We start from the raw sequence: 57671 nt of genomic DNA on the forward strand, positions 1-57671 counted from the left end.
CGCACTGCGTGCTGCTTGTGCCATGGAATTGATCCACGCCTATTCCTTGGTGCATGACGACATGCCTTGCATGGACAACGATGTGTTGCGACGAGGCAAACCCACGGTGCATGTGCAGTTTGGCCAAGCTCAAGCTTTGTTGGCGGGTGACGCCTTGCAAACGTTGGCCTTTGAGTTGTTGACCCCTGAGGACAGCGACATTCCTGCCAGCGTGCAAGCCCGCTTGTGCGGTTTGTTGTCTCGGGCTGCCGGTCATGCGGGCATGGCGGGTGGTCAGGCCATCGATTTGGCCAGTGTCGGTCAGCGCTTGAGTGCAGACGAATTGCGCCAAATGCACCGACGTAAAACCGGTGCCTTGCTGGAAGCCAGCGTCGTCATGGGCGCAGTCGCCGCGCAGGCGACGCAGGCCACCGTGCAACATTTGTTGCGCTACGGCCAAGCACTTGGCGTGGCGTTTCAAGTGGTGGACGATATTTTGGATGTGACCGCTGATGTGGCTGCTTTGGGCAAAACGGTGGGCAAAGACGCGGCCAATGACAAGCCCACCTACGTCTCTTTGATGGGGTTAGAAGGTGCCCGTGCAGAGGCCAGCCGTTTGGCGCAAGAAGCGCAAAATGCATTGCGAGAGAGTGGATTGTCCCCAGCGCCTGCGCTTCAAGCTGTCGCTGATTGGGTGTTGCAACGTCAACATTGATAACGATTGGAGAACATGTCATGGGCTTGTTGCTGCTGGGTTTGATTTTGTTTTTAGCTTGTCATTCGGTGCGTGTATTTGCCGAGGACTGGCGCACCGCCACGATGCTGCGCTTGGGCGACAAAATGTACAAGGGACTCTACAGTCTGGTCTCCTTGCTTGGTTTTGTATTGCTGGTTTATGGCTACAGTTTGGCCCGGGTAGACAGCAGCATCCTTTGGTTGCCCCCTGTGGCCACGCGCCATGCAGCCTCTTTGCTGATGTTGGTGGCCATGATTTTGTTGGTGGCCACTTATGTGCCCCGCAACGCCATTCAGAAGCGCTTGCGCCATCCCATGGTGTTGTCTGTCAAAGTCTGGGCCTTGGCGCACTTGATATCCAACGGCCGTTTGGTTGATGTCGTTTTGTTCGGCACTTTTTTGGTGTGGGCGGTGCTGTCCTTCCGCGCTGCGCGTCAACGAGACCGCCTCTTGGACAGCATGGAGCCTGAGGCGACTGAAGTGTCCGAAGTGGCATCGTCCACCACCATGAAAGTGATGGCCATCGGTGCTCTGGTGTGGGCCGTTTTCTTGTTGGGCGGCCATGCTTGGTTGTTTGGTGTCAGCCCGATCGGTATGGGTGTCACTGGCCCTTGAACATCGGCTTTCTTTTTTCAGCAAAAGCCTTCAAACCTTCTGCAAAGTCTTCGCTGCGGGCGCTGTCCAACTCGCGTTCTCGGAGCACGGCTTCGTTATAAAGACCTGCAGCAATGTCGTTGATGGAACGTTTGGTGGCTTGCGCAGCCAGTGGGGCCATGTTCAAAACATCGCGCAGCAAATCGCGCAAACCGTCGTTCAAGCCTTCTACACCCTCGACCATTTCCAACACGCCCAGCGCATGCAATTCCGTGGTGTTGAACACTTTCGCGGTCAGAAAAGCTCGCTTGGCCGCTGCCACGCCAAACTGGTTCACATAGCGCAACAAGCCGCTGGGGTAATAGTGCAAGCCCAGCGCCGCAGCGGGCATGCGCCATTCCAAGTCTTTCAAACCCAGGCGCAAGTCGCAGGCCAACACCATGTCGGTGGCGCCGCCATACACGCTGCCATTCAAGGCGCAAATGCTGATGGGGCGGAGTTGGGCCAAAGCTTCGGGCACTTTTTCAAAAGCTGTGGAGCCCTGGCCTGGTTCGGCAAATCCACCGATGTCATAACCCGCACAAAACACCGGTTTGGGCTGGCCCTGGGTGTTGGCGGTCAGCACCATGGCACGAATGTTCAAGTCCTCGTTGATTTGCGCCACATGCTGCAACAAGGTTTGCAAATCGCCGTTTTCCAAACGGTTGCGTTGCGCAGGGCGGTTCAGGGTGATGGTGGCCACGCCCTCGCGGCAATGCAACAAAGGCGGGCTGCTGTCCATGTTCAAACCACCACCGGAACTTGCGTGGCCGGTGGCGTGTTGCGACTGCGGGTGCAGCGCACCAAGCCATCAATCATCACCATGCCAATGCCTGGGATGTCGCCCAATTCCACGCTCTCCAAAAGGGTGCGTCCCGCGGTTTCTTGGGCACGGTCCATGAAGACAAAGTCGGCGGCGCGGCCCACCTCGATCAGGCCGCAGTTCAGCTTGCGTATGCGGGCGGTGTTGCCGGTGGCAAAGCAAAACACCAACTCGGCGGGAATGTTGGCCAGGCTGGAGAGCAGGGCGATCATGCGCAACATACCCAGCGGTTGCACCCCCGAGCCTGCCGGGCCATCGGTGCCCAAAATCACGCGGTGTGGGCACTTGAGTTCCAGTGCGGCTTTGGCCGCCGCAATGGCCACGCGCTCATTGCCGTTGTGCACGATTTCAATCGCGCGGCTGGATTTTTCGCACAACTCGCAGACATGCGCTTCGGGCAAAGAGGTGTGGCCGCCGTTGATGTGGCCAATGACATCCGCATCGGCCTCGAGCACCACGTCTTTGTCAATCAAACCCGAGCCGGGAATGGACGGGCCACCCGTGTGGATGGTGCTTTGGATGCCGTGCTTGCGCGCCCAAGCCACCATTTCTTTGGCCTCGTAACCCGCTTTCACCGAACCCAAGCCCACCTCGCCCAACAGGGTCACACCAGCGGCGGCCAGCTCGGCAAAGTCGTGTTCGGTCATGCCTTTTTCGATGATGGGCGCACCCGCAATCACCTTGACACCCCCGGGGCGGAAGTTGCTGAAAGCGCGTTGTGCGGTGATGGCCAAGGCCTTCAAACCGACGATGTCCTTGGGGCGTCCGGGCAGGTGCACTTCACCTGCCGAGATCATGGTGGTGACGCCGCCGTTCATGGTCGAGTCGATCCAACCGATTTGGTTTTGCCGTGGCGTCCAGTCGCCAAACACCGGGTGCACATGGCTGTCAATCAAGCCTGGCGCCACACAGGTTTGGCGCACGTCGATGGTGGTTTTGGCTTGGGAGATGTCGCAGTCTTTCTCGCGTCCCACGGCGGTGATGATCCCGTCCATGACCACGATGGTGTCGGCATCCAAGATCGGTTGATCAATGTCGCCCGAGAGCAGCAGACCGATGTTTTTGAGAACAACCTTGCCTGAGGCTTCTTCAAGGGTGGTGGTGGCCATGGGGTTTCTCCTGAATGCTTTCTTTTGAAATTCTGAACCGCGCTGGCCGACAGCATAATGCGTCAACGACTGAGGGCTGAATTGATTCTCCGCACCGCACACGCATGACCACACCCCGCAACACCCACACCGACGGATTGCCCGCCACAGATTCCGCTTTGCCTCTGGGACTGCAAAGGGTAGACCCGCGCACTGGCCCGGTGCGTGAAGGCAAGGTGGAATGCAATGCCTGCCCCGTGCTGTGCCATATTTCAGAAGGCCGGGTGGGGGCCTGTGACCGCTATGCCAACCACGCTGGTTTGTTGGTGCGCTTAGACCCGGTGGTGTTCCTCAGCCAACAAACACACAGCAGCCAAGTGCAAACCTTGACCGCACGTATGGATGGCGAGACCTTGCCGCAAACCTTGCAAGCCCTCGACAGCCAAGAGCGCGGCGTCTTCGTCACCGGCATTGGCTCGTCCACCACCTACCCCGATTACAAACCCGCCCCCTTCATCGTGGCTTCCAAGGCGCGAGGTGTGGACATGGTGACCGTGGTCACCGAAGGCATCTTCAGCTATTGCAGCCTGAAGGTGAAGATCGACACCGACCGCCATTTGGGCGAAGAACGCGCCGCTGTTTTGTTCGATGGCGAAGTGGTGGGCCATGTCACCACGGCTGAATATGGCTCGCAAATGCTGAGTTTGGGCGGCGTGCACCACCTCACAGGCGGCAGCAAAAAACAAGGCCGCAGCGCCTTGGCGCTCATGCACACTTTGGGCAACCACCAAGCCGCCGAGGTGCAGATTGAAAACGGAGCTAAGGTGGTGTTGCAAGCAGGCCAAGCGCCCATCGTCGATGGCGTCACCGAGCAGCGCATGCGCGTGGGTTGCGGTTCGGCCGCCATCGGCATGTTTGCCCGCCAATGGCTGGGCTTGTGCGACGAAGTGGTGGTGGTTGACGACCACATCACCGGCGTGCTGACCGAGCACCAAGCCGGGCGCTGTTTGCACATGAAGCCCAGCGGCATCCGCATCAAAGGCCGCAAGTCCACACCCGGGCGTTACTTCCAAGTGGCCGAACCCGGCACCGGCTGGGGCGGCACCAACATCCAAAACCCGTTGTCCATCTTGGAAGCGTGGGACCCCGAAGAGGCCTGGCCAGGCTTGCGTTTCTTGATGACCTCCACCACCGGTGAACACGCCGAATGGTTTGTCTTGGATGACCATTTAACCCCTCAACCTGCGCCCATGCCCGACGCCGTGCAACAGGTGGTCGACCGCATTGGTGACAACTGCGAACCCTCTTTGGTGTCGGTCTTGTTCTTGGGCGGTGCGGGTGGCAGCCTGCGATCCGGCGTCACCGACAACCCGATCCAACTCACCCGCGCGGTGAAGCAAGCCTTGGTGAACGTCACCTGCGGTGGCGCACCGGCCTATGTGTGGCCGGGCGGTGGCATCACCTTGATGGTGGACGTGCTGCGCATGCCTGCCAACAGCTTTGGCACCGTGCCCACACCGGCCATCGTTGCCCCCATCGAATTCAGCATGAAGCTCTCAGACTATGAGGCCTTGGGCGGCCACATGGGCTTTGTGCGCAGCCTGGACGACAGTTTGCGCAAAGGCGCATGGCACAACGACGGCGCCCCCACGCAACTGCGCTGGGAAACACCGCCCGTTGGCGCCAACCCTTGGCCGCTGACCCAAGCACCCATGCTGGGCTGAGTCATGCAAGCCTGCCGTCAAGCCTTATCGAACGGACGTTGGCATTTTCAGCACGGCCCCATCGACATCGTTTTGCAACTCGACGGCGATTCAAACGCTTGTGAACACGCCTTGCAAACGGCTTGGCAGCGTTTTGAAACCATCTTGCCCGAGTTGGTGCGTGAATTGCCAGCACTGCGTCGCCCTGTCGATGAATTGCATGACCACCGCTTTGAAAGCGTGGTGGCGCGACGCATGCACCAGGCGGCTTCAGAACTGGCGTGGGCCAGCGCCGATGAATTCATCACACCCATGGCCGCAGTGGCAGGGTCGGTGGCGCAAGAGGTGCTGCAGGCCTTGGCGCTGCCCGGTGTGGACCGCGCCTACGTGAACAATGGCGGCGACATCGCACTGCACTTGCAGCGCGGCGAATGGCGCATTGGCGTGGTGAGCCAGTTGGCGCAAGCCTTGGCTGCCGTTGCCGCCAGCGCCTTGGTCACCGATGGCCAGTTCGTCATCAGCGCCGCCATGCCGGTGCGTGGTGTGGCCACCAGCGGCTGGGGCGGGCGCAGTTTTTCATTCGGCGTGGCCGACAGCGTCACTGTGCTGGCCGACACGGCTGCGCTTGCCGATGTGGCCGCCACCTTGATTGCCAACGCCGTGACTATTCAGCACCCCGGGATTCAGCGTCGCCCGGCCAACAGCCTGCGGGACGACACCGACTTGGCCGACCGCATGGTGACGGTGGACGTGCCCAGCTTGCCCCCGGCACTGATTCAAGACGCTTTGCAACTCGGGCTAGACTGTGCCCGTGGCCTGCAAGCGCGGGGCCAATTGCATGCCGCCTATTTGTGTTGCCAAGGCCAAGTGGCCGTGACACCCGTTTTGGAGTGTTTGGTTTGAGCTCAGACTTGATCGATGTACGCCGTGTCTTCACCCATGTGGAGGAGATCCACCACGAATTTGGCCCGGTGGCTGACACCCCCTTGGTGCGGGGTGCCATCGCGGCGGTGTTGCGCAATCCTTATGCCGGTCCGTACAACGCCAAGATCCTGCCCATGATGGACGCCTTGAACCCGCTGGGTGTTCAACTTGCCCAGCAACTGTGCCAAGCCATGGGTGTGACCCCAGAGGCGATTCAGGGTTACGGCAAAGGTGCCATCGTCGGTGCAGCCGGGGAACTTGAACACGGTGCCTTGTGGCATGTGCCCGGTGGCTATGCCATGCGCGAATTGCTGGGCTGGAAGGGCGACCGCGCGGCCTACACGGTGGGCCAGGGCAGCGCCAGCAGCGGTCAACCTGGCAACGCCTTGTCCATCGTGCCGTCCACCAAAAAAGTAGGCCCGCCGGGTGCGGCGCTGGACGTGCCCCTGACCCACATCAATGCCAGTTATGTGCGCAGCCATTTCGACGCCATCGAAGTGCGGGTGCCAGGCGCACCACGCGCTGATGACATCGTGTTGATCTTGGCCATGAGCACCGGTGCACGGGTGCATGCCCGGGTGGGTGGTTTGGCCGCCCAAGACATCAGCCAATGGAATGGATTGCGCTGAGACAGCGCAGGAGAACAACATGACAGCTCAAATTCGAAAAATCGTGGTGCAAGTGGACGAACTGCTGCAAGAGGGTGGTGTGGCCGTCTCGCCGCCGACCCGCCGCGCCTTGGCCATGGCGGTGATTGCCAATCCGTATGCCGGACGCTTCAGCGACAACCTGGATGAACTCATCGCCATTGGCGAAGAGTTGGGCGGTTTGCTGGGGGCCCGATGTGTCAAGGCCTTGGGCATCAAGCCTGCGGATGCGCACAGTTATGGCAAGGCCGCCATCGTTGGCGAGTCGGGTGAACTCGAACATGCTGCGGCCATCTTGCACCCCAAACTGGGCGCACCCTTGCGCATGGCCGTCAGCAAAGGCGCAGCGCTGGTGCCGTCGGCCAAAAAACAAGGAACGCTGGGCACGGCCATCGATGTGCCGCTGGGTCACAAGGATGCGGCCTTTGTGCGCAGCCACTTTGACGCCATGGAGGCCCGCATCAGCGACGCGCCGCGCTCGAATGAAATTCTGGTGGCCGTGGTGGTCACCGACAGTGGCCGTCCGCATCCGCGTGTCGGCGGCTTGCAAGTGCATGAAATCGTGGGCCAAGACGGTCTGCGTTGACAGGTTCCCCACGCACGGGTTGTGCGTTTTTTTGTAGTGGAGATCGAAGATGACAACAGATCGCAGAAAACTTCTGGCAGCAATGGGCGCCCTGGGCGCAGTTGGTGTGATGGCACCTTGGGCCATGGCCGCATCCAAAATCAAACCCGGCTCCAAATCGGTGTTGATTGCGGTGGATGTGCAAAATTGTTTTGTGGAAGGTGGCACCTTGCCTGTGGCCAAAGGCTCGGAAGTGGTGCCCGTCATCAACCGCATTTCAACTGCCTTTGAAAACATCGTGGTCACACAAGACTGGCACACCAAAGGCCATGCCTCGTTTGCTTCTGCCTATGACGGCAAAAAACCTTTTGAAACCACCAAACTGTCTTACGGCACCCAAGTACTGTGGCCCGACCACTGTGTGCAAGGCACCAAAGATGCTGAATTGCACAAAGATTTGTCACTGCCTTCAGCCCAGTTGATCATCCGCAAGGGTTACCACCCCAAGGTCGACAGCTACTCTGCTTTCATGGAAGCCGATGCCAAAACCGCCACCGGTTTGTCTGGCTACTTGAAGCAACGCGGTATCAAAACCGTGTTCGTCACCGGTTTGGCCACCGACTTCTGTGTCGCTTGGACCGCCATGGACGCCCGTGCCGCTGGCTTTGAGGTGTATGTGGTGGAAGACGCTTGCCGCGCCATCGACCTGAACGGCTCCTTGGCCGCTGCTTGGAAAAACATGGCAGCCAAAGGTGTCAAGCGCATCCAGTCTGCTGATATCCAAGTCGGTTGATTAGTTCGCCTTTTCGCACCGATGCAGCCGCTGCGTACCGTTGATGTGCAGTTGCAGGTGAATGGCCAAGACCATGCCCTGCGACTGACTTCTGCTGCCACGCTGCTGCATGTGTTGCGCAACGACTTGGGGCTCAACAGCCCCAAGTTCGGTTGTGGCCTGGGTCAATGCGGTGCCTGCACCGTGTTGATCGACGGCACACCCGCCCGGGCTTGCGTCATTCCTGCCCAAGAAATTCAACACCGCGACATCACCACGTCTGAAGGCCTGGGTCAAGCCAGCGCACCGCATCCGGTGCAGCAAGCCTTCATCGATGAACAAGCCGCGCAATGTGGCTATTGTTTGAACGGCATGGTCATGATGACCGTGGCCTTGCTCAAACGCTGCCCCGACCCCACCGACAGCCAAATCCGCCAAGCCTTGTCGGGCAACCTGTGCCGCTGCGGCACCCATGTGGAGATCATGGCCGCGGTCAAACGGGCTGCGCGGCTGATGCATCCCACCCCGGCCTGACCCCATGCGTGCCCAGCAGGTTCACCAACGCGCTGATTTGTTTGAAGCGCAAGGCGTCTTGCGCGTTTGTCGCCCCGCCTTGCCCCAGCAAGCCCCAACGCCTGGCCAACCGCCCTTTGTCTACAGCCACGCCAGCGAGGGCGATGAATGTTTGTTGGCCGTGTGGGACGACGGCAGCGTCACCGCTTTGCATGGCCATGTGGATTTGGGCACCGGTTTGCGCACCGCCTTGACCCAGTTGGTGGCTGAAGAACTTCACACCGATCCTTCCAAAGTCCATGTCTTGATGGGTATGACCGCGGTGTCGCCCAACCAAGGGGCCACGATTGCCAGCGCCTCAATTCAAATCCATGCCGCGCCGTTGCGAGCTGCGGCGGCGCAAGCCCGCCAATGGTTGATCGCTCAAGCCGCCCAACGCTGGGCCTTGCCCCCAAGCGAGGTGCAGCTTCAAGACGGTGAAGTCTTCTGTGCCCCACACGGCCGCTTGCCTTGGGCAGCCTTGCTCAAAGACCAGGCGGTCGATCTGCCCTTGCAACGCGACACTGAACTGAAACAAGCGGATCAACATCAATGGGTCGGTCAAAGCTTGCCGCGTGTGGACATCCCCGCCAAGGTGTTTGCAGATTTGATTTATGTCCACGATATGCGCATGCCCGGCATGCTGCATGGCCGGGTGGTGCGGCCGCCCTATGCGGGCGCCGACAGCGGTGCTTTCATTGGCCACACCTTGGACCGGGTGGAAGCCTCATCCATTGCCCATATCCCCGGCATCCACGCGGTGGTGGTGCAAGGCGATTTTGTCGGCGTGGTGGCCGAACGCGAAGAACACGCCGAACAGGCCATGCGCGAATTGCAGGTGCATTGGAAACCGTGGCCTGGCATGCCCGGCACCCATGACCTTGAAAACGCCATTCGCAGCAACCCCAGCACGCCGCGTGAGGTGGTGAATGAGGGCTTGGTGGACGAAGCCTTGGCAGACGCCGCCCACACCTTGCAGCGCACCTATGTGTGGCCCTACCAAATGCATGCCAGCATCGGTCCGTCTTGCGCCGTGGCCTGGTGGCATGGCTTGAACAATTCAGACACGCCACACCGCTTGTTGGTCTGGGCAGGCACGCAAAACCCGCATGCTTTGCGCGCTGATGTGGCGCGTTTGTGCGGTCTGCATGACACCGAAGTGAACATCATCCGCATGGAGGCCGCCGGTTGCTACGGCCGCAACGGCGCCGACGATGTGGCCGCCGATGCCGCTTTGTTGTCCAAAGCCGTGGGTGCGCCTGTTCGTGTGCAACTCACCCGCGAACAAGAGCATCTGTGGGAGCCCAAAGGCGCGGCCCAACTCATGCAAGTGCGTGGCGGCTTGGGTCGCGAGGGGCAACCCAGTGGCTACGATTTTCAAACAAGCTATCCCTCGAATGGCGCCACCACTTTGGCGCTGTTGCTCACGCGCACCGTTGAGCCCATTGCCCAAGCTTTTGAAATGGGCGACCGCACCGCTCGGCCACCCTACAACTATGCCGACTTGCGCGTCACCGTGAACGACATGCCGCCCATCCTGCGGGCCTCTTGGTTGCGCGGTGTGTCGGCCTTGCCGAATTCGTTTGCGCATGAAAGTTTCATCGACGAATTGGCCACTGCCGCTGGCGCGGACCCCGTGCAATACCGCTTGGCGCATTTGGCCGATGAACGCGCCAAAGCCATGGTGCAGGCGACTGCTGACAAAGCCGGTTGGCAAGCGCACACCCAGCCGCAACAACGCCCATCGGAGGGTGATTGGTTGGTCGGGCAGGGCGTGGCCTATGCCCGCTACATCCACAGCAAGTGGCCGGGCTTTGGTGCCGCTTGGGCCGCTTGGGTGGCCGACGTGCGGGTCCACAAAACCACCGGTGAGGTGCAGGTGCAGCGGGTGGTGGTGGGGCATGACGCAGGCATGGTGGTCAACCCCAAAGGGGTCGAGCAGCAAATCCATGGCAATGTGTTGCAAACCACCAGCCGCGCCTTGCTGGAACAAGTGCAAACCGATGCCACCGATGGCCGGGTCACCAGCGCGGAGTGGGGCAGTTACCCCATCTTGCAATTCCCGCAAGTGCCCGTCATCGAAGTGGTGCAAATGCCGCGCCCCTTGGAAGACCCCTTGGGCGCAGGCGAATCCTCCTCGGTGCCCGGCACGGCGGCGATTGCCAACGCTATTTTTGACGCCACCGGCATTCGTTTTCGGCAACCACCCTTCACCCCGGAAGTGGTGCGAGCCGCCTTGAACCCCTTGGCCGCACCCGTGCAGCCGACACCCCAAGCCAGCCGCAATCCCGACCCCGCACCCTCGTCACAACCGGGCTGGGCCAAGGGCTGGAGCTGGCCCAAAGTGGGTGGTGCCTTGTTGGCCTTGGCCGCCTTCACCGCGGCCAGTGTGGGTTGGCGCAGCAGTTTGCCGCGCATGGCGAGTCCTTTGGCCCCGGTCAGCCAAGCCGTGCTGGCGCGCGGCGCGGAAGTAGCGGCCTTGGGCAACTGCGTCACCTGCCACACCAGCGACCAAGGCGAGCCCTTTGCTGGCGGCAAGGCTTTCAACACAGGATTTGGCACGGTTTACAGCAGCAACCTGACGCCCGATGCGGACACCGGTTTGGGTGCTTGGACCTACCAAGCCTTTGAGCGGGCCATGCGCCAAGGCATCTCGCGCGATGGCCACGCTTTGTACCCTGCGTTCCCCTACACCGCGTTTGCCAGCATCAGCGATGACGACATGACGGCGCTCTACGCTTGGTTGATGCAACGCCCTGCGGTGTCGCAAGCCACGCCACAAGCCGACATGGGCTTTCCGTTTGGCATGCGCTCGCTCATGCTGCTGTGGAATGGTTTGTTTCATCAACCCAGCACCTACCAATACGACCCAGCGCAAACCGCGCAGTGGAACCGAGGCGAGTACTTGGTGAATGGCGCGGCCCATTGCGGGGCCTGCCACACGCCACGCAATGCCTTGGGGGCCGAGCAAAAAAGCAGTGCCTTTTTGCAAGGCGCAGTGTTAGACGGCTGGCAGGCACCGGCACTGACCTCGCTGAACCCGTCACCCGTGCCCTGGCGAGCTGAAGATTTCTTCCACTATTTGCGCCACGGTTACACCGATTTCCATGGCGTGGCCAGCGGCCCCATGGCCCAAGTGGTGCGCAATTTGCAAACCGTGCCTGACGCCGATTTGCAAGCCATGGCGGTGTATTTGGCCTCATTGCAAACCGCTGCCCCTTTGAACGACAGCCAGCAAACCGCCCAAGCCCAACAGGTGGTGCAACAAGCCGCGGCCTCTGCACCGCTGCCTTCAGCCGCCCAGCGCCAATTTGAGGGCAGCTGCGGCGCATGCCACCATGACGGCAGCGGGCCGCAACTGTTGGGCGTGAACCAGCCGCTGTCCTTGAATGGCAACTTGCACAGCGCCACCCCGGACAACCTGGTGCAGGTGATTCAGTCCGGTATTCAACAACCACCCTCCCAGCGCGTGGGCTTCATGCCCGGCTTCAAGGACAGCTTGAGCGAGGCGCAAATGCTGGACTTGGTGGGCTGGATGCGACAACGCTATGCCCCCGACAAACCGGCTTGGACCCCGGCCCAGATCAAAACGGCGATGCGCCAATCTGCCAGCCCCTCATCCCGCTGATGTTGCGCAGTGGGCTGCTTACTTGAGCGTCAACCTGGGGTATCTGGCGGGCGTTGTGCTTGAACCCCGAGGGATGCGCCAAAATCCCCCAGGTTTTTCCCCAATTGGGGTTTCTTTATCTAACGGAGACATTTATGACAAGTCGTCGCGAATTTGTGATTCAACTCAGCTTGGGCGGTACCGCCTTGTTGGCCGGCCAAGCCATGGCCCAAGCCCTGGTCGCCGAAAACGACCCCCAAGCTGCAGCCCTGGGTTACAAGGCAGATACCAGCAAAGTCGATAAGAAAAAATACGCCAACCACAAGGCTGAACAGCGTTGCGACAACTGTGCTTTGTACTCAGGCAAAGCCGGCGACAAGGCAGGCGGTTGTCCTCTGTTTGCAGGCAAGCAGGTTGCTGCTGCTGGCTGGTGCAGTGCCTACGCCAAAAAAGGCTGATCGCTTTTTTCGGTTTTGTTCAAAACCCCTGTGGCTTTGCCCGGGGGTTTTTTCATGCGTCAATCTAAAAATACAAGGGTAAACCCCTTATAGTCAACTTGAATTGACACATCTATGCTCACCCTCATGACAATAGCGTACCCTGCATGGTTGCAGGGTTTGCAGGAGATCGCCCCATGACACCATTGCTCGACAGCATTCAATCGCCCGCCGATGTGCGGCGACTGTCGCCAGCCCAGTTACCCGTTTTGGCTGATGAGCTGCGCTCTTTCCTGCTCACCAGTGTGGCGCAAACCGGTGGTCATCTCAGCTCCAATTTGGGCACGGTCGAACTCACTGTGGCCTTGCACCATGTGTTCAACACACCCCATGATCGTTTGGTTTGGGATGTGGGCCACCAAACCTACCCGCACAAAATCCTCACCGGGCGGCGTGATCGCATGCACACCCTGCGCCAACTGGGCGGCCTGGCTGGATTTCCCAAACGCGACGAAAGCGAATACGACGCCTTCGGCACGGCCCATTCCTCCACCAGCATTTCTGCCGCACTGGGCATGGCCTTGGCGGCCAAGCAAAAGGGCGAGCAACGCCATTGCGTGGCCATCATCGGTGACGGTGCCATGACGGCAGGCATGGCCTTTGAAGCCATGAACAATGCTGGTGTGGCCGACTGCAATTTGCTGGTCATCTTGAACGACAACGACATGTCGATCAGCCCGCCCGTGGGCGCTTTGAACCGCTATTTGGCGCAACTCATGAGTGGGCGTTTTTACTCGGCCGCCAAAGAGGTGGGCCGCCAAGTTTTGAAAAACGCGCCGCCCTTGTTTGAGTTGGCCCGTCGTTTGGAACACCAAGCCAAAGGCTTGGTGCTGCCCGCCACCTTGTTTGAAAAATTTGGTTTCAACTACATTGGCCCGATTGACGGCCACGATCTCGACTCGCTCATTCCCACGCTGGAAAATTTGAAGCAATTGCAAGGTCCGCAGTTTTTGCATGTCGTCACCCGCAAAGGGCAGGGCTACCAATTGGCAGAAGCCGACCCGATTGCTTACCACGGTCCGGGCAAATTCGATCCCAAGGTGGGCTTGATCAGTCCGACCACCGCCCCCAAACAGACCTTCAGCCAGGTGTTTGGCCAATGGTTGTGCGACATGGCGGTGCAAGATCCCAAGTTGGTGGCCATCACGCCCGCCATGCGAGAAGGTTCGGGCATGGTCGAGTTCCACCGCCGCTTCCCCGACCGCTACCACGATGTGGGCATCGCAGAGCAGCATGCACTCACGTTTGCGGCTGGTTTGGCATGCGAAGGCTTGAAGCCGGTGGTGGCCATCTACTCCACGTTTTTGCAGCGTGCCTACGACCAAGTGATCCATGACGTGGCCTTGCAAAAACTGCCCATGGTGCTGGCGCTGGACCGCGCAGGCATTGTGGGTGCCGACGGCCCCACCCATGCGGGTGTGTATGACATTCCTTTCCTGCGTTGCGTCCCCAACATCAGCATCGCCTGCCCAGCAGACGAAAACGAGTGCCGCATGCTGCTCAGCACCGCCCACGCCCAAGACCACACGGTGGCGGTGCGCTATCCGCGCGGCTCTGGTGCGGGCACCGCCCTCAGCGCTGGCTTGGACACTTTGCCTTTTGGCAAAGGCGAATTGCGCCGCCAAGGCAAGGGCGTGGCCATTCTGGCTTTTGGCACCATGCTCTACCCCGCCTTGCAAGCCGCTTTGCCTTTGAACGCCAGTGTGGCCAACATGCGCTGGGCCAAACCCTTGGACACCGAACTGCTGCTGTCTTTGGCGCAAAGCCACGATGCCTTGGTCACGGTGGAAGAAGGCGCCCTCATGGGTGGTGCAGGGTCTGCGGTGTTGGAGGCTTTGCAGGATGCAGGCATCAACATCCCCGTGCTGCGTTTGGGTGTGCCGGATGTGTTCACCGAGCATGGCGACCCAGTCAAAATAATGAGCTCGTTGGGTTTGGATGCCGCGGGCATAGAAGCCTCGGTGCGTCATCGCTTCGCCGATGTGCTGCACGCCACCGACCCGGATGCCAAAGGCCTGAAACTGGTGAGCTAAGGATGGCTCTTTGAACTAACTGGGCTTGCGGGACAGCTTGCGGTAGAGCGTGGCGCGGCTGATGCCAAGCACCTTGGCCGCTTGTGCCACATTGCCGCGTGCCTGCTCGATGGCCTTGGAAATCATGGCCGATTGCAGTTGCTGTAAGGGCCCGGTGGCTTTGGGTTGGTTGTCCAGCGCATAACCATGTTGCACATAAACCCGCGCCTGAAGTTGCAGGCCACTCCACAGCGGCACTTCCACCGCTTGGTCTGAATTGGCTGCATCAAACAACAAACCCCAAGGCAGCGCAAACACGTCGCTGGCATGAACTTGCGGGTGGGCATGCAAATTCAGCATCTCACGAGCCCAAGGATTGGCACCCAAGACTTCGCCGTCACTGCCGAGCAACACCAGGCCGTCGTTGTCGTCACCCATGGAACGACCAGGCCAATTCAGGCGCAGCAGCATGTGGTGCGGCTGGCGCAACAGCAAGGCGTTGCTGATGCTGCGGGCTGACAGTGCTGCCAAATGCATCAGCTCAGGGCGCTCGGCGGTTTGCACGCCGGTCAAGTCGAGCATGCCAATGCATTCGCCTTGCGAGCCCCACAGCGGCGCACCAGCGCAGCTGTAGATGGCGGTGTCGTTGAAGAAATGCTCGCTGCGGTGCAACCAGACGGGACGCATTTCGGTCAGCGCGGCACTGATGGCGGTGGTGCCCACCGCGCGTTCGGACAAGTCCACACCCACACGCGCGATGCTGCTGACACGTTTGTCGTGTCGATCAATGGCACCGCCAAGGTCGAGCAAAACACCTTGCGCATCGGTGATGAGGGCGAAAAATGGGGTGCCCGCAATCGCGCGGCCCAAGCGTTCGAGTTCAGGCTTGGCTGATTGAATCAGGTCGCGGTTTTGATCCAGGGCTTGTTTGATGTGGCTGGTGGACACCGGATTGAAGCTCAAGGCATCATCGGCTTTCAAGCCTTGGGCGATACAGCGTCGCCAGCTGTCGCTGATCCAGCCTTGCACCCAAGGCGTCGAAGCCGTGCCCTCCACCATCACAGCATGGCGGGCCCGTTCTATGCGGTTCAGACGGTCATTGGCGGAAATCATGGTTTTCATGGTGGCCGGACTGTGACGCACAGCCCTGACAAAGTGCTTACCTGACCCAGATCATCTCAATTGTTTTGATGCCAGCCAGCGTGAAAAGCAAAGACCCCAGCAGGTGCAGGGATGCGGTCACCAGCGCCGAGACATAACGCGAGGCAAGCAACATCTGAACGACTTCGGCACTGAACGATGAAAACGTGGTGAGCGCACCCAAAAAACCCGTCACCAAAAGCAAACGCCACAAAGGATCGAGGTCGGGCAAGGCTTGAAACACCGCCACACACACGCCAATCAGGTATCCACCAATCAAATTGGCATACAAAGTGCCCCAAGGCAAGACGCCTGTGCTGTTGAAATGCAAACCCAGTTGCCAGCGGGCCAAGGCACCCACACAAGCCCCGATACAAATCGCCAAGACTGCTGACATGAAAAAGGACCTTTCTGGTTCTGCTGGCGCATTATCGTGCCCTGCAGAAGGGGTGCAGGGTGGCCGCATAATTGCTGCATGAGAAAAACCTATCCCTTGCACATCGACGGTCGGCATCCCGATCGGGTGCTCGACGCCGTCAAGCATGACGTGCGCAAATACTTGAAACGCGAACGCCGACGAGACCTGCCTGAAGGCGCCGACTTTTGGGACTTTGATTGCAAAGTGGCCGCCACCAAAGAAGAAGCGCAAACCGTGCATTTGTCTGAACTCATCAGCACGATCGACGCGGTGGCCAAAGCGCAAGCGGTGCAGGTCTATGTGGAGGTTCTGGCAAAAACCGGCAAGCGCCAAGCACGCCCCTTGCCTGAAGGCGCAGTGTTGGTCGACGCTGAAGACGACTTGCCGGAGTGACCATGCTCAAAGGTTTGCGGATTTTGGTGACCCAAGCCGATGTCTTCATGGGCCCCGCCTTGTGCAAAGCCTTGGCCGCGCAAGGGGCCACCGTGTTGGCGGATGTGCGCGATCTGCAACCTCTGGATGCCCCTGCGCAAATGCTGACCGAGCACGGAACTGTCGATGTGTTGGTGGCCAATTTGGCCATGCCTGCGCCCGTCACCCTGGCCTCTGAGGTGAGCGAAGACGAATGGCAAGCGGTGTTCAACAGCATGGTCCATCCTTTGCAGCGCATGGTCAAAGCCGTGTTGCCGTCCATGCAAGCGCAAGGGCATGGCAAGGTGGTGGTGATGGGCAGCGCCAGTGCCTTGCGCGGCATGAAGCGCTCATCCAGCTACAGCGCAGCCCGCGGTGCCCAGCTCGCTTATGTGCAAGCGGTGGGTGTGGAAATGGCCCCGTTCAACATCCAGGTCAATGCCATCGCGCAAAATTTTGTCGATAACCCCACTTACTTTCCGCCCGAGGTGCAAGCCAATCCCCGGTTTCAAGAACGCTTGAAACGCGAAGTGCCACTGGGCAGATTGGTGAAAGCCGAAGAAGACGCGGCCTTTGCCGCCTACTTGTGTTCCAGCCAAGCCGATTGCTTTGTCGGCCAGGTGTTTCCCATGTCAGGTGGCTGGGCCACCCGCTAGTTCAGTGGGCTGCGCTGGTCAGCATGCCCTTGGTTTCTATGAACTTCACCACCTCGGCCAAGCCGCTGAGGGTTTTCAAATTCGTCATCACAAACGGCTTGACGCCTTGGGCACCAGCCCGCATGCGCTCGGTGTCGGATTTCATGATGGCCAAGTCGGCGCCCACGTGCGGGGCCAAGTCGGTTTTGTTGATGATGAACAAATCGCTTTTGGTGATGCCCGGACCACCCTTGCGCGGTATTTTTTCGCCAGCGGCGACATCAATCACATAGATGGTCAGGTCGCTCAACTCGGGGCTGAAGGTGGCCGCCAGGTTGTCGCCGCCACTCTCGACAAACACCACATCGGCATTCGGAAATTTATCCAGCATGCGGTCGATGGCTTCCAAGTTGATGGAGGCGTCTTCGCGGATGGCGGTGTGCGGACAACCGCCGGTTTCCACGCCCATGATGCGCTCAGCAGCCAAGGCACCACTGACGGTGAGCAAGCGCTGGTCTTCCTTGGTGTAGATGTCGTTGGTGATGGCGATCAGGTCGTAATCGTCGCGCATGGTTTTGCACAGCATTTCCAGCAAGGTGGTTTTGCCAGAGCCAACCGGCCCGCCGATGCCGACACGCAAGGGGGGCAGTTTTTTGGTGCGAAAAGGAATGTGGTGAAGTGGTGTGGTCATGATCTGAACAGTCGTGAGTATTGGGTTTCGTGACGCGCCGACAGAATGGCCAGGCGCGGGCTAAAGGCTTGACGATGCTCGTCGTTCAAAGAAAGGGCGTGGTCCACCGCTGCGGGCATGTCGGCGCTCAGCGCAGCCAAGATGCGCTGCCCACTGCGTTGCCCCAAAGGCACCGATTTGATGGCGGCTTGCACCATGTTTTCTGCCCAGGCAAAGGCGCTGGTCAACAAGCCATCACGCGGCTGCACTTCACGCGTGGTGAGTGCCAAGGCAAACACCATCGGCCAGGTGGGCGGCAGTTGTTGGCAGGTGTGAACACGTTCTTCATCGACATCGGTGTGGTTGCGCAACCAGTCCAGCAGGGAGCGACCCATTTGCTCGGATTGCAAACGGTTCTCGAAGGTTTCGCGGGTTTGCAGCACCCATTGATTAAGCTGCATCAAACGGGGCACATCCTGCTGTTGCCAAGCGGTCATGGCCTGCGCCACCACCGGCAATTCGCTGCGGGCTTGCACCAAATGCAATTGGTCCAACAACCAAGCTTGCGCACTGGCTTCGTCGTTCACCAAGCCATGCTCCACCGCAGCCTCCAAAGACTCCGAGTACGAGAAGCCGCCCACTGGCAAGGCCGGTGAGGCCAGTTGCATCAGCCATAGCAAATCAGTGTTGCTCATCCGTGGTCGTGCTTGCAGTGCGGACCGTGCACATGACCGTCGTCATGTTGATGCGCATGATCGTGGCCGTGATCATGCTTATGGGTTGTGCCATGGTCATGTGCGTGATCTTGCCCATGGTGATGACCGCCGTGGTCACCATAAGCACCGCTTTCGGGCTCGAAGGATTCATTCACTGCATCCACCTTCAAATGCATGGCACGCAGCATGTCGGCCAACACATGGTCGGGTTCTATTTTCAAATGATCGGCTTGCAGTTCGATGGGCACATGGCGGTTGCCCAAGTGGTAGGCGGCGCGGGTCAAATCGAACGGCGTGCCGTGAGCAGCATCGAAGGTGATGCGCAACACCGCTTGCGGTGCGGCTTGCACTTGCAACAAGGAGCCATCTGCGCCCACCAAGACATCACCGCCGCGCACTGTGGTGCCGCGCGGCAAAAACACGCCCACGCTGCGGCCACCGCTGTCGGTGGTTTCGAAACGGCTTTTTTGCCGCACGTCCCAATCCAAGCTGACGCTGTGGGCACGATTGAGCAAGGGTTTGGCCAGACCTTGGCCTTGGCGAACGAGTTTGGAGAAATGGATCATGGTGATTTAATTGGGGTCAGATTCCAATTATTAATTGGAATCTGACCCCAATTAAAAATCAGAACAAGAAATAGCGTTGGGTCATCGGCAGGCTGCTGGCGGGCTCGCAGGTGAGCAACATGCCATCAGCACGCACCGCATAGGTTTGCGCATCCACCTCCATGTGCGGTGTCAAATGGTTGTGAATCATGTCGCGTTTGCCCACACCTCGGATGTTTTTCACGGCGCTCAGCGTTTTGTGCAAACCGTAGCGACCACCAATGTCGGCGCTCAAAGCCACTTGCGACACAAAGCTAAGGGAGCCTTTGTGCAACGCGCCACCATAGGACCCAAACATGGGTCGGTAGTGCACAGGTTGGGGCGTGGGGATGGACGCATTCGGGTCGCCCATGGCGGCCATGGCGATGAAGCCGCCTTTCATGATGATGAAGGGCTTGACACCAAAGAAGGCCGGTTTCCACAACACGATGTCCGCCCACTTGCCCACTTCCAAGCTCCCCACTTCGTGGCTGATGCCGTGGGCGATGGCCGGGTTGATGGCCAGCTTGGCCATGTAGCGCTTGACGCGAGCGTTGTCATGCCGGTCGGTGTCACCGGGCAAGAGGCCACGTTGTTGCTTCATCTTGTGCGCGGTTTGCCAGCAACGCATGATCACCTCGCCCACACGACCCATGGCCTGCGAGTCGGAGGAAAACATGCTGATGGCCCCGATGTCATGCAAGATGTCTTCGGCTGCAATCGTTTCTTTGCGGATGCGACTTTCGGCAAACGCCAAGTCTTCGGCAATGGACGGGTCGAGGTGGTGGCACACCATCAGCATGTCCACGTGTTCGTCCAGCGTGTTGATGGTGTAAGGCCGTGTCGGGTTGGTGGAAGAGGGCAGCACATTGGCTTCGCCCACCACTTTCAAAATATCGGGCGCATGGCCACCGCCCGCACCTTCGGTGTGGAAGGTGTGGATGGTGCGGCCCTTGAACGCGGCCACGGTGTCTTCCACAAAGCCGGATTCGTTCAAGGTGTCGGTGTGGATGGCCACTTGCGTGTCGGTGTCCTCGGCCACGTTCAAACAGTTGTCGATGGCTGCTGGTGTGGTGCCCCAGTCTTCGTGCAACTTCAGGCCAATCGCACCCGCATTGATTTGTTCATGCAAGGCATTGGGCAAAGCCGCGTTGCCTTTGCCCAAAAAACCCAGGTTCATGGGGAACGCGTCTGCTGATTGCAACATGCGCTCGATGTTCCAAGGGCCGGGCGTGCAGGTGGTGGCAAAAGTGCCGGTGGCTGGCCCTGTGCCGCCGCCCAACATGGTGGTGACGCCGCTGCACAAGGCTTCTTCAATTTGCTGGGGTGCGATGAAATGGATGTGCGTGTCAATGGCCCCTGCGGTCACGATCATGCCTTCACAGGAAATGATTTCCGTGCCGGGGCCGATGATGATGTCCACGCCCGGTTGCGTATCAGGATTACCGGCTTTGCCAATCGCGGCGATGCGTGAATTTTTGATGCCGATGTCGGCTTTCACAATCCCCCAGTGGTCCACGATGAGCGCGTTGGTCAGGACACAGTCCATCGCCCCACCAGCTTGTGCGCCGGTGCCCAAGGGGCCATTGCGGGTGCGTTGGCTTTGCGCCATTCCGTCTCGAATGGTTTTGCCGCCGCCAAATTTCACTTCCTCGCCATAGCTGCCACCTCGCAAGGTGTGGTCTTCTTCCACCTCGATGATCAGGTCGGTGTCGGCCAAGCGCAATCGGTCACCCACCGTGGGGCCGTACATCTCGGCATAAGCGCGTTTTTCAATCTGGGCCATCACGCGGCTCCTTTCAATGCACCTTGCACGTCGCCACGAAAGCCATAAATCTGTCGGTCGCCTGCATAGTCCACCAATTCCACGGTGCGCTCTTGACCGGGTTCAAAACGAACGGCCGTGCCCGAGGCGATGTTCAAGCGCATGCCTTGGGCCGCAACCCGATCGAATTGCAAACCATGGTTGGTTTCAGCGAAGTGGTAGTGCGAGCCGACTTGAATGGGCCGGTCTCCCGCATTGCGCACCACCAAGGTGTGGGTGCGACGACCCACATTCAAAGCATGGTGACCAGCGTCTGTGAAAAGTTCTCCGGGCGTCATGCTCATTTGCGCCCCGCCCAGATCATGGCGACCACCACCAGCGCCGTCACCACAAAGCCCAAGGCATCGGTGGCATGGCCGTGCGAACCTGACAGGCCATGGCCTTCGTGCGCGAAAGCACTCAAGTTGATCATCATGGTCAGGCCAAAAAGAAGTTTGTGCATCTGGGGCTCCTTAAACAATCGGTTGGTGCACGGTCACCAGCTTGGTGCCATCGGGAAAAGTGGCTTCGACCTGGATGTCGGGAATCATCTCGGCAATGCCGTCCATCACATCGGCACGGGTGAGGATGTTGCGGCCTTCGCTCATGAGTTGCGCCACGGTTTTGCCATCACGTGCACCTTCCATGACAGCGGCACTGATGAAGGCCACGGCTTCGGGGTAGTTGAGTTTCAAGCCACGGGCCCGGCGCCGTTCAGCCAGCAAGGCGGCGGTGAAGATCAACAGCTTGTCTTTTTCGCGGGGTGTGAGTTCCATGGCGTGTGCAAATGCGTTGTCTATAGAGATTTGAATTGTCATGCAATTGGCGTGCCTCACTTTGCACTTGATTTGCACCTTGAACGTGCCTTCAATTGGTGCCTTGCACCAAACAGGATGTGTTTTTCTGGTGCATCCAAGCTTGAACACATGACGCCAAAACGCGCATCTCCAGTGAACGCGGGTTTCTACGGAGGCTGGCACAAGGCTTGCAAAGAGTGAAGGCGCAGCCCACAAGGCGCGTTCCTCTCAACCCTCGAAAACATTTGGAGTTCACTGCATGTTGAATCGTCGTCATCACCTCAAAGCACTGGCCGCAGCAGCTGCCATCGTCAGTGGTTCCTTGTCCATGACCGTGGCCCAAGCGGCTGACACCATCAAAGTGGGCGTGTTGCACAGCTTGTCTGGCACCATGGCCATTTCTGAAACCGTGTTGAAAGACACCGTGTTGATGGCCATCGATGAAATCAACGCCAAGGGCGGCGTGTTGGGCAAGAAACTCGAACCCGTGGTGGTTGATCCTGCCTCGAACTGGCCTTTGTTTGCAGAGAAAACCAAACAACTGTTGGGTCAAGACAAGGTGTCGGTGATCTTCGGTTGCTGGACTTCCGTGTCACGCAAATCCGTGTTGCCCGTGGTGGAAGAAATGAACGGCTTGCTGTTCTACCCCGTGCAGTACGAAGGCGAAGAGCTGTCGAAAAACGTGTTCTACACCGGTGCTGCGCCCAACCAACAAGCCATTCCTGCGGTGGACTACCTGATGAGCAAAGATGGCGGTGGCGCCAAGCGTTGGGTCTTGTTGGGCACCGACTACGTGTACCCCCGCACCACCAACAAAATTTTGCGTGCCTATCTGATCAGCAAAGGCGTGAAAGAGTCTGACATCGACGAGAAGTACACACCCTTCGGTCACTCCGACTATCAAACCATCGTGGCCGACATCAAGAAATTCTCCACCGGTGGCAAAACCGCTGTGGTCTCCACCATCAACGGTGACTCCAACGTGCCTTTCTACAAAGAGTTGGGCAATGCGGGTTTGAAAGCCAAAGACGTGCCTGTGGTGGCCTTCTCTGTGGGTGAAGAAGAACTGCGCGGCGTGGACACCAAGCCTTTGGTCGGTCACTTGGCGGCATGGAACTATTTCCAATCCATCAAGAACCCGACCAACGATGCGTTCATCAAAAAATGGTCGGACTACGCCAAAGCCAAGGGTATTGCAGGTCACAAAGACAAGCCTTTGACCAACGACCCGATGGAAGCCACTTACATCGGCATCCACATGTGGAAGCAGGCGGTTGAAAAAGCCAAGACCACCGATGTCGACAAAGTCATCGCTGCCATGGCCGGTCAAACTTTCAAAGCACCAAGCGGCATCACCAGCAAGATGGATGAGAAAAACCACCACTTGCACAAGTCTGTGTTCATTGGCGAAATCAAAGCGGATGGTCAGTTCAACGTGGTTTGGAAAACACCAGGCCCTGTCAAAGCCAAGCCTTGGAGCCCTTACATCGTTGGGAACGATAAAAAGCCTGACGAACCTGTCAAGAAGTAATCGCAGCTGTTGAGCGAGATGCACAGGGGAGGGGCGTCAAGTCACTCCCCTGTTTTTTGAAACAGAGACAAAGAGCAGGTATGAAACGGATTGGATGGGTTGGAAGTGCGTTGTGCTGGATGCTGTGGCTGAGTCCCGTTCAAGCACTGACCACGGCGCAAGTGCAAGAGATGGTGCTGGGTGAAACAGATGCCCGTATCACGGGCTTGCAAAAAGCCTTGGCCCAAGCCGATGCGCAAACCGCTGTATTCCTTCAAGCCTTGGCCGATGACGCCGTGATGGTGGCGGGCGAGAGCGTGGTGCTGGTGCGTGACGGTCAAGCCCTCGACCCCGTGACCAACGCCGAAGTGAAGATGCCCGAGAACGCCGAAAGCGTGATCAGCAACAACCGAATGCGCGGCGAGGTGGATGCCGCCTTGGCCGCCTTGCAATTGCTCAGTCCCGATGACGCGCAGCGCATGAAAGCCGCGCAAGCCTTGGTGTCCGAACCGGATGCCAGCAAATTGCCCTTGCTTGAAAAAGCCTTGGCCGCTGAAAAAAATGAAGCCATTGCCAAGCTGTTGCGCTTGGCCAATGCCGCGATTGACATTGCCAACCCCGATGCCGCCAAACGCTTGCAAGCGGCACGTGCATTGGCCGAAAGCAAAACACCCAACACCCAGCTGTTGTTGAACCAACAACTGACGGTGGAAACCGACCCGCAAGTCAAAGCCCAACTCGTGGCCTCCTTGGCCGACATCAAAGCCACGTTGGCTTGGGGTGAACGACTCGGGGCCTTGTTCACGGGCATCAGCTTGGGCTCTATTTTGTTGTTGGTGGCGCTGGGTTTGGCCATCACCTATGGCTTGATGGGCGTGATCAACATGGCCCATGGCGAGTTGATGATGGTGGGGGCTTATGCCACTTATGTGGTGCAGGCTTTGGTGCGCAGCCATGCCCCGGGCTTGTTCGATTACTACTTGGCCTTGGCGATTCCCATGGCCTTCTTGACTGCTGCTTTGGTGGGGGTGGTGATGGAGCGTGTGGTCTTGCGCCATTTGTATGGCCGACCCTTGGAAACTTTGTTGGCCACCTGGGGCATCAGTTTGATCTTGATGCAAGCCGTGCGCAGCGTGTTTGGGGCGCAAAACGTGGCGGTGGAAAACCCGTCGTGGATGAGTGGCGGTATTCAAGTGTTGGCCAACTTGAGCCTGCCTTGGAACCGTGTCTTGATTGTGGTGTTTGCCTTGATGGTGTTGGCCGCTGTGGCCTTGCTGATCAGCCAAACGCGCTTGGGTTTGTTTGTGCGTGGCGTCACCCAAAACCGCGCCATGGCGTCATGCATGGGCGTCAACACTGCGCGTATCGACACCTATGCGTTTGCGCTGGGTTCGGGCATTGCGGGGTTGGCTGGTTGCGCTTTGAGTCAAATTGGCAACGTCGGCCCCGATCTGGGCCAAGGCTACATCGTGGACGCCTTCATGGTGGTGGTCTTGGGTGGTGTGGGCCAATTGGCCGGTACGGTTTATGCGGCCCTGGGCTTGGGCGTCTTGAATAAATTGCTCGAAGGTTGGACCGGCGCGGTGCTGGCCAAAATTGCCGTCTTGGTGTTCATCATTGTCTTCATCCAAAAACGACCCCAAGGTTTGTTTGCGATGAAGGGCAGAAGTGCGGAGGCCTGAGATGAACAAACTTGAAATGCCTGCTGCCCCGCGTTTGCTCTCTTCAAAGGGATGGACCGTCTTCGCCGTCTTGTTGGTGTTGCTGACGGTTTTAGCGCCCGTGCTGAATCTGGTGCTGCCTGCCGATCATCCTTTGCACTTGAGTGATTTCGCCGTGTCCCTGATCGGCAAGATCATGTGCTTCGCCATTTGTGCCTTGGCCATGGATTTGATCTGGGGCTATACCGGCATCTTGTCACTGGGTCATGGTTTGTTTTTCGCGCTGGGTGCCTATGCCATGGGCATGTACCTGATGCGTCAAATTGGTTTGGATGGCAATTACAAGTCCGAGTTGCCCGACTTCATGGTCTTCCTCGATTGGAAAACCCTGCCTTGGCACTGGTACTTCAGCGACAGCTTTGTCGCCACCTTGTTGTTGGTGGTGTTGGCACCCGGTGTGTTGGCTTTGGTGTTTGGCTACTTCGCGTTTCGCTCGCGCATCAAAGGGGTGTATTTCTCCATCATCACGCAGGCCATGACCTTTGCCTTCATGCTCTTGTTCTTCCGCAATGAAACCGGTTTTGGCGGCAACAACGGCTTCACCGATTTCAAACGCATTTTGGACATGCCCTTGGCCACACCGCACATGCGCATGGTTTTGTTTGTATTGAGCGCTTTGTGTTTGTTGGGATTTTTCTTGGCCGCGCGTTGGTTGGTGCAAAGCAAATACGGCCGCGTTTTGCAAGCCATCCGCGACGCCGAAAGCCGGGTCATGTTTTCAGGCTATTCCCCATTGCCCTACAAACTCAGCATTTGGGTCATCTCAGCTGTCATGTGCGGCGTGGCTGGGGCCTTGTATGTGCCGCAGGTGGGCATCATCAACCCCAGTGAAATGAGCCCAGCCAATTCGATTGAGATTGCCATCTGGGCTGCTGTGGGTGGCCGTGGCAGCCTGATTGGCCCGATTGTGGGCGCCTTCATGGTGAATGGTGCCAAAAGTTGGTTGACCGTGGTGGCCCCCGAGTACTGGTTGTATGTCTTGGGTGCCTTGTTCATCCTGGTCACGCTCTACATGCCGCAAGGTTTGGTGGGCTTGGTGAAAACCATCCGCAGCAAGTGGCAAAAATCTGGAGCCGCATCATGACCCCCGATTTGATGGAAGCCAACGCCCAACGCTTGGAAGACTTCAAGTTCAAACAAGTGCAAGCACCGGCCTCGGGTGGACGCCATGCAGCCTTTTCAAGATTGCACACACCAGGCGAATTGGACCTCGCGCACGGCCGCATTTTGTATTTGGAAGATGTGAACGTGAGCTTCGATGGTTTCAAGGCCATCCACAATTTGTCGCTTGACATTGGCGTGGGTGAGCTGCGTTGCATCATTGGCCCCAATGGCGCGGGCAAGACCACCATGATGGACATCATCACCGGCAAAACCAAACCGGATTCGGGGCGGGTGTTCTTTGGCAGCACCATCGACTTGCTGCGCCACAACGAACCGGAAATTGCCCAGATGGGCATTGGTCGCAAGTTTCAAAAACCCACGGTGTTTGAACACCTGAGCGTGTTTGAAAACCTGGAATTGGCTTTGAAAACCCACAAAGGTGTGGCGGCCTCGATGTTCTTCAAATTGAACGGCGAGCAAAACGACCGCTTGGCCGAGGTGTTGCACACCATCCATTTAGAAGGCGCGTTCACACGCCAAGCTGGCAACCTGAGCCATGGTCAAAAACAATGGTTGGAGATTGGCATGTTGCTGATGCAAGACCCGAAGTTGTTGTTGCTGGATGAACCCGTGGCGGGTATGACCGACCAAGAAACCGAGCGCACCGCCGAATTGTTCTTGCGCTTGAAGGGCAAGCATTCCCTGATGGTGGTGGAGCACGACATGGCCTTCATTCGCCAAATTTCTGACATCGTCACGGTCTTGTGTGATGGCGCGGTGTTGGCTCAGGGCAGCTTGGATGTGGTGCAAGCAGACGAACGCGTCATTGACGTTTATTTGGGGCGCTGATCATGTTGGCCATGGAACATATTCACCAGTACTACGGCGGCTCGCACATCCTGCGAGACATCAGTTTGACGGCGAAAGCTGGACAAATCACGGTCTTGTTGGGTCGCAACGGCGTGGGCAAAACCACCTTGTTGAAAGCCTTGATGGGCTTGGTGCCGGTGCGCCAAGGTCACATCAGCTTTGAAGGCCACACCATCACCAACGCCACGCCCTACGAGCGGGCACGGGCCGGCATTGGCTATGTGCCCCAAGGCCGCGACATCTTCAACCGACTCACTGTTGAAGACAACCTGCGCATGGGTTTGGCCACCCAACCCGGTTCTGCGGACATTCCGCAAGAGTTGTTCGCCTTGTTTCCCATTCTGGAACAAATGCGGCAGCGGCGGGGTGGCGATTTGTCAGGTGGGCAACAACAGCAGTTGGCCATTGCACGTGCACTCGCTGGCAAGCCCAAGTTGTTGGTTTTGGATGAACCGACCGAAGGCATTCAGCCCAGCATCATCAAAGACATTGGCCGCGTCATCCAACAACTGGCCAAGCGTGGCGACATGGCCATCTTGTTGTGCGAGCAGTACTACGACTTCGCCGAAGAACTGGCCGATCAGTACGTGGTGATGGAGCGCGGTGAAGTGATTGCGCAAGGACCGGGTTCTGAAATGAAAGACAAAGGCATCAGAAAACTGGTGTCAATTTAAACACCGACCAGCAGCCCTTCATCCTGCCTTGACCTTCAAGGGCGTTGAGACACGGTAGCCCGCGCCGTGCACGGTTTTGATTTCAAAGGCTTGCCCCTTGAACTTGAACAATTTGGCTCGCAAACGACTGATCAAGACCTCCAGCCGCACCTTGTCGAAACTGGTGCGTTGCGCTTCGGCCCCTAGTTTGTCGATCAAGTCGTCGTAGGTGCAATGTGTGGAGGTTTGCGCCAAGGTGATAAGGGCGATGGTTTCCTTCGGTGTCAGGCTCAGCACATCCGCATCAGGCGCACTCAGGGACATGCTTTTTTGGTGCACGGTCCAGGCCGCCGTGGCAGCCAAGGGACTGGCACCATGTCGATCATGGCGGCGCATCAGGTTGCGAATCACCGCTAAGATTTCATCCGGCCGGGTGGGTTTGGTCAGGTAAACATCAGCCCCGGCCTGGTAGCCCTCGGTGCGCTCACTGCCCATCACCCGGGCGGTCAACATCACGATACCCATGAACGGGTGCAAGTCGCGCAACCATTTGCACAAACTGATGCCATCTTCGTTCGGCAGGTTCAGGTCCAACATAACCACATCCGGGGTGGTGATGGTCAACAAGGACCGCATGTGGTCGCCGTCATAGGCGCATCGCGTGGCATAGCCTGCAGCCGACAACACCAAGGCCAGTTCATCGCTGACACGCAAATTGTCTTCCACCAACAGCACCGAGCCCAAGACGGGTGGGGGTGTCAGGTCAACAGCTTCAAGGTCTTGGTCGTCTTGCATGTTCAGGCCTTGATTGCAAAGTGAAAAGTGACCATGTTCTGATCATGGGTGTAATGCAACTCGGTGCCCAGGGCATGAGCCATGGACTGCGCCAACCACAAGCCCAAGCCCGCGCCCGATTGTTGTTTGGCCCATTCGGCGCGGTAATAACGCTGAAACACCTGCGCAGGGTCGGGCGCACCATCGGGGGGAACTTCATTCGACACCGTGAACACAATCTCCGAATGCTGCTCGGTCTGTTTGGCCTCGACTTTGAACTCCACCAGTGTTTCTGGCACGGCGTATTTCAGCGCGTTGTTCAGCAGGTTGTTCAAAATGGCTTTGACATAGTGCATGTCGGTCTGCACCAGTTGGTGTTCATCACAACCGCGCACGATGCTGTAGATGCGTTCCGAAGTTTGCGCGTTTTTCACCACACTCAGGATGACGCCCAAGGGCACAGGCTCGATGGTGACGGGGATGTAGCCTTGCTCGTACTTGTCAATTTCCGAGCAGCGTTCAATGATGCCGTCAATTTCATCCAGGGAATAACTGATGGCGTTCACCCTTTGCAGCGACTGCTCATCGCCCAACAAGCGTTGTCGAATTGAACCCAAGGCCATGGCACTGGCCATCAAGGGATTTTTCAATTCATGGGTCAGCATGGCGATGAATTGTTTTTGCAATTTCAAACGCGATGATTCTTTGTCCAGCGCATCTTGGGTGACGGCCAATTGCGTGTTGATTTTTTTCACACGCTGGCTCACCAGCAGGTCGTAGGTCCAAGCTGTCAGCACCAACACCGCCAAGGGCAAGGAGGTTCTGAGCAGCATGACCAAACTGATCATGTGCATGTCGCCCAAGCCAAACGGATTGACAAAGGGCTTGAACAAATTGGCAGCACTCGGGTAGGGGGTCAAGACGAACAGCAGCAGCAACACAAACAAGCCGATTTCAGAGCGCAATTTCAATTGATGTCGGGCTTGAAAAGCTTGGATCAGCAAGACCGCAAAACAGACCCATTGGCCGTATCTGTAGACTTTTTCCGCCAGCATCATGGCCACTGTGCTGTCAAACAAGGCTCCTGACCAAATCAGGGCCAAGGCGGCGGAAAAAATCCACAAATACCTGATCCATTGCCCACCTTTGAACAGTTGGGTGGCCAGCACCATCCAAATGAAGAAAAACGAGGTCATGCCGCCGATCATGGCCAGCGGAAAGACGCGGTGGAAAAATTGTTGATCAATGCCTGTCAAAAAAGGCAGCATGCCCATGCCGCTGATCCAGGCTGCAGGAATGCAGATAGATAGCGATGCGATGCCCACGCTGAGCCAGTTGAAGTTGAGCCCCAACCGGACCAAGGCCAATACCAAGGCCAGCAAGGTCATGGTGGTCACCATGATGACAAACATGTCCATGCGGCGTTGCACGAAATCAATTTTGTCTTTCACATCGACCATCAAGTTCATGCGAAAGTCCATGGGGGAACGCAAGCGCATGTAGATCGCGCCGTGGTTCGGGTTGGGCACCAAGCGAAAGGGCAAAGCCAAGGCGTTGGCCGTGTAGGTTTGAACCTGCCACTCGTTGGACATGAACTCGTCAGGGACATAGACCGTGGCCTCGGTCAACATGGCAGGTAGAAATTTCAAATAACAGTCCACGGTGCTGTCGCTGGGCTGAACCTCTTCCAACTTGAGCCACACCACACTGTGAGAGAAGTCCAATTTTTCGGTGTTGTCCAAGGGTTTGAAATCGGCTTGCTGCACCGCTTGAATGTCCAGTTGTTGACTTTCATCGACATAAACAGACTGTTTGAAGTGGACCGGTGGCGAAGCCATGTTCGCGGCCAAACAAACCAGGGTCGTGCTTGCCCACAAGGCTGCCATGCCCAGACAACGACTCCATCCATGACGCCAAAACCATGTGTTCATGGGGAAAGATCTTACGGGCTGGCTTTGAAATTCCTTGCATTCCAACGAAAGCTTTTTGTCCAAGCCATTGCTATAAACCCAGTCCGACAAGCTTCCAAGACCCGCCATGCCGTTGCACCTTGCAAGACGACAGACCCCATTCAGCGCAGCCGTGCTGTGTTGGGCCTTGTGTGTTCTGTGCAGCACCACGGCATGGGCTGACACCTTGCCCAATGCGGGGCAATTGCAGCAAAGCATGCCAACAGACCGCAGCGTGAGCCAACCCCTCAAGCTGCCCAACAGCATGCCCCCTGCGATGCCCAAGACCAAGACCAGTGGCGGTGACCGATTCAAGGTGTCCAAGTTCAAATGGGTAGGCAACAGTGTTTACACGGATGCGGTGTTGAATGGCTTGGCCGCGCAGCTGGTGGGTCAGTCGGTGGACTTGGCCCAATTGGAAGCTGTTGCGATGTTGATTGCCAACCATTACCGTGCAGCGGGTTATGTGGTGCAAACCAAGCTGCCCACGCAAGACATCGTGAATGGTGTGGTCACCATCGAGATCAATGAAGCCATCTTCGGACGCGTGGTGATGGACGGCCCAAGTTCCAAACGGGTGCATGCCCAACGGATTGAAGAAACCATTTTGGCGTTTCAACCCCGAGGTGCCAAACTCAATGCCCACAACATCGACCGCGCCCTGGCCGTGCTGTCTGATTTGGCAGGCATTCAAGTTCAAGGTCAATTGGTGGCCGGGACCCAGATGGGGCGCACTGATTTTTTGGTGACGACCCAAGACTTGCCCGCCACCAGCATCGACACCACCATCGACAACGCTGGCGCACGTTCTACTGGTGCAGAGCGTGTGGTGCTGAACCTGACGGTGAACAGCCCCTTGAAGCTGGGCGACCAACTCAGCGCCCAAGCCATGGCCTCTGAGGGCAGTGATTATGTGCGTGCGGCCTACCGTTGGCCCATCGGTCGAGCAGGCTGGAGCATGGGCCTGCAAGCATCCCGCTTGAACTACAGCGCCCGTTTGACCACGGCCTCTGGGGGCGTGAGCAGCAGCCTGCACTTGAGCGGCCGCGCAGACAGTGTGGGTCTGGAGACAAGCTACCCCTTGGCCCGACGCAACCGTTACAAGCTGGACGCATCGCTGGCCTGGGATCAGAAGAACTACCTGAACAAGCGTGACGATGTGGTGGACTCGCGTTATGACACCCGCGCCCTGAGTGCTGGTTTGCAAGGCCAAATCGCTGATGCTGATGCAGGCGGTGGATTCTCGACCTGGCAGCTGATGGCCACAAGCGGCGATCTTTTGAAAAAAGAAGGTAGCGTGACGGCAGGCCGCTACAACAAACTCAAATACGCTTTCAACCGCACGCAAGTACTGACACCGCGTTGGTCGCTGGTGGCTGTGCTGAATGGTCAAGCCAGCCAAACGAATGTGGACGCTTCCGAAAAGTTCTACCTCGGCGGCATGACCGGTGTGCGGGCTTATCCCAGCAGCGAGGGCGGTGGCTCTTCGGGTCAATTGCTGAACCTCGAGTTGCGCCACAGATTCAGCAACCACAGCAGCTGGTTTGCGTTTTACGACCACGGGCAAGTGGAGGTGAAACCCAACAGCACGGATGCATTGAACAACTACGCGTTGAAGGGTTACGGCTTGGGCTATGGTTTTGTCAGCCCGCAGGGCCTCAATCTGAAAGCCATGGTGGCCAGGCGTTTGGGCAGCAACCCCAACCCCACCGCCAGCGGGCAAGACCAAGACGGGTCTTTGGTGGTGAACCGGTTTTGGCTCAGTGCCAGTTTGAAGTTTTAAGCGCTGGCAGCATGAACCACTGTTACAAAGTCATTTGGAACCAGGCCACCGCCACTTGCATGGCGGTGCCTGAAACCGCCCAAGGGCATGGCGCAGCTGTGACCGTGCACCCAGCGACGACGCGAGTTGCAGCAGGTTTCGCACACTTCTTCATCAAGCCCTTGATCGCGGCCTTGATCTGCATGGGGTTTTCTTTCGCGTCGCATGCTGCGCCCTTGGCCGCACCTGCACTGAATCAGTTGCCCATAGGTGCACAAGTCAGCGCTGGCGCGGCCCAGGTGTCGCAGTCGGGTGCGGTGTTGACGGTGAAACAAAGCAGCGACAAAGCGGTGCTGAATTGGCAGCGCTTCGATGTGGGTTCACAAGCCACGGTGCAGTTTGAACAACCCAGCGCTCAAAGTGTGACTTTGAACCGGGTGCAAGACAGCAACCCGAGCCAGATTTTTGGGCAGATCAAAGCCAATGGCGCGGTGTTCTTGCAAAACCCGAATGGTGTGTATTTCGCGCCGGGCGCGAGTGTGGATGTGGGCAGCTTGCTGGCCACCACGCACAGCATCAGCGATGCCGATTTCTTGAACGGCCATTACCACTTCAACCGCAGCGGTGCCGCTGGACACATCATCAACCACGGACAGTTGAATTCCAAGCTGGGCGGCTACATCGCTTTGTTGGCCCCTGAAGTGCGCAACCTCGGTGTGGTGGTGGCCAAGGGCGGCAGCATCGTGTTGGCCGCTGGAGAAACCTACCGCCTTCAATTTGAAGCCAATGACACGCTGACCAACATCTTGGTGTCACCCGCCACCGTGGCGGCTTATGTGGAGAATGGCCAGGCGGTGATGGCCCCCGGCGGCTTGGTGATTTTGTCGGCGCAAGCGGCCAATGCGATTCAAGGTGGCGTGGTCCACAACAGCGGCAGCATCCAAGCCAATGGCTTGGTGAACAATGGTGGTGTGGTGCGCTTGGTAGCCAGCCACCGCATTGAGCACACCGGTAGCGTCTCGGCCGATGCCGCGCAGAACAGCGCAGGCCAAGGTGGCCGCATCGACATCATCGCCAGCTTGAACAACCTCGACAGCGTGCTGCACGTGAATGGCAGCTTGAGTGCGCAAGGTGGCGCATTGGGTGGCGATGGCGGTCAGATTGAAACCTCGGGCTCGCAGGTGAGCATTGGCGAGGACACCAGCGTGGCCACCCACGCACCCCAAGGCACAGGCGGCAGTTGGTTGATCGACCCGACCGATTTCACGGTGGGCACAGGTGCAGGCAGCGACATCTCGGGGGCCACCTTGGGTGCCAACCTGAACGCCAACAACGTCACCATCCTCAGCAGCAGTGGTGCCAGTGGCACCAGTGGCGACATCCACATCAACGAGACGGTGAGTTGGTCCTCGGCGAACAAACTCACGCTGTCTGCGGCCAACAACATCAACATCCACAGCGCCATCAATGTGCCAACTGGTGGTTCGGTGGCCTTGGTGTACGGCACCAGCGTGGGCACCGGCGACTACAACTTCGGCAGCTTCAGTGCCAACAAAACAGAGTTCACCGGGTCGATCAACTTTGCGGGCACGGGTGCGGGTTTGTTCACCACCCAGTTGGGCAACAACGCGGTGGACAGTTACACCGTCATCAGCAACCCCAGCACCTATGCGGCAAGTACCAACGCCACAGGTGGCATCAACAGCACCAGCGGTAAATTTGCACTGGGCCAAAACTACAACTTCGACCGTTCTTTCACCGCGTCGCCCATCACTGGCACGTTCACCGGCAAGTTTGAAGGCTTGGGCCACACGGTGGGCAACCTCACCGGCACCGGTGCCATTGGTTTGTTCAGCAATTCATCAGGCTTGATTCGCGATGTCGGTGTCAACATGTCCGCCAGCAGCGCGGCCACTGGCACGGGCGGTTTGGTCAACACCAACTCAGGGGTGATCAAAAACAGTTTTGCCAATGCCTCTATTTATTCGGTCACCAACAGCGCTGGCACTGCGCTGAATAGCAACCTGGGTGGCTTGGTGGGCAACAACTCGGGCTTGGTAGCTAACAGTTTTTCGACGGGTGTTGTTTCCGGAGTTGGCTACATCGGCGGGTTGATTGGCAGCAATGGCTCGAGCAACAGCGCGAGCCCCAGCAACATCTTGAACAGTTTTTCAAAAGCCAGTGTGACGGGAACAGGCAGTTTTGTTGGTGGCTTGATTGGACAAAACACCACCACGGGAACGGGTGCATCATCGACGGTGACCAGCAGTTTTGCCACGGGGGATGTGAATGCAAGCGGCCCCAACTCGATTGGTGGTTTGATCGGATTCAACAATGCCGCTGGCGCCAGCAGCACGGTGGCCGTGACAGACAGTTATGCCACGGGCAACGTCAATGGCAACACCACCAATGGCGGCAACAATTATTATTTTGGCGGCTTGATTGGCTCCAACACGGTCAATGCCAGCGGTGGCATTGCCACGGTGACCGGCAGCCATGCCAGCGGCAACGTCACCGCAGCGTTTTCTTGGATGGGCGGGCTGATTGGTTTCAACCAAGTCAATTCCATCAACGGCGTGGCGAATATTCTGAACAGTTACGCCACCGGCACCGTTTGGAACAATCCTTCTTCGCTGACCAAAGGCACGGGCGGGCTCTTGGGTTTGAACCGCAGTGGCGCAGCTGGCAGCAGCTCGACGGTGACAGGCAGTTACGCCACTGGTGCTGTGTCCGCAGGGCAGCAATGGACAGGCGGCCTGATTGGTCAAAACTTCGCCAATGCCAGCGGCGTCAACCATGCCATCAGCAACAGCTACGCCACCGGTGCTGTCAGTGGCTCGACCAATGTGGGCGGCTTGGTGGGTTTGAACCAAGCTTCGAACTCGGGCACGGTCAGTGTTGCCAACAGCTATGCCACAGGGTCCGTGACAGGCACTCAGGGTGGTGTGGGTGGTTTGCTGGGCACCAACTCGATCGATACCGCGACCAGTTCCAGTGGCAATGTCACCAACAGTTACGCCAGTGGCAACGTCAGCAATGCTTCCAGCAGCAGTACGGGTGGCTTGATCGGCATCAACACGTCTGCCACGTCCTCGAATTCCGCGTACATCTCCAACAGCTACGCCACCGGTACTGTTTCTTCGGGGGGCGATTCTGTAGGCGGTTTGGTCGGCAACAACCAAGGCTATGGCGACGCCCGTATTTTGCAAAGCTATGCCACGGGCAGCGTGACCTCCACTTCAGCGCTGGGCAACAATGTCGGTGGCTTGGTGGGTTTGGTCAGCAGTGGGGCCAGTGGCAATGCCAACATCAACCAAAGTTATGCCACTGGCGCGGTCATTGCCGCCAAAACCTTGGGTGGATTGGTCGGTGTCATCAATGCAGGCGCAGGCTCGGCGAATGTGGAACAAAGCTATGCCACCAGTACAGTGCAACAGACGGCTGCAAGTGGTGTGGCAGGTGGCTTGGTCGGGCAGGTGAGCTTGCCGAGCAATGGGGGCTATGTACAAATCAGCAACAACTTTGCCACCGGCCATGTCAATGGCAGCACAGGCAGTTATCTCGGCGGTTTGGTGGGCAAGTTTGATGCTGCTGCCAAGGGCGGCATGCAAAACAACTACGCCATGGGCAGTGTCAGTGGCAGTGTCAACAGCGGTGGTTTGATCGGCGCATTGGCCACGGGCAGCAGCTTGCAAAACAACTACTGGAACAGCACCAACAACGCTGGCTTGAACACCACGTCGGGCGGTGTCGGCGGCAAACTCGTCGCCACCGCAGGTGTTGCAGCGTTGTCCACCACCGACATGCAAACCCTGTCCAACTTCAGTGGTTGGGACACCAACTCGGTCTGGCAGTCGCTGAGTTACTTCAACAACCAATTGCCCTTCTTGCGACAGAACAACACCTTGGCCACCATCAGCTTGGTGTCGGGTTCCAGTGTCTATGGCGACACGCCTGTGTTGAGCTATGCCATCACCAATTCGTTTGGCAGTGCCATCACCAGCCCCACCGCCACCGGCACACCGGTGTGGGAGCTGTTCAGCAATGGCGCGTCGGTGGGGATTCAAAGTATTTCCAGCACCACCAACGCCGGGTCTTACAGCCTCACCTACAACAGCGGCATCGCCTTGGGCAACTACACCATCATGAGTGGCGCGGCCAGCACCTGGACGGTGAGCAAGGCGTCTTTGGGTTTGTCTGTCACGGGCACCTACAGCGGCACCACCAGCATCACGCCTACCGCAACCACCGTGACGGGTTTGAAAAATGGCGAGACCATGGTGCCGACCGCCGTGACTTTGAACGATGCGAACGTGGCCACAGCCAACAAGTATGTGACGGCGATCACCGCCAACACGGGCAACGCCAACTTCAACAACTACGAAGTGGCGTCTTCGTTCAACGCCACACCGAACAGCACCAGCACCAACACGGCCAGCTTGAATCCGATCACGCTGTCGGTGACAGCCACAGCGAGTTTGACCGGCAACCCCTACAAAGGCAGCGCCTACACCGGCAGCTACACCAGCAGCGCCATGGTGGCTGCTGATGCGGCACTCATCAGCGTGTCGGGTGTGGCCACGGGCACGGACGCAGGCACCTATGCCTCCAACATGGTGGTGAGTTTGTCCGGCTCGGCGCAGACCAACTACAGCAACCCGGTCATCACCAATGCCAACTTGGTGATCTCGCCCAAAACCATCACCATCACCAACACCGCGTTGACTGCGGATTACGATGGTGTCACCAGCTATGCCGCGTTGGCAGGTCAAACCAATTATTCAAACACCGCCTTGGTCGGTGCAGATGCCATGGGTGGTGTCACCCAAACTGCCAACAAAACCGGCGTGGCGCAAGCGGGCAGTTTCAGCGTCACACCCAGTGCGGCCAGTGTGACCAGTGGCAACCCCAACAACTACCAGTTCAGCTTTGTGGCGGCCAACCACACGGTGAACCCGCTGTCGATCAGCGTGGCCAATGCAGCTGTGAACGACAAGGTGTATGACGGCAGTACCACGGCCTCGGTGGCCAGTGGCCAGGTGCAAGGCGTGTTGGCCATGGATGCGAGCAACATCAGCTTGACCCCAGCAGGCTCGTTCACCAGTGCCAATGCAGGTGTGAACATCCCGGTGAATTTGTCCTACAGCTTGAGCGGCACAGCGGCGGGCAATTACGTCATCAGCCAACCGACTGGACTCACGGCCAACATCACACCCAAAAACATCAGCATCACGGGCCAAACAGGTGCCAGCAAGGTGTATGACGCCACCACCACAGCCAGCATGACCGGCGGGCTGTTGTCGGGGGTGGTCAACACCGATGACGTGGCCTTGACGCAAGCAGGCACCTTCGCCAGCGCCAACGTGGGCACAGGCATTGCCATCACACCGAACAATGTCTTGACCGGCAGCAAAGCCGCCAATTACCAACTCACGCAGCCCACGGGTTTGCTCGGCGACATCACACCCGCCATCTTGACGGTGGAAGGTTTGTCGGCTTCGAACAAGGTCTATGACGGCACCACGGTGGCCACACTCACTGGTGTGGCGGTGGCCAAGCCCTTGGGTGGCGGGCAGGTCAACTTCAACGGCACACCCACAGGGTTTTTTGCCGACAAAAACGTGGGCACCAACAAGTACATTGATGTGACAGGCTTTAGCTTGTCGGGTGCAGATGCAGGCAACTACCAAGTCACAGGTTTGTATGGGGTGTACGGCGACATCACCCCAGCCACTTTGTCGGTCACGGGTCTGGTGGCTGGCCACAAGGTGTATGACGGCAGCACCGCTGCATCCTTCTCGGGTGCGTCCTTCACAGGCTTGTTCAGTGGGGATGTGGTGACCGCCACCACCGGCCTGTTCGACAACAAACATGCAGGCATCGGCAAAGCCGTGTCGGCTGTTCTGGGTGGCGCGGATGCAGGCAACTATGCAGCCACCGGGCTCACCGGCCACACCGCCGACATCACGCCTTTGGTGGTGAGTGTGACGGGGCAAGTGGCCGCGAACAAGGTGTATGACGCCAACACCAGCGCGGTCCTCAGCAGTGGCAGCTTGAATGGGGTGTTGGCAGGCGATGTGGTGACGCTGAACCAAGCAGGCCAGTTCGCCGACAAACATGCTGGTTTGAACAAAGCCGTGGTCGCCTCCAACACCTTGGGCGGCCTGGATGCGGCCAACTATGCGGTGAACCAACCCTCCTATGTGACGGCCAACATCAGCCGGGCCACCTTGGGCCTCTCGGGCTTGACAGCGGCTGACAAGGTGTACAACGCCGACACCGATGCTGTCGTGACCGGTGCACCCGTGGTCGCCGCCTTGGGTGCCGACAGCGTGACACTGCTCGGCACAGCCGCCGGGCAGTTCAATGACAAGAACGTGGGTGTGGGCAAGACGGTGTTGCTGAGCGGATTGAGCATCGACACCACCACCGGCGATGGTGCCAACTATGTGCTGCCCACCAGCATCGGCATGACGGCCAGCATCAGCCAACGCGACCTCACGGTCAGCAACACCATCGTGGCCAGCAAGGTGTATGACGCCACCACCACGGCCAGTGTGAGCGGTGGCACCTTGGTGGGTGTGCAAGGGGCCGATGTGTTGGTGCTGACACAAAGCTGCAGCTTCGCGGACAAAGATGCAGGCACCGGCAAAGCCGTCACCATCGCTGACAGCATCGCGGGTGCCGCCAAAGACAACTATCTTTTGATTCAACCCAGCAACGTCACCGGCGACATCACGCCTGCCTCCTTGACCCTCAGTGGTTTGACCGCGCTTGACAAAACCTATGACGGCACCACCACCGCCAGCTTGACGGGCATTGCGGTTGCTGAGCCCTTGGGTGCAGATCAGGTCACGGTGTCGGGAGTGCCGACAGCGGTGTTTGCATCAGCCCATGCAGGCACAGCCGTGCCTGTGACGGTTGCCAATCTGAGTTTGTCTGGGGCGGATGCAGGCAACTACAGCGTGGCCGCCATCACGGGTGTGTCGGCCAACATCAACCCAGCGCCTTTGACGGCCAGCGTCAACGCCTTCACCAAGGTGTACGACGGCAGCACGCAAGCAGCGCCCAGCTTGGTGTTGAGCGGATGGGTGGGCAGTGACAGCCATTTGGCTGTGCAAGCCGCAGCCACCTTGAACAGCAAGAACGTGTTGACGGCGACCCAATTGGTGGTGGACAGCGTGTCACTGAGCGATGGTGTGCATGGTGAATTGGCCAGCAATTACAGCCTAAGTGCGGGTCAAACCGGTGTGGCGACTGTCACCCCCGCACCCTTGACCGCCAGCGCAACCGCACCGAACAAGGTGTATGACGGCAACACCTCCGCCGCCCCCACACTGGCCATCACTGCTGGTTTGGTGGCTGGTGAACAACTGGGTGTGACCGGCACCGCCAGCTTCAATTCGAAGGACGTGTTGACTGCCAATGTGGTGACGGTGGACAGCATCAGCTTGGCAGACGGCACAGGCTTGGCCAGCAACTACAGCTTGAGCGCAGGTCAAACCACGGCGGCGTTCATCACACCCGCAGCCTTGACCGCCAGCGTGACCACACCGAACAAGGTGTACGACGGCACCACCACAGCAACCCCATCTTTGAGCATCACTGCTGGTTTGGTGGGCGGTGAACAAGTGGGTGTGAGTGGAACCGCCTCCTTCAATTCAAAAAATGTGTTGGCTGCCAATCTGGTGACGGTGGACAGCGTGACACTGAGCGATGGCATGAACGGTGAATTAGCCAGCAACTACAGCTTGAGCACGGGCCAAACCACGGCGGCCTTCATCACGCCTGCATCCTTGACCGTGACTGATGTTGCGGCAGCCAGTGCGGTCACCGGCAGTTTCAAACCCGGTGCTGCCGTGTTGGTGGGTGTCTTGGGGGCCGACAAAGTGATCGGCAGTGTTTCGTTGGACAGCCCCGACTACAGTTCACCCGGTTTTCTCAAGGTGGGTGACTACAAACAAGCGGTGAACACCTTGTCGGGTGAGGATGCAGGCAATTACGCGGTGGCCGCCTTCACCACGGCCTTGGCCAATTACACCGTGACAGCATTGCCTGTCAAAGCCCCGGTGGCGCAAGCCGTTGCTGTGGCCGCCTTTACCCAGCTGCCTGCCAACGTCACCACACAGCGATTGAATGACAGCCGCGCCAATCTGCAACCCGCTGCCAACCCATCCTCTTCCAATGCAAAGTCTGAGGTGTCTTCAGCCACCAGCAACACTGCAACAAGCAATGCAAGTACGAATACAACAACCAATGCAAGCAGCAATCCACAGTCCAGCGCCACCCAAACTTCAAACACCCTGAGCCAGGGGACAGCTACTGCGTCCGAAAGCTTCGGCAGCCTGAACACCCAAACCAACAATGCCAACACGCGTTCACCGAATTTGCTTCAGGCGTCACTGAAAGTGCCGGTGCGAGGCAGCACCGCCGTGGCACCAAACTTGAATCTTGTTGAGTCATCACTGGTGGCTGGCTTTAACGAGTTGGACCAAGATTTCAGCTTGCCTTCGCCTACAGCACCTGGCTTGCCCGATGTGTTTTCAAGCGCTCCCACCACACTTGAAACCAACAGCACGGAAATCGACGACATCACGCTTGATTTTGAAGAGCGCATCTACGCCGGTATCCGTGAAGTCATTCAAAGCCCGCTCACCTACCAGGTGTTGACAGGCGCATCCTCGGTGGCCTTCTTGGTGAAAACTTTGCTGCCCTCTTGGCTGCCCAGCTTCCAAGTGCCCGGCAGCTTGCCCAACCCCGCGCCGGTGCGCGTGCCCACCTCACCCGGGGCAATGGCCAGTGGCCGAACCAGCTTGGGCAGATGGCTTGGTCGGGCTTAGCGAAACCCGATGTCGCTCAAGGCCATGTCACTGACCGAGGATTGAAACGCCAGCCCCAAGATGGCGTGGATTTTTTGCAGGTTGTCTTTCACCGTGGACAAACTCAAATCTTGGTAACGCTCGATGAAGGCATCGCTGTCTAGAAAAATACTCGGCCCTTGGTGGGTGATCATGTGCGACTTGAACGCCATGTCGTTGCTTTGAATGTCGTGGGGCAGTTCCAGGCCTGAGGCGGGATGGGTCTTGACACGGTGCAGCAAATGGATCTCGTTGAATTGGTGCGCCAATTCGGTGTGGCCGTGGCCTGACAAACCACCAAAGCGGCCCAAGAGCTGCGCATCACCCACTTGCAAATAATCTTGCAAGCGCAGGCCCGGGCGCGGGATGATGCGCTTTAACAAACGCATGCCCATGCGGTGGCTGGTGACGATGTTGAGCATCTTGTTGATGATGTAAACACCTTCTTGAAACAAGCTGATGAAGGACTCGATGTCTTGAAAATCGGTCATCTTGAACACCAGGCACTGCTCGTTCAGGATGTATTGCCGCGTGTTGTCTATATTGGCAAACGCAAAGTGGTTTTGCACCGTGGGCAACAGCATTTGCTGCTCGCCCATTTGCTCTAGCTGCACCCCTTGGTTTTTCAGCACCTGGGCTTGCACATGGTTGGCCTGGTGAAACGCCGCTTGCACGGTGTTGATGTGCTGCGCCAGATGTTGCACCGCATGAAAACGCACTTCGGCAATCGCCAAGTAGGTGCAGTTGGGAGAGGGATGGCGCATCAGGCCATTCTAAAAATCAGGCCCGCCAAACCTTGCACTGGAATGCAAGCCTTTCAAGCAGTCACATGGCCCAAATGCGCGGTGCCACCGCAGGCATACCCCACACCTGGCTGCGCCACTGCAGCCAGACCTTTTTCAGCAAGTCCACCGCGGGCTCGAGTTGATCGGACAAGACCCGCAACACCACCACACGCGGGTTGGGTGAGCTGACCCCGGCTTGCAAACGCAGACTGTGCGCTTCACAGACCTCACGCGCCATGTGCAGAACCCGGGCGCGTTCATCGTCGGCCATGTCGCTGCCTTGCGCCAACCACAAAGTGGCTTGGCCACTGTGGCCATTCAGTCCCAAAGGGCTGTGCAGCAAACGCTGGTCGTCGGCGCGTATACAGCCGCGTTCCAACCAAACCCCTTCAATTTCCAAATGCTGTTGAAACTGGCCTTGCACAAAAGGCTGATGGGCATGCGGCAAGCCCAGTGCCGTGATGTCCCAGGCGATCAATTGGCTGTGCGGTGCGAGCTTGAACACCACCTGGTTGTGCGCTTGGCAACCGCTGTAGGCCAGGGCTTCCAAGGGCAGCCATTCCAAACGTGCGTGGTCGGCCAAAGTGGCCTGCACCTGTTGCGAGGCGGTGAGGCCATCCGAGCCGTAAAAACGCGTCGCCCCAGGCGTGGTGATCAAGGCGTGGGCATGGGCTTGCAGGTTCAAACCAATGCGCAGTTCGTCACCCCCCACCAAGCCACTGGGCGGGTGCACCAAGATGTTGTGGCACACCGCATCGCCTTCGGGGTAGAGGCTTTTCAGAATCCGCAGTGGGCCTTCGTGCAGATGGCGGGCGACGCAACGCTGGTCTTCAACGCTGTAATCCACATCAAGTTTGGCCAGCCAAGACATTCAGCGTTTCATTCCAATAATTTGAAACCCACGGCGCAGACAAATCCCACCAGGGTGGAAAAGCCCGCCATGTTGGGCGTGGACAAGTGGGCAGCTTCGGGCAACATGGCCGAGCCAATCATGGTCAGCATGGCCCCTGCAGCAATGCCTTCCACCACGATCATGGCGCTGTGCGGAATCGACTCACCCACATAGGCACCAAAGGCCGCACCCAAAGCGCAAATCACGGTCAGCACCGACCACAACATGATGATTTTGAAAGTGGTGAATCCTTGGTGCTTCATGTTGACACTGGCAGACAAGGCTTCAGGAAAATTGGCCAATAACAAGGCGCCGACCAAGGTCAGGGGCATCACTTCCATGAAAGTCAGCGGCACACCCGCCGCGGTTTTGGCGGCCACCAGCGACAGCATGACCGTGCCAATCACAAAACTCTCGGGGATCACGTCCAACAAATTGCCCAGCCAAATTGCCATACCCGCATTGTTGTGTTCGTCTTTCATGCTGCTCAGGTCGGTGGGCGTGGGCAAGGTGCTGCCGTTGCTGCGCAAGGCTTGAATCGCCAAGTCGGCCCATTCTTGTTTCGCATGGGTGGCTTCGTCCACTTGGCGTCGGTTTTCTGAAATGCGTTGGCTGGCCAATTCGCGCACCGAGGCTGCGAACTCGGGGTGGTTGCGGGCAAACGCCTCGTACTGGGATTTGTGCAAGACCAACAACTCGGCCGGGCCATGTTCGGCCACGGCGATGGTGCTGTGGGCTTGGTGTCCCAAGAACGAGACCTCGCCAACCAGGTCGCCACGGTCCGCAGCGTGGCCCGTGCCGTCGCTGTGCGACAAACGCAAGCTGCCGTTGCGCACGATGTAGAGCTCGTTGGAAGCGTCACCGATGTTAAACAGGGTTTCGCCTTCCACCAAAAACTTGGGGTGCAGCAACTTGATCAACTCCTGCATCAAGGCCGGTGACATGCTGTTGAAAAACGAGGAACTGCCAATCGACTGGATCAGCTCGACTTGTTGTTGGTGTTTGTTCTTCGTGTGCTGGGCCAGCACATAAGCGCCTTTGCGCAAATAGCCGCCATGGGCACTCAGGAGTTGGTCGAGCAGCAGGAACAGCAAACCGCCGCCCATCATGCCCAGCAGCATCGCCACCATGTGACCCATTTCAGCACTCCGTTGGGACGGCTCGGCATTGGACAGGGCTTGCACCGTGGGCGCCACCAGTTCAATGGCCAGCGCAGAGATGAGGGCCCCGGCACCAAAACCGGCCATGGCCCCCACGGTGTTGTTCGACATCGGCGTGGTGATACCGACAATCGCCCCCAACACCATGGAGCCCGCTGCAATCGCGCCCAACAGGGCGGCCCACAGAATCAATGTTGTGCTCATGTCGTTCATGGCTGTCTCCGGTGGGGTCAAGGACCTTGTTCTGGGCGAACCATGTTCTGGTTGGAGCGCCTATTGTCAGCTATGCAAATAAGCGGGCAATTTCGCGCCACACTTGTGGCAGTGAACAGCTGACGCCATGTGACCCTCGGTCAAGCATTCATGGCAACTGCGGGTGGTGACATGGTCCGACAAATGTTCGCCCCGGTAGTGCAGCGCCATCTCGGCCGTCACAATGCCGGTGGGAACGGCCAGGGTGCCCCAACCGATCAACATCAAGACCGATGCGACGAACCGCCCCAAGTCAGTTTTGGCAGTGATGTCACCAAACCCCACCGTGGTCACGGTGGTGATGGCCCAGTAAATCGAGGTAGGAATGCTGGTGAAGCCATTGTTCGGCCCCTCAATCACATACATCAAACTGCCAACGATGATCACCAGCAGCATCACAAAGGACAGGAAAACCATGATTTTTCGGCGGCTGTCACCCAAGGCCAGCACCAGCCATTGGTATTCAGCCACATAGCCGGGCATCTTCAGCACCCTGAAGATGCGCAACAAGCGCATCACCCGCACGTCCATCAGTGCATAAAGCTCAGGAAAAAACAACGCCAAGTAGGTGGGCAACAAAGCCAGCAAATCGATCACACCAAAAAAACTGCGCGCATAAATCCACGGCCTCGGATGGCACAGCAGGCGAATCACATACTCAGCGGTGAACAAAATGGTGAAGAACCATTCAGCCACTAAAAAAGGTGTGCGAAACCCATTGTGCAGACCTTGAACGCTGTCAGCCATCACCACCAAAACACTCAAGAAAATACACCAGATCAAGGCAATGTCAAACCGCCGGCCCCACAGCGTATCGGCTTCAAAAATGATCGTGTAGGCGTGGAGCCGCCAGCCAGTCAGGGGGGTGCTTGAGGAAATTGTTTGCATGTGAATAGTTGGGGTGATGAAAAAGGGCAAGCCCGAAGCTTGCCCACCAAAGGCCTGGGATGGATCAGATCAGTCGATGATCTTGGAGTTAAACATGGTGCCATCCAAGTCCAAGGGGTAGTCCATGTCTTTGATGATCATCAACAAGCCTTGGAAGACAAAGATCACCAGCAGCTGCACAAACAAACCCGTGATGCCCGGCGTGGCCATCATGACCAACACAAAATACAGGTTGGCCAGCAAACCCAACCAGCCATAAAAAGCCGCAGGAAAGGTGATTTGCGTGGTGGTCAGCAGACCCGACACCCGCTGCACCAGCACCGCGTGAAACGGCACATCCATGCTGGGTCGTGTTTTGACCACGGCGCGAACTTGGCTGAGGAAGGTGTCTGCGCTGCTTCTCATGGCGTCGTAGGACAGTTTGCTCTTGACAAAGCTGGCCATGTCTTTGCGGAAGGTGCCAAAAATGGCAGTGCGTTGCTCTGGGGTGACGTTTTCAAACACATCCTTGAAATCGCGCTCAAAGTTGTCCACCGCATCCATGGTGGTTCTGTGCATTTCCGTGATCAAGTCCCGCTTGCGGTTGACCACACCAAAGGTGATGGCCAATGCAATGCCCATGACCGAACCCACAGCGGTGACCGCCAACAACAAAATGGGGCGCTCAATGTATTGGTAAATATTGAGTTGCAGGGTCTTATCCACCGAGCTCACCAACACCCGCAAACCCAAGTGGGCCGCCATGTTGCCAAACACCAAGCTGAAGACGGAGATGCCCAAAATTTCGGTCAGCAAACTGCTCATGCGCAACAGCTGCAGGACCCGCAAAAGACGGAACAAGCGCAGCAAGCCCAAAATCTCCAGGTGCTGCTCTGGCATCAAACCCCAATAGGCCATCACCACCAAGGCAGACGGCACAATGGCCAGCAAATCAAACACCAGCAAGATGAAATTCTTGGCGTCTGTCAGTGGTTGGGTCGCCACACGAAGCAAGAAATCAATGGAAAACACCACCAAGAAAAACAGCTCAAACCACATCACCCAGGTTTGGCTGTGGTGAAAGGCTTGTGGCAACTCCAGACTGAAAAACAAAAACAAGACTGAAACCACAATGGTGAACAGCACCAATGACAAGTACTGCTTGCCCAGCGGGGTGGTGGGGTGTTGCAATTCCTCTCTGAGATTGACAGCCATGTTGGTACTCCTTGGTGTGTATCAGGGTTGACGAGGCGGGGGAACGGGAATGAGTTTGTTCATCAGCGTGACATACAAACTGGTGGGGCAAATCAAACGCGCCACCCAAGTGGCGCCAAAGCTCATCATCAGCATGGCCAGAATGTGGTCGTACATGCCGGTCATCTCCACCACCACCAAGGTGGCGGTCAAGGGCGCTTGAATGACCCCGGCCAAGAAAGCCGCCATACCGGCCGCAATCAAAAACACGCGGTCGTTGCCACCAACGAAATAAACAGACAGGTCTTGCCCAATGCCAGCACCGATGGACAGGGACGGGGCCAAGATGCCGCCGGGTATGCCTGTGGCAAAGCTCAAAGTGGTTGACAACCATTTCATCAACCCAAAGCCCATGGTGTTGGCGTGTTCAGGGCTGAGGTTGAGCATTTGGTAAGCCACATCATTGCCACTGCCCAAGGTCAGGCCTTGGCAGGCGATGGCCAAGATGGCGAGCAACAAACCGATGGCGGCTGCCAAACCCGCTGCTTGCAAAGGGGTGCGCGTGGTCGGCAGGATGCGCGGCAAACCCGTGCCCATGAGCCAAGTCATGGCGCCTGCCAACAAACCACAGACAGCACAAGTGAGCAACAACACCCCCGCGGTTGGCAGACTTGGCTCAGGAACATTCAATGCCAAGGGTGAATAGCCATCAAACAATCGATAGCTGATCCAAGCGGAGGCGATGATGCACAACAGGGCAAAGGAACGCGAGCGGAAGTAGCGGCGTGACCCGAGTTCTTCAAAGGCGTACATCGCCCCGGCCAGCGGCGTGGTGAAGGCCGATGCCAAACCCGCTGCCCCGCCAATGATGACCAAGGTGCGGGGGTCGATCCGCACACGCCGCACCGCCTTCAAGCCCCAGCCAGCCATGATGGCCGCACCAATTTGCACCGCCGGGCCCTCGCGGCCAATGGAGGCGCCACACAACATGCCCAGAATCACCAAAATGGTTTTGAACACCGCTTGCACAGGCGAGATCAGGGTTTTCAGAAAGGACCGAACCCGTCCCATGTGAATCACCGCCATGGCTTGGGGAATGCCACTGCCGCCTGCTTGCGGCGCCAGCTTCATGGTGGCGTAGCGAATGAGCGCAAAACCGACCGGCATGACCAGCAACAACCAATAGGGGTTGTGTTCGAACAGCACGCGGTTCCAAGACAGCGCCCAGGCCTCACCTCTGGCCAAGGCATACATGGCGACGGCCACCCACAATGGACCCAAGGCCAGCAGGCCGTAGTCGAGGAGGCGACGTAAAAATCGAGGTTTCATGTGAGCTTTTAAATGGGCTTAGTTTTTGGAATCGGCCACGCGTTTTTCATCTTCCATTTGCGCCACCAGGGCGGCCACTTGGTCATCGGACATGCCAAATTTGGCTTGCAAGGCTTTCAGGTGTTCTTGTTCCTCCTCGGTCACCACGCCATCGGCCAGCACCTCGCGCAGCTCCATTTCGTAAAGCGCTTCGCGGCGCTCGACTTGGGCGGTGTAAGCAGAGGCGACCACACCGGTCAAGATCGCGGCCAAGGCGATCGACAAAATTTGGGTGCAAATCACCAAGACGGTGCCAAAGTAAGTCACGGGTTCCACATTGCCCCAACCTGCAATGATGGTGACCGAAAACCAGTGCATGGCTGCAGGAATTGATGGGAACACATCGGGTTGGGCATGGCCTTCGACGATGTAAATCAGCGAGGAGAACAACATGCAGCTGATGAACAGCAAAAACACAGCCGATGAAAAAGAGTCGCGTTCGGCTTTGACGGCGGCCACGATGTCCTCAAAAGCGCTGTTGTAGCGCGAGAGTTTGAAAATACGCAGCAAACGGAACAAGCGCAGCACACGCAGATCGGCCGCTGGGAACAAGAGTTGCAAATAAAACGGCACGGTGCTGACGAAGTCAACGATGCCGTAAAAGCTGAACACGTATTCTTTTCGACCGCGCCAACTGCCAGGGGCTTGGCCGTTGGGGGTGGCTGGTTTACCAATATCGTATTTGGCGCCGCAAGACCAAACCCGCAGCAGGTATTCCAAGGTGAACACCGCGACGCTGAAAACATCAAAGGCATGAAAAGCAGCCGCATGGGGTTGCAGAATTTCAGGCACGGATTCCAAAATGATGGCGATCACGTTGGTCACCACCAGGGTGGCCACAAACACCTCGATGGAACGGCTGTACTTGTCAACCACAGCGCCTTCCATGATTTCATAGGCGCGGTGTCTCACGCGTTGGTAGGGGGTCAGGTGGAGGCGAGATTGGGGCATGGCGAGGGTCATCCCTTGGATGCGGATTTATTTTGCGCACGCAACAACATGGCTTGCACTTGCTCATCGGTCAAACGGTATTGGGTTTGCAGACGTTTCAGACTGGCTTCTTCGGCATCGGACATCAACCCATCTTCAAACACCTCACGCAATTGGGCTTCAAAAGCGGCCTTTTTGCGGGCCACTTGGTTGGCAAACGCCGAGGCCACGATACCGGTCATGATGGCGGCCATGCACACACCAATGAAGCCGGTGACCAGTGCAATGACTTCGCCCGCTTTGGTCAAGGGCTCCACATTGCCGTAGCCCGAGGTGATGCTGACGATGGCCCAGTAGATTGAATGCGGAATGGTGCCGAAGTCTTTCGGATTGAGACGACCTTCGGCCACATGCATCAAGGAGGCAGACACGATGGTGGCGATCGTGATCAAGAACACCGCCGAGCCAAAGGCCTTGCGCTCTGAATACACCGCCCGAAACAAGTCTTGCAGGGCTGTGTTGTATTTGGTGAGCTTCAAAAGCCGCAACAAACGAAGCACACGCAAGATGCGCAAATCAATATAGGGAAAGAAGAAATGCAGGTAGTAGGGCATGGTGGCAAAGAAGTCCACCAAACCATACGTGCTGAAGATGTACTGAAATCGGCCTTTCCAAGCGCCGCCTTCGGTGGGAGCGTACTTGGCACCCAAGGACCAGACACGAGACAGGTATTCAACAGTGAAAAACATCACACTCCAAAACTCGAGGGTGTGAAAGAAGGCTTGGTATTTGGCGTGGATTTCAGGAACCGAATCAAGAACCACGGCCGTGCAATTGATCAGCACAACCGCAGTGATGACCCATTCCACATAACGGCTGGCCGTGTGCTTGGGTGAACCGTCCAAAATTTCCATCAGACGGGTTTGGAAGGAAGCTTTGACTGGCGATGACATCGTTGAATTCATGGGCAATGCAGGATTGTCAGACAAAAAAGAAGCAATCTCGAAAGATTGCTTCTTTAAAACCCTGCATGAAGGGGAAATTACATGGCGAACATGGAGTCTGCTACGCGGTTTTGATTGGCATCAATCTTCTCGCGCAGCTTGACCAGTTCGTCGCGCTGCTCGTTGGCATTGTCTTGCAGTTCACCCAAGGATTCCGCCAAGTCGGCGCTGTGTGCCGCCACTTGTTGAATCGTTTTGCGGTTTTCCAAGGAATTGGTGCGCAAACCGGTGACCAGATCGTAGTTTTCCATGGCCCGGGCATCATTGTTGGTGGTCGTTGCAGCATGCATGAGCTGCAGCAGTTCACCGTCAAACCATTGGGCGTTTTTGTCGGCCATTTCATCGGCATGCTCTTGCATGCGTTCGCAAATGGAGTGGTAGTTGGCAGCCACGGCTTGCAATTGCTTGATGGCTTCGATCATGCTTTCGGAGGCTTTGAGCATCTCGCGGTTCATGCGAGAGCGGTTTTCCAAGTATTCCAAACGCACGCGGTTGGTCATGGTGCGCTGGAACAATTCTTCGGCATCCGAAGCTGGCTTGAGTGTTTCCAGCATCGCCAAGCGGTTGCGGTACACATCGTCCAAAGTGCGCATGACCAACTCACGGTTGCCAGAGGCTGTGATGGTGTAGGCCTGCATTGCATCAGTGACGTTTTCTTCCACCCGACTGCGGGTGGATTGAACTTGGGCTGTGTTGAACTGAACATAGGCTTCAGCATCAAAAATCAGACGTTTGTTGCGCTGAATACGGTTTTTGACTTCTTCGCTCATGGATGACTCCTTGTTGGGGTGGCAGTTGATCGCCTGAAAAATGTTTGAATGGACTTGCTGTGGTGTTGGCGTTAGCTGACTGCTTCGTACTGCATATCGGCTGGCATCACATTGGGTGAGGAGCGGATCAATCGGTTGACCGAAATCACACCCATGCCGGGCTGGTTCAAATTGAACTCTTCGTAGATGAATTTGTAGATGTAGTCGGCCTGGTCGGCAGAAACCACAGCATGCAAGACTTCAGTTTTGGGCATTTCAGGCAAGTCACCCGCCAGTGAGGCGCGGCCAATCGGGTTGCCGCGCACGTTGTAGTAATAGGCTTCATTCACGCCTTTGTGGTGCAGTTCCTCCAACACCTTTTCCGCGCCACCTTCATAAAGAATGCAGGTGAGCATGCGGGTGTAGGTGATGTTGGGAATCACCACAGGCTTGTCTTCAAGCACGGCTTCTTCTGTGTGTTCGTTGCTCATGTCAGTTCAACTCCTGTGGTGTTGCTCAGTCGTTGAGCAAATGCGGCGGGATGTAGGTGGCGGCTTGCAGCAAAGGCGTGACAAAAATGTAGCCATTGCCAGGGATGTCCAGATGGGCAGCCAAGAAAATCCGTTCGAAGATGCGATCGACTTGGTCCATCGGGACCAGCACGCTCATGATTTCGCGCTCAACGTCCACCGCAATACCCAAGATGCCCATGCGCTCGCGCACACCGGTGCCCACGCCGTAATGCACGGTGGCACCCTGGACGCCGACATCCAACAAAGAAGCGTTGACGCCATCGGCCAAGCCTTTTTGAATCACACATGTGATGTTCGCAACCTCGGTCAAATTTGTAACCTTGCGTTTGGTAGCCATGAAATTCCCCTTTGACTATTTCTAAGAATGTTTGTTTGGATGGGTTGTCAAGCAGCTTGTGCTTTGGACAACTCGCGTTTTGTTTTCCACTCGACGTACACGCCCAAGGCGAGCACCGAGCAAATAGGTGCAATCGAGGCAGCAGCCAAGATGCCAAAGCCTTCCAAAGCGCCGACCGCTTTGCCAAAGCCCAAGCCCATGGCCAGCACCAAAGGCACGGTCACCGGTCCGGTGGTCACACCCGCACTGTCCCAGCCGACATTCACAAAGGCTTCTGATGACACCAAGGTCAAGACCAAAGCAAGGAGATAGCCGGGGACCAAGATGTACAACAAGTTGTAGTCAAAGATCAGCTTGGTCACGCCCAACATGATGCCGGTGGCCACGCCAATCGCAACCGCATACATCAGCATAGATTTCTTGAAGGAGCCGTTGGTCAGGTTTTGCACCGTCACGCCCAAGGCGTTCAAGGCAGGCTCGGCCATGGTGGCGGCATAGCCCAAGAACCAGGCGAAGGCGGCAGCCAAGAACATGCCAACAGCTGGTGAGTACAAGGCTGGTGAGCCATCCAAGCTGACGAAAGCGATGGGGATGAGTGAACCAGTTTGTGAGCCCAAGGCGGCCAAACCGTAGGTCAGGCCGACGTTGAAGGTGCACATGCCCAATACACACATGATCAAACCGGCAACGATGATGAAGGCGTTGGGCAGTTTTTCACGCAGAACCGCAAACAACACGATCAACAAAAACAGCACCAAAGGCACGATGGCCTGGATGCCCATCTTGATGTCCAAGCCAGGGGAGGCTTCGTACCAAGCGGGGTTGGTGGCTGCGGCTGCAGCGGCTTTGGAGGCTTCAGCCGCGGCCAAAATGTCAGCGACTGGCAAGGTGAACTTGAGGTAGATGCCCAAGCTCAACACCGCCACGACCGGGAAAATGGAGGCCAAAGTCACAATGCCAAAACCGGACAACTGACCGCTGCTTTTGCCGCCCGAGTTGGCCACGCCAATGCCCAGCGCCAGAACCAATGGCACAGTCACTGGACCGGTGGTCACAGCACCGCAGTCCCATGCCAAGCCAACGATGGTGGCGAGTTCGGGGTCCATGGCGCAATAGGCGGTCAAAAGCACGCCAGGTGCCAAGGCGATGAAGATCAGAGGCTTGAGTGACCAGTCATACAGGAAACGAACCGTGCCCAAAACCGCGGCCACGCCCACACCCAAGCCCACCAACAAAACGGTGTAGGGGGCATGCGCATTCAGCATGGTGTAGAGGTAAGGCGCTTTGGTGGGGTCCACAATCGAACCAGCCACTTGCAAGGTGCCAATGGCGGGTTCGGCGTAGGTACAGCCAATGCCCAGCAAGAAGGCCACGGTCAACACGCCCGGCAGAGGGAGTTTCTGCGGCAATTTGCTACCGATGATGTCCCCGAAAGGCATCAGGCCCAGCTTCAAACCTTCCATGAAGATCATCAAGCCAATCATGACGGCGATCAAACCACCGCCAATCAACGTGGCATCTTGGATGGAGCGTTGGAGCACGATGTACTGGAACAAGGCCAAAAACAGGGCCAGGGGCACCACTGCGCGGGCTTGCTCCATGAAGCGGGTGTTGAAATAGGGTTTCAACACATTCATCACGTCCGCACCGGAGAGCTTGAGCTTTTCCGGTTTGCTGGTGATTTCCTTGCCGTTTTTGTCAAGTCTTGGTTTGGGCATCAGCTTGTCATAGCTGATGGTGTTCGAGTCGACAGTGACAGCCTGTACATACTCTCCAAATCGGATGTTCTTCGCCATGGGCTTATTCCCCTTTGAATTGATAAAATCGAACGGCATGATAGAACAATTAAAAATGAAAAAAGATCAGTATTTAACCGATTAAACTCAAATTACTATATTTATATATTTTTAATCTTTTATGTATGTTTTTATATTAAATTTATTTGATTTTGAGGCAGCGCCAGTTCGACAAATGGGCCACAAGCCGCTTGTCAAGCATGGAAACCCACCCGCCCAAACCCATGAAAGTTGCCGCAACCGCCCCAGCTGGAGTCCGTGTGACTTGTTTGGGCATTCGGGGGTGGTTGTCTCAACTACCATCCAAATTTTTTGAGTGAAGGTATTTGACCCTATGCAGTCTTCAACCCACACCCATCCTTCTTGGCAGCAGCAGGTCTATGACCTGCTGTTCAATGAACAAAATCCCCAAGGACTGCATGCCAGCGTGACACGTTGGTCAACTTTATTGATTTTGTTGAACGTCTTGGCAATGGTGCTTGAAACCGCAGATGCTTTCGAGGCCGCTTATGCCGTCGAGTTGGCCGCGTTTGAAACCCTGTCGGTCATCGTGTTCACGCTGGAGTACCTGCTGCGGTGGTGGACCGCGCCGGCTGACCCCGAATTCGCCAAGTCCAGATTCGCGCGGCTGCGCTTCATGGGCAGCCGCTACGCCATCATCGACCTGCTGGCGATTGCGCCCTTTTACCTGGCCAGCATTGTCAGCCTCGACTTGCGCTTGCTGCGGCTGTTGCGGCTGTTGCGGATCTTCAAAGTCAGTGCCACCTTGTTGCCTGCCTTGGCGCAGTTCAAGCAGCAAACCGCGGGCATGACGCGACGCCAAAAAGTGCATACCTTGATGTTCGCCTCGGACAACAAGCCAGAAGGCTTGCCCTTGATGGTGGACCTGTTTTTGATTTTTTGGATCGCGCTGTCCACGTTGTCGATCGTCTTGGAGTCGGTCGACAGCATTCGCGCCAATTTTGAAACCCACTTTTTCATCCTTGACTCCGTGGCCTTTGGCCTGTTCACCATCGAATACCTGTTGCGCATTTACGCGTCGGCAGAAAACGATACAGCCCAACCCATGCGAGCCCGATGGAAATTTGGCACCTCGTTCAGCGGCTTGGTGGATTTGGTGTCCATCTTGCCGTTCATTTTGGAAGTTCTGTTTGCCAACCTGATTGATTTGCGCTTCTTGCGCATTGTGCGTTTGGCGCGTTTGCTCAAGCTCAGCCGCTACAACAAATCCACCTCAACCATGTTCTTGGTGATTCGGCGTGAATTGCCGGTGTTGGCGGCCTCTTCATTCATCATGATGATGCTGGTGTTCATCACCGCCGCCATGGGTTACTTGCTCGAGCGCGGCGCCCAGCCTGACAAGTTTGAAGACATTCCCACAGCCATGTATTGGGCGGTGGTGACCTTGGCCAGTGTCGGCTATGGCGACATCACGCCCATCACCCCAGCGGGTCGGCTGCTGACGGTGTTGTTGGCCTTGGTGGGCATCGGTGTGTTTGCCATTCCAGCGGCCATCATGTCGTCGGCCTTCACGGACCAGCTGCGGGCAGAACGGGAAGAAGCTTTGAAAGCCCAGCAGCAGCCTCCGAATGTGGAGCTTCACCCCAGCTTGCTCCAAAGCAATGCCGACTATGCCTTGGCGCGTTACCGCACCTTGTTCAGCCAAATGCGGGAGTTGGCCGCCTTGAGCGACCATGCGCAAATCAACCAGCGCTTGGCAGATGAAGGCTTGTCCAACGAACAGCAGGTGTGGCAGAGCCTGAAAAACCGCTGATTCAGCGCGGTGACACGGCCTGCATCAAGGCCGCGAAAGCCTCGATCGCCAACTGCATGTCGTCGGCCGTGGTGCTCTCCAGCGGGTTGTGGCTGATGCCCTGGTTTTCCCCGCGCACAAACAACATGGCTTGCGGCATGGCTTGGTGCATCTTCATGGCGTCGTGTCCTGCCCCGCTGGGCAGGTGGTGCAGCGGCAATCCCAGGCCAGACACCGCTTCTTCCCAACGGCGTTGCAAGCCCGGGTCGCTGGGCGCGGCAGCGGCACGCACGGTTTCTTCCAGCTTCAAATGGATGCTGCGCTCTGCACAAACTGTGCGCAGTTTGTGCAAGATGTCGGTGGCCAAGGCGTCGCGCTGGGCATCGCTGGGGGCCCGCATGTCCAAGCTGAACTGCACCAAGCCGGGCACCACGTTGATCGAACCTTGCGGCACGTTCAACATGCCCACCGTCGCCACCGAGTCGCCATCTTGGCGGGCGCGTTGCTCCACATACACCGCCCATTCGGCAAAGGCGGCCACCGCGTCGTGCCGTTGGTCCATGGGGCTGGTGCCTGCATGGCTGGCCGTGCCGGTCAGTTCAACCACATAGCGCACGCTGCCATTGATGGAGGTGACGATGCCCAAAGGCATGTTCAAGGCATGCAAAACCGGGCCTTGTTCGATGTGCACTTCGACAAAACCCAGGTACTTTGAAGGCTCGCGTTTCAGGGCCGGGATGTCTTTCGGGTTGTGACCAGCGGCTTGCAGGGCTTCACGCATGCTGATGCCTGCGGTGTCTTGTTGGTCCAGCCAGACGGGATTGAAGTCGCCCACCAAAGCGGAGGACGCCAAAAACGTGGCTTTGTAGCGCTGGCCTTCTTCTTCGGCAAAGGCCACCACTTCCAAGCCCACAGGCAAGCGTTGCCCTTGGCTGGCCCATTCGCGCACACAGGCCATGGGCACAAAGACGCCCAGGCGGCCGTCGTATTGACCGCCATTGCGCACCGTGTCGTAATGGCTGCCGGTAAGGACATAAGGCGCGTCTGCTTGGGCGGGGTGGTAGCGGCCCACCACATTGCCCACCGCGTCAATGGTCACTTCGTCAAAACCGCAGGCTCTCATGCCCAGGGCGATGGTTTGGGCGCAGGCTTGGTGCGCCGGGGTCAGGTAGCTGACGCTGAGTTGGCCGTGCTCTTGGAAACCCGGGTCGCTGAACTGCGCCAGCCATGCGTGCCAATCCCAAACTTCGCCGCCCAAGACCGGGTGTTGTTGGCATTTTTCGTTCAAGCGCAGTTCGGCGATGCGGTGAATTTGCCGCAAATTTTCTTGGAATGCCAGCGCTGGAGATTGGTGGAGTCGCCAGGCCATGGTGTCCAAAATGGCCTGGGGTGTCAGGCCATTGCCGCGTGGGCCGCGCACCGCAACGATGAACGGCCAGCCGAATTTGGCGATGTAGGCCTGGTTCAGGGCTTGCAATTGGGCCGCTTGCGCTGGCGTGCTTTGCCACAAGCCCGCCACTTGTTGCTCTTGTTTGGATTCGCTGGTGAGGTGCGGGTTGGGTTTGGCCGCCAGCAAGGGGTGGGCCTTGATGAGCGCCATTTGCTGCGTCGGGTCGGCTTGCATGACGCTGTGCGCCAAGGCCCATTTCAAGTGCGCCAAACTGCGAAACGGGCGCTGCGCCAAAGCCTGTTCGGCCACCCAGGGCGAGTGTTCGTAAATCCCATCCAGCCAGGCCAGGGCTTCGGCCGTGCTGGCTTGGTTCAGCCACTGAATGCGTTCTTGTGAAGGCTGTGGCCGAGAAGGGGAGGAGATGGGCATGGGATGGAAAGCTACACTGCGAATTTTCAACTATACCTTTCGGCCTCAACGCCTGTTCGGAGAGCTTGCACATGGGATTGAGCACACATGTTTTGGACACCATGCACGGACGCCCAGCGGGCGGCATGGAGGTGGCTTTGTACGCCACCAAGGGCGCAGACAGCCGCTTGCTCAAGTCGTTCACGCTGAACGCCGATGGCCGCAACGACGGCGGCCCCTTGCTGGACAACGACAGCTTGCAAGTGGGCACCTACCGGCTGGTGTTTTCAGTGAAGCCCTATTTCAAAGCCTTGGGCGTGGCCTTGCCCGAGCCCTCATTCCTCGACCAAGTGACGCTGGACTTTGGCGTGGCCGATACCCGCCAGCATTACCACGTGCCTTTGCTGGTCAGCCCTTGGAGTTTTTCCACCTACCGTGGTTCTTGAAGCCGGGCGGGCCGTGTTGGGGCGCTCGTTCAGCGCCGCCTCAGTGCTGGCCTTCGGTCAGGGTGTCGAGTTGAAACTGGCCGCTGGCATGCCACAACCAGGTGTCCACGTATTTCACTTTTTTCAGCAGGCGCGGCGCCGGGTAGGGCTGGGCTTCGCGCACCTTGGTTTCGATTTCGCGCATCACCTCGGGCACATGCCGGGGGGCACGCAACCAGACGATCTCGTCCACCTGGCCTTGGCTGTTGACGCTGACCTCGATCACGCCCACGGCTTTGAGCATGGGCGGCATCTTGCCTTTGTAAATGGATTGTTGGTATTGCCGGTAGATGTGGCTGGCCGCGTCGGTGCGGTACTCCTTGGGGCTGCGGGCATCCGAGACCAGGGCGGGCACCGGTGTGGCGGGCAAGGGCTGCACGGCGGGCGGCGGCAAACTGGGTGGCGCGGGTGGCGGCACGCTGATGATGGCCACGGGGGGTGTGGGAGCGGGTGCTTGGACCACTGGGGGTGGCATCAAGCTGCAGGCGCTCAGGCTGAGCAGCAGCCCAGCGCCGATTGCGGCCCAAGGCGTGCCAAGGCTGCTTGTCTGTTCGCAGGGCGTGATCGACGCCGCTGTGCGCACAACCAAGCCTGCCGCGCCCAACGTGTTGGCCGGGTGGTGATTGCCTGGGATTGAACCAGCCCGCATGACCGCTCCTTGTGCCGTACTAAGCTCTGGACTCTGCACCGGCTGGGCGCATTTGGCAAGCTTGATAACCCGAGGATTGATTTGAAACAACTGTCAGATTTGCTTGAAGATTTGCTGATTGCGCCCGCCGTGCTGGTGCGGGTGCAGCAGGCGCAGGGCTCGGTGCCGCGCGACACCGGCACCTGGATGGCGGTGTTTGATGCGCA

Annotated in this window: 50 protein-coding genes (2 of these 50 only partly in view); 23 read left to right on the forward strand and 27 right to left on the reverse strand. The window is 57.7% G+C overall.

The features are described from left to right. A protein-coding gene (locus tag AC8GFP_RS06065) for a polyprenyl synthetase family protein (protein WP_506611270.1) crosses the window boundary here: on the forward strand, positions 1-694 show its 3' portion. It extends 212 nt beyond the left edge of the window; 694 of the gene's 906 nt are visible here — the last part of the coding sequence; the start codon falls outside the window, past its left edge; it ends in the stop codon at positions 692-694. A 20-nt stretch (positions 695-714) separates the two neighbouring features. Continuing rightward, on the forward strand, positions 715-1329 hold the full coding sequence (locus AC8GFP_RS06070) for an NnrU family protein (RefSeq protein ID WP_506611272.1): 615 nt from the start codon (positions 715-717) through the stop codon (positions 1327-1329). Here AC8GFP_RS06070 and AC8GFP_RS06075 read toward each other — a convergent pair. Continuing rightward, a complete protein-coding gene (locus tag AC8GFP_RS06075) occupies positions 1316-2089 on the reverse strand; it encodes an enoyl-CoA hydratase/isomerase family protein (protein ID WP_506611274.1) in 774 nt (257 codons plus the stop codon). The genes AC8GFP_RS06070 and AC8GFP_RS06075 overlap by 14 nt on opposite strands. Positions 2090-2091: 2 nt before the next feature. Next, positions 2092-3279, reverse strand: a complete 1188-nt coding sequence (locus tag AC8GFP_RS06080) for an amidohydrolase family protein (RefSeq protein WP_506611276.1) — start codon at positions 3277-3279, stop codon at positions 2092-2094. Positions 3280-3383: 104 nt separating this feature from the next. On the opposite strand from AC8GFP_RS06080, the gene AC8GFP_RS06085 reads away from it, so the two are divergent. From AC8GFP_RS06085 to dxs, 9 genes are all read left to right on the forward strand, one after another. Continuing rightward, positions 3384-4982 carry a 6-hydroxynicotinate reductase gene (locus tag AC8GFP_RS06085; protein WP_506611278.1) on the forward strand — a complete coding sequence of 533 codons (1599 nt, stop codon included), beginning with the start codon at positions 3384-3386 and terminating at the stop codon, positions 4980-4982. A 3-nt stretch (positions 4983-4985) separates the two neighbouring features. Next, positions 4986-5864 (forward strand): UPF0280 family protein, encoded by an 879-nt coding sequence (locus AC8GFP_RS06090; RefSeq protein ID WP_506611280.1) that lies wholly within the window; start codon positions 4986-4988, stop codon positions 5862-5864. Between the two features lie 8 nt (positions 5865-5872). Further along, on the forward strand, positions 5873-6514 hold the full coding sequence (locus AC8GFP_RS06095) for an amino acid synthesis family protein (protein ID WP_506611421.1): 642 nt from the start codon (positions 5873-5875) through the stop codon (positions 6512-6514). A gap of 19 nt (positions 6515-6533) precedes the next feature. Next, positions 6534-7118, forward strand: coding sequence for an amino acid synthesis family protein (locus AC8GFP_RS06100; RefSeq protein WP_506611282.1), 585 nt, complete (start codon positions 6534-6536; stop codon positions 7116-7118). A gap of 49 nt (positions 7119-7167) precedes the next feature. After that, on the forward strand, positions 7168-7890 hold the full coding sequence (gene pncA / locus AC8GFP_RS06105) for a bifunctional nicotinamidase/pyrazinamidase (RefSeq protein ID WP_506611284.1): 723 nt from the start codon (positions 7168-7170) through the stop codon (positions 7888-7890). A 21-nt stretch (positions 7891-7911) separates the two neighbouring features. Continuing rightward, positions 7912-8403: a (2Fe-2S)-binding protein gene (locus tag AC8GFP_RS06110; protein ID WP_506611286.1), complete on the forward strand. Its 492-nt coding sequence runs from the start codon at positions 7912-7914 to the stop codon at positions 8401-8403. Between the two features lie 4 nt (positions 8404-8407). Beyond that, complete coding sequence (locus AC8GFP_RS06115) at positions 8408-12049, forward strand: molybdopterin cofactor-binding domain-containing protein (RefSeq protein WP_506611288.1); 3642 nt, start codon at positions 8408-8410, stop codon at positions 12047-12049. 134 nt (positions 12050-12183) lie between these two features. Further along, on the forward strand, positions 12184-12486 hold the full coding sequence (locus tag AC8GFP_RS06120; protein WP_506611290.1) for a high-potential iron-sulfur protein: 303 nt from the start codon (positions 12184-12186) through the stop codon (positions 12484-12486). 176 nt (positions 12487-12662) lie between these two features. Then, positions 12663-14558: a 1-deoxy-D-xylulose-5-phosphate synthase gene (gene dxs, locus AC8GFP_RS06125; protein WP_506611292.1), complete on the forward strand. Its 1896-nt coding sequence runs from the start codon at positions 12663-12665 to the stop codon at positions 14556-14558. A gap of 15 nt (positions 14559-14573) precedes the next feature. Here the strand turns inward: dxs and AC8GFP_RS06130 are convergent, their stop codons facing one another. Together AC8GFP_RS06130 and crcB are read right to left on the reverse strand one after the other, a co-directional pair. Continuing rightward, positions 14574-15659, reverse strand: a complete 1086-nt coding sequence (locus AC8GFP_RS06130) for a helix-turn-helix domain-containing protein (RefSeq protein WP_506611294.1) — start codon at positions 15657-15659, stop codon at positions 14574-14576. Between the two features lie 37 nt (positions 15660-15696). Next, a complete protein-coding gene (gene crcB, locus AC8GFP_RS06135) occupies positions 15697-16074 on the reverse strand; it encodes a fluoride efflux transporter CrcB (protein ID WP_506611296.1) in 378 nt (125 codons plus the stop codon). A gap of 78 nt (positions 16075-16152) precedes the next feature. On the opposite strand from crcB, the gene AC8GFP_RS06140 reads away from it, so the two are divergent. Beyond that, positions 16153-16488, forward strand: a complete 336-nt coding sequence (locus AC8GFP_RS06140; RefSeq protein WP_506611298.1) for a DUF6172 family protein — start codon at positions 16153-16155, stop codon at positions 16486-16488. Positions 16489-16490: 2 nt separating this feature from the next. Beyond that, on the forward strand, positions 16491-17162 hold the full coding sequence (locus tag AC8GFP_RS06145) for an SDR family oxidoreductase (protein ID WP_506611300.1): 672 nt from the start codon (positions 16491-16493) through the stop codon (positions 17160-17162). Between the two features lies 1 nt (position 17163). On the opposite strand, the gene ureG is transcribed toward AC8GFP_RS06145, so the two are convergent. Genes ureG through AC8GFP_RS06180 form a run of 7 tightly spaced genes read right to left on the reverse strand, consistent with a single transcriptional unit; the run spans position 17164 to position 21691 of the window. Further along, a complete protein-coding gene (gene ureG, locus AC8GFP_RS06150) occupies positions 17164-17832 on the reverse strand; it encodes an urease accessory protein UreG (protein ID WP_506611302.1) in 669 nt (222 codons plus the stop codon). Further along, on the reverse strand, positions 17829-18506 hold the full coding sequence (locus tag AC8GFP_RS06155) for an urease accessory protein UreF (RefSeq protein WP_506611304.1): 678 nt from the start codon (positions 18504-18506) through the stop codon (positions 17829-17831). Before AC8GFP_RS06155 ends, ureG begins: the two co-directional genes overlap by 4 nt. Then, the gene (gene ureE, locus AC8GFP_RS06160) at positions 18503-19093 is read right to left on the reverse strand and encodes an urease accessory protein UreE (protein ID WP_506611306.1); all 591 of its coding nucleotides are present in this window, start codon (positions 19091-19093) and stop codon (positions 18503-18505) included. Before ureE ends, AC8GFP_RS06155 begins: the two co-directional genes overlap by 4 nt. Positions 19094-19151: 58 nt before the next feature. After that, positions 19152-20897, reverse strand: a complete 1746-nt coding sequence (ureC, locus tag AC8GFP_RS06165; RefSeq protein ID WP_506611308.1) for an urease subunit alpha — start codon at positions 20895-20897, stop codon at positions 19152-19154. Continuing rightward, positions 20897-21214, reverse strand: a complete 318-nt coding sequence (locus AC8GFP_RS06170; protein WP_506611423.1) for an urease subunit beta — start codon at positions 21212-21214, stop codon at positions 20897-20899. The genes ureC and AC8GFP_RS06170 overlap by 1 nt, the downstream gene beginning before the upstream one ends. Before the next feature lie 2 nt (positions 21215-21216). Then, positions 21217-21378, reverse strand: coding sequence for a hypothetical protein (locus AC8GFP_RS06175; RefSeq protein ID WP_506611310.1), 162 nt, complete (start codon positions 21376-21378; stop codon positions 21217-21219). 10 nt (positions 21379-21388) lie between these two features. Continuing rightward, positions 21389-21691 (reverse strand): urease subunit gamma, encoded by a 303-nt coding sequence (locus AC8GFP_RS06180; RefSeq protein WP_506611425.1) that lies wholly within the window; start codon positions 21689-21691, stop codon positions 21389-21391. 283 nt (positions 21692-21974) lie between these two features. Here AC8GFP_RS06180 and urtA point away from each other — a divergent pair, with 283 nt between their 5' ends. The 5 genes from urtA to urtE all read left to right on the forward strand — a co-directional run bounded on the left by urtA (position 21975) and on the right by urtE (position 27591). Continuing rightward, entirely contained in the window at positions 21975-23243 is a 1269-nt protein-coding gene (gene urtA / locus AC8GFP_RS06185; RefSeq protein WP_506611427.1) for an urea ABC transporter substrate-binding protein, read from the forward strand. Between the two features lie 119 nt (positions 23244-23362). Then, the gene (urtB, locus tag AC8GFP_RS06190) at positions 23363-24904 is read left to right on the forward strand and encodes an urea ABC transporter permease subunit UrtB (protein ID WP_506611429.1); all 1542 of its coding nucleotides are present in this window, start codon (positions 23363-23365) and stop codon (positions 24902-24904) included. 1 nt (position 24905) lies between these two features. Further along, the gene (gene urtC, locus AC8GFP_RS06195) at positions 24906-26027 is read left to right on the forward strand and encodes an urea ABC transporter permease subunit UrtC (RefSeq protein ID WP_506611312.1); all 1122 of its coding nucleotides are present in this window, start codon (positions 24906-24908) and stop codon (positions 26025-26027) included. Continuing rightward, positions 26024-26896: an urea ABC transporter ATP-binding protein UrtD gene (gene urtD / locus AC8GFP_RS06200; RefSeq protein ID WP_506611313.1), complete on the forward strand. Its 873-nt coding sequence runs from the start codon at positions 26024-26026 to the stop codon at positions 26894-26896. Before urtC ends, urtD begins: the two co-directional genes overlap by 4 nt. 2 nt (positions 26897-26898) lie before the next feature. Continuing rightward, positions 26899-27591, forward strand: coding sequence for an urea ABC transporter ATP-binding subunit UrtE (urtE, locus tag AC8GFP_RS06205; protein WP_506611315.1), 693 nt, complete (start codon positions 26899-26901; stop codon positions 27589-27591). An 18-nt stretch (positions 27592-27609) separates the two neighbouring features. On the opposite strand, the gene AC8GFP_RS06210 is transcribed toward urtE, so the two are convergent. Next, entirely contained in the window at positions 27610-28365 is a 756-nt protein-coding gene (locus AC8GFP_RS06210; RefSeq protein ID WP_506611317.1) for a response regulator transcription factor, read from the reverse strand. A gap of 2 nt (positions 28366-28367) precedes the next feature. After that, complete coding sequence (locus tag AC8GFP_RS06215) at positions 28368-30230, reverse strand: ATP-binding protein (RefSeq protein WP_506611319.1); 1863 nt, start codon at positions 30228-30230, stop codon at positions 28368-28370. A gap of 151 nt (positions 30231-30381) precedes the next feature. Between AC8GFP_RS06215 and AC8GFP_RS06220 the strand changes: the two genes are divergently transcribed. Further along, a complete protein-coding gene (locus tag AC8GFP_RS06220; protein WP_506611321.1) occupies positions 30382-32076 on the forward strand; it encodes a ShlB/FhaC/HecB family hemolysin secretion/activation protein in 1695 nt (564 codons plus the stop codon). Between the two features lie 11 nt (positions 32077-32087). Then, on the forward strand, positions 32088-40895 hold the full coding sequence (locus AC8GFP_RS06225; RefSeq protein ID WP_506611323.1) for a YDG domain-containing protein: 8808 nt from the start codon (positions 32088-32090) through the stop codon (positions 40893-40895). Here the strand turns inward: AC8GFP_RS06225 and AC8GFP_RS06230 are convergent. The 12 genes from AC8GFP_RS06230 to AC8GFP_RS06285 form a co-directional block, all read right to left on the reverse strand. After that, positions 40892-41677 (reverse strand): TIGR04255 family protein, encoded by a 786-nt coding sequence (locus AC8GFP_RS06230; RefSeq protein WP_506611325.1) that lies wholly within the window; start codon positions 41675-41677, stop codon positions 40892-40894. The genes AC8GFP_RS06225 and AC8GFP_RS06230 overlap by 4 nt on opposite strands. 61 nt (positions 41678-41738) lie before the next feature. Beyond that, positions 41739-42569 carry an urease accessory protein UreD gene (locus tag AC8GFP_RS06235; protein ID WP_506611327.1) on the reverse strand — a complete coding sequence of 277 codons (831 nt, stop codon included), beginning with the start codon at positions 42567-42569 and terminating at the stop codon, positions 41739-41741. A gap of 8 nt (positions 42570-42577) precedes the next feature. After that, complete coding sequence (locus AC8GFP_RS06240; RefSeq protein ID WP_506611329.1) at positions 42578-43963, reverse strand: cyclic nucleotide-binding domain-containing protein; 1386 nt, start codon at positions 43961-43963, stop codon at positions 42578-42580. Positions 43964-44029: 66 nt separating this feature from the next. Then, positions 44030-44890, reverse strand: a complete 861-nt coding sequence (locus AC8GFP_RS06245; RefSeq protein ID WP_506611331.1) for an ion transporter — start codon at positions 44888-44890, stop codon at positions 44030-44032. Between the two features lie 69 nt (positions 44891-44959). Further along, positions 44960-46084, reverse strand: coding sequence for an ion transporter (locus tag AC8GFP_RS06250; RefSeq protein WP_506611333.1), 1125 nt, complete (start codon positions 46082-46084; stop codon positions 44960-44962). Positions 46085-46105: 21 nt separating this feature from the next. Continuing rightward, positions 46106-47392: a chloride channel protein gene (locus AC8GFP_RS06255; protein WP_506611334.1), complete on the reverse strand. Its 1287-nt coding sequence runs from the start codon at positions 47390-47392 to the stop codon at positions 46106-46108. A gap of 18 nt (positions 47393-47410) precedes the next feature. Beyond that, the gene (locus AC8GFP_RS06260; RefSeq protein WP_506611335.1) at positions 47411-48382 is read right to left on the reverse strand and encodes an ion transporter; all 972 of its coding nucleotides are present in this window, start codon (positions 48380-48382) and stop codon (positions 47411-47413) included. A gap of 8 nt (positions 48383-48390) precedes the next feature. Next, positions 48391-49326: an ion transporter gene (locus AC8GFP_RS06265; protein ID WP_506611337.1), complete on the reverse strand. Its 936-nt coding sequence runs from the start codon at positions 49324-49326 to the stop codon at positions 48391-48393. A gap of 77 nt (positions 49327-49403) precedes the next feature. Next, positions 49404-50135, reverse strand: a complete 732-nt coding sequence (locus AC8GFP_RS06270; RefSeq protein ID WP_506611339.1) for a hypothetical protein — start codon at positions 50133-50135, stop codon at positions 49404-49406. Positions 50136-50206: 71 nt separating this feature from the next. Beyond that, positions 50207-50605: a hypothetical protein gene (locus AC8GFP_RS06275; protein WP_506611341.1), complete on the reverse strand. Its 399-nt coding sequence runs from the start codon at positions 50603-50605 to the stop codon at positions 50207-50209. 25 nt (positions 50606-50630) lie between these two features. Continuing rightward, positions 50631-50984, reverse strand: a complete 354-nt coding sequence (locus AC8GFP_RS06280; RefSeq protein WP_506611343.1) for a P-II family nitrogen regulator — start codon at positions 50982-50984, stop codon at positions 50631-50633. 47 nt (positions 50985-51031) lie between these two features. Beyond that, complete coding sequence (locus AC8GFP_RS06285) at positions 51032-52780, reverse strand: DUF1538 domain-containing protein (RefSeq protein ID WP_506611344.1); 1749 nt, start codon at positions 52778-52780, stop codon at positions 51032-51034. Positions 52781-53114: 334 nt separating this feature from the next. Between AC8GFP_RS06285 and AC8GFP_RS06290 the strand changes: the two genes are divergently transcribed. After that, positions 53115-54554, forward strand: coding sequence for an ion transporter (locus AC8GFP_RS06290; RefSeq protein ID WP_506611346.1), 1440 nt, complete (start codon positions 53115-53117; stop codon positions 54552-54554). 1 nt (position 54555) lies between these two features. Here AC8GFP_RS06290 and uraD read toward each other — a convergent pair whose 3' ends face one another. After that, positions 54556-56352: a 2-oxo-4-hydroxy-4-carboxy-5-ureidoimidazoline decarboxylase gene (gene uraD / locus AC8GFP_RS06295; RefSeq protein ID WP_506611348.1), complete on the reverse strand. Its 1797-nt coding sequence runs from the start codon at positions 56350-56352 to the stop codon at positions 54556-54558. Between the two features lie 71 nt (positions 56353-56423). On the opposite strand from uraD, the gene uraH reads away from it, so the two are divergent. Continuing rightward, complete coding sequence (gene uraH / locus AC8GFP_RS06300; RefSeq protein WP_506611349.1) at positions 56424-56777, forward strand: hydroxyisourate hydrolase; 354 nt, start codon at positions 56424-56426, stop codon at positions 56775-56777. A 40-nt stretch (positions 56778-56817) separates the two neighbouring features. On the opposite strand, the gene AC8GFP_RS06305 is transcribed toward uraH, so the two are convergent. Beyond that, the gene (locus AC8GFP_RS06305; RefSeq protein ID WP_506611351.1) at positions 56818-57465 is read right to left on the reverse strand and encodes a hypothetical protein; all 648 of its coding nucleotides are present in this window, start codon (positions 57463-57465) and stop codon (positions 56818-56820) included. Between the two features lie 81 nt (positions 57466-57546). Between AC8GFP_RS06305 and xdhC the strand changes: the two genes are divergently transcribed. Further along, positions 57547-57671 carry the 5' end (the start) of a xanthine dehydrogenase accessory protein XdhC gene (gene xdhC / locus AC8GFP_RS06310; RefSeq protein WP_506611353.1) on the forward strand. 682 nt of this gene lie beyond the right edge of the window, so 125 of the gene's 807 nt are visible here — the first part of the coding sequence; it begins with the start codon at positions 57547-57549; its stop codon lies off the right edge, out of view.

The organism is Limnohabitans simekii (SeqCode), assembly GCF_965234735.1.
GTDB lineage: Bacteria > Pseudomonadota > Gammaproteobacteria > Burkholderiales > Burkholderiaceae_C > Limnohabitans > Limnohabitans simekii.

Coding starts and splice junctions, on each gene's coding strand:
- AC8GFP_RS06070 (WP_506611272.1), top strand. CDS start 715: ATGGGCTTGTTGCTGCTGGGTTTGATTTTGTTTTTAGCTTGTCATTCG.
- AC8GFP_RS06075 (WP_506611274.1), bottom strand. CDS start 2,089: ATGGACAGCAGCCCGCCTTTGTTGCATTGCCGCGAGGGCGTGGCCACC.
- AC8GFP_RS06080 (WP_506611276.1), bottom strand. CDS start 3,279: ATGGCCACCACCACCCTTGAAGAAGCCTCAGGCAAGGTTGTTCTCAAA.
- AC8GFP_RS06085 (WP_506611278.1), top strand. CDS start 3,384: ATGACCACACCCCGCAACACCCACACCGACGGATTGCCCGCCACAGAT.
- AC8GFP_RS06090 (WP_506611280.1), top strand. CDS start 4,986: ATGCAAGCCTGCCGTCAAGCCTTATCGAACGGACGTTGGCATTTTCAG.
- AC8GFP_RS06100 (WP_506611282.1), top strand. CDS start 6,534: ATGACAGCTCAAATTCGAAAAATCGTGGTGCAAGTGGACGAACTGCTG.
- pncA (WP_506611284.1), top strand. CDS start 7,168: ATGACAACAGATCGCAGAAAACTTCTGGCAGCAATGGGCGCCCTGGGC.
- AC8GFP_RS06110 (WP_506611286.1), top strand. CDS start 7,912: ATGCAGCCGCTGCGTACCGTTGATGTGCAGTTGCAGGTGAATGGCCAA.
- AC8GFP_RS06115 (WP_506611288.1), top strand. CDS start 8,408: ATGCGTGCCCAGCAGGTTCACCAACGCGCTGATTTGTTTGAAGCGCAA.
- AC8GFP_RS06120 (WP_506611290.1), top strand. CDS start 12,184: ATGACAAGTCGTCGCGAATTTGTGATTCAACTCAGCTTGGGCGGTACC.
- dxs (WP_506611292.1), top strand. CDS start 12,663: ATGACACCATTGCTCGACAGCATTCAATCGCCCGCCGATGTGCGGCGA.
- AC8GFP_RS06130 (WP_506611294.1), bottom strand. CDS start 15,659: ATGAAAACCATGATTTCCGCCAATGACCGTCTGAACCGCATAGAACGG.
- crcB (WP_506611296.1), bottom strand. CDS start 16,074: ATGTCAGCAGTCTTGGCGATTTGTATCGGGGCTTGTGTGGGTGCCTTG.
- AC8GFP_RS06140 (WP_506611298.1), top strand. CDS start 16,153: ATGAGAAAAACCTATCCCTTGCACATCGACGGTCGGCATCCCGATCGG.
- AC8GFP_RS06145 (WP_506611300.1), top strand. CDS start 16,491: ATGCTCAAAGGTTTGCGGATTTTGGTGACCCAAGCCGATGTCTTCATG.
- ureG (WP_506611302.1), bottom strand. CDS start 17,832: ATGACCACACCACTTCACCACATTCCTTTTCGCACCAAAAAACTGCCC.
- AC8GFP_RS06155 (WP_506611304.1), bottom strand. CDS start 18,506: ATGAGCAACACTGATTTGCTATGGCTGATGCAACTGGCCTCACCGGCC.
- ureE (WP_506611306.1), bottom strand. CDS start 19,093: ATGATCCATTTCTCCAAACTCGTTCGCCAAGGCCAAGGTCTGGCCAAA.
- ureC (WP_506611308.1), bottom strand. CDS start 20,897: ATGGCCCAGATTGAAAAACGCGCTTATGCCGAGATGTACGGCCCCACG.
- AC8GFP_RS06170 (WP_506611423.1), bottom strand. CDS start 21,214: ATGACGCCCGGAGAACTTTTCACAGACGCTGGTCACCATGCTTTGAAT.
- AC8GFP_RS06175 (WP_506611310.1), bottom strand. CDS start 21,378: ATGCACAAACTTCTTTTTGGCCTGACCATGATGATCAACTTGAGTGCT.
- AC8GFP_RS06180 (WP_506611425.1), bottom strand. CDS start 21,691: ATGGAACTCACACCCCGCGAAAAAGACAAGCTGTTGATCTTCACCGCC.
- urtB (WP_506611429.1), top strand. CDS start 23,363: ATGCTGTGGCTGAGTCCCGTTCAAGCACTGACCACGGCGCAAGTGCAA.
- urtC (WP_506611312.1), top strand. CDS start 24,906: ATGAACAAACTTGAAATGCCTGCTGCCCCGCGTTTGCTCTCTTCAAAG.
- urtD (WP_506611313.1), top strand. CDS start 26,024: ATGACCCCCGATTTGATGGAAGCCAACGCCCAACGCTTGGAAGACTTC.
- urtE (WP_506611315.1), top strand. CDS start 26,899: ATGTTGGCCATGGAACATATTCACCAGTACTACGGCGGCTCGCACATC.
- AC8GFP_RS06210 (WP_506611317.1), bottom strand. CDS start 28,365: ATGCAAGACGACCAAGACCTTGAAGCTGTTGACCTGACACCCCCACCC.
- AC8GFP_RS06215 (WP_506611319.1), bottom strand. CDS start 30,230: ATGGCAGCCTTGTGGGCAAGCACGACCCTGGTTTGTTTGGCCGCGAAC.
- AC8GFP_RS06220 (WP_506611321.1), top strand. CDS start 30,382: ATGCCGTTGCACCTTGCAAGACGACAGACCCCATTCAGCGCAGCCGTG.
- AC8GFP_RS06225 (WP_506611323.1), top strand. CDS start 32,088: ATGAACCACTGTTACAAAGTCATTTGGAACCAGGCCACCGCCACTTGC.
- AC8GFP_RS06230 (WP_506611325.1), bottom strand. CDS start 41,677: ATGCGCCATCCCTCTCCCAACTGCACCTACTTGGCGATTGCCGAAGTG.
- AC8GFP_RS06235 (WP_506611327.1), bottom strand. CDS start 42,569: ATGTCTTGGCTGGCCAAACTTGATGTGGATTACAGCGTTGAAGACCAG.
- AC8GFP_RS06240 (WP_506611329.1), bottom strand. CDS start 43,963: ATGAACGACATGAGCACAACATTGATTCTGTGGGCCGCCCTGTTGGGC.
- AC8GFP_RS06245 (WP_506611331.1), bottom strand. CDS start 44,890: ATGCAAACAATTTCCTCAAGCACCCCCCTGACTGGCTGGCGGCTCCAC.
- AC8GFP_RS06250 (WP_506611333.1), bottom strand. CDS start 46,084: ATGGCTGTCAATCTCAGAGAGGAATTGCAACACCCCACCACCCCGCTG.
- AC8GFP_RS06255 (WP_506611334.1), bottom strand. CDS start 47,392: ATGAAACCTCGATTTTTACGTCGCCTCCTCGACTACGGCCTGCTGGCC.
- AC8GFP_RS06260 (WP_506611335.1), bottom strand. CDS start 48,382: ATGCCCCAATCTCGCCTCCACCTGACCCCCTACCAACGCGTGAGACAC.
- AC8GFP_RS06265 (WP_506611337.1), bottom strand. CDS start 49,326: ATGAATTCAACGATGTCATCGCCAGTCAAAGCTTCCTTCCAAACCCGT.
- AC8GFP_RS06270 (WP_506611339.1), bottom strand. CDS start 50,135: ATGAGCGAAGAAGTCAAAAACCGTATTCAGCGCAACAAACGTCTGATT.
- AC8GFP_RS06275 (WP_506611341.1), bottom strand. CDS start 50,605: ATGAGCAACGAACACACAGAAGAAGCCGTGCTTGAAGACAAGCCTGTG.
- AC8GFP_RS06280 (WP_506611343.1), bottom strand. CDS start 50,984: ATGGCTACCAAACGCAAGGTTACAAATTTGACCGAGGTTGCGAACATC.
- AC8GFP_RS06285 (WP_506611344.1), bottom strand. CDS start 52,780: ATGGCGAAGAACATCCGATTTGGAGAGTATGTACAGGCTGTCACTGTC.
- AC8GFP_RS06290 (WP_506611346.1), top strand. CDS start 53,115: ATGCAGTCTTCAACCCACACCCATCCTTCTTGGCAGCAGCAGGTCTAT.
- uraD (WP_506611348.1), bottom strand. CDS start 56,352: ATGCCCATCTCCTCCCCTTCTCGGCCACAGCCTTCACAAGAACGCATT.
- uraH (WP_506611349.1), top strand. CDS start 56,424: ATGGGATTGAGCACACATGTTTTGGACACCATGCACGGACGCCCAGCG.
- AC8GFP_RS06305 (WP_506611351.1), bottom strand. CDS start 57,465: ATGCGGGCTGGTTCAATCCCAGGCAATCACCACCCGGCCAACACGTTG.